We start from the raw sequence: 56,422 nt of genomic DNA, 5'->3' as shown, positions 1-56,422 counted from the left end.
CGAGGAAGTCGTACCCCGCCAGCGCCGCACCACCGCGACTGCCGAAGCCGGTCACCGAGCAGTACACGACACGCGGATTGGTTCGGCGTACGGAGTCGTAGCCGAGCCCCCGCGCGGCGAGCGCCCCGTCCTTGAAGTTCTCCACCAGGACGTCGGCACGATCGGCCAGCGTCCGGGCCAGCCGGAGGTCCTCGGCGTCGTTCAGATCGAGAGTCACTGACCGCTTCGACCGGTTGGCGCACTCGAAGTAGCTGCTCGAATCGGTGGTCCACGGTGGACCCCAGGCGCGGGTGTCGTCGCCGGAGCCGGGGCGTTCCACCTTGACGACGGTGGCCCCGAGGTCCGCCAGCATCACCGAGGCGAGCGGACCGGCCAGCACCCGGCTGAAGTCGGCGACGACGACGCCGTCGAGCGGCAGCGGCGTCATCGCTCCCCCCGCTGGTCCTCACGCCGTCCGTCGACCCGCCGCGGCAGCCGCCACGGGTTGTCGGCGCGCGCCGCGAGAGGCAACCACGCGTCGGGCGCGGACTGGTAGGTCACGGGCCGGACGAACCGGTCCAGGGCGGCGGCGCCCACGGAGGTGGCCGCGGCGTTCGACGTGGCAGGCCAGGGCCCGCCGTGCTGCTGGGCCCAGGTGTAGGCGACACCGGTCGGCCAGTCGTTCACGGTGACCCGCCCCACGGTCCGGGTGAGCGCCTCCACCAGCCAGGGCGCGTCGGGATCGGTGTCGTCACCGGTCACGACGGTGCCCGCCAGGCTGCCCTGGAGCACACCGAGCGCCGCGCGCACCTCCCGCTCGTCCGCGTACTCGACGACCAGCGCGACGGCCCCGAAGCACTCCTCCAGCAGCCGACTGCCCGTACGCAGCGCGCTGATCGGCGCCGACAGAACAGCCGCCCGCGCGCCCCAGCCGCCGTCCGCGCCGGGAACGTCGCGCACGACGACCGCGCCCGCGGCCACCAGGTCGCCGAGACCGCGCTCGACCGAGGCCGCGATCTCCTCGGTCAGCATCACCGGCCGAGGCGCCGCCTGCGCCAGCGCGTCACCGACGACCCGCGCGGCATCGTGCCCCGCGGGTACCAGCAGCAGCCCCGGCTTGGTGCAGAACTGACCCGCCCCCAGCGTGAACGACCCGACGAAGCCGCGCGCGACGTCCTCCATCCGCGAGGCCGCGGCGGCCCGGGTGACGACCACGGGGTTGACCGTGCCCATCTCGGCGTAGACCGGGATCACGCGCTCCCGTTCGTTCGCCAGCCGCCACAGCGCCAGCCCACCGGCCTGGGAACCGGTGAACGCCACCGCCGCGACGCCCTCCGCGCGCACCAGGTCCACCCCCGCCTCCCGGCCGGTCACCAGCGCGAAGGTCCCCTCGGGAGCGCCGGCCTCGCGCAGCGCCCCCTCGGCGATCCGCGCCAGGCGCACACTGAGCGTCACATGGGCCGGGTGCGCCTTCATCACGACCGGGCAGCCCGCCGCGAGCGCGGAGGCGGTGTCGTTGCCGAGCACGGAGAAGGCGAACGGGAAGTTGCTCGCCCCGAACACCGCGACCGGACCGAGCGGTTGGTTGACCCGGACGAGACGCGGGGACGCCGCGGTGGCCCCGTCGACGGTCACCCCCAGATACGAACCCTCCGCCGCCACCTCGCCGTAGAAGCGCAACTGGTCGGCGCAGCGCGCCACTTCCGAGGTCAGCCGCGCCACCCCGAGCCCGGTCTCCTCGTCGGCCAGCGCGATCAGTTCCTCGGCGTGGCGCTCCACACCGTCCGCGACGGCGCGCAGCCAGTCGCGCCGCCGCGCGGGCGCCACACCGGCCACCGCGGGCGCCGCGTCGACCGCCTGCTCCACCACGGCGCGTACGACGTCCGCGGGCGTGTCCGCGACCGAGCCGACCGGCCTGCCGTCGTAGGGCCGAAAGCTCGTGGTCGTGCGGGCGCGCCCTGCTACGGGCTGGGACATGAACCTTCTCCTTCGCTGGGACGGCCACCGGTACGGCCGCTCGGACAGCGCGACGGCACGACCGTACGGAGATCGCGGGGACGGCTCACTGGATAGACTGCACATCATTGGGCTGTGATGGGACAGATCGCACAGGAGGGCTGCGTGACGGCTCCGACGATCGCCTCGCTGTGCCGGACGCTGGGCCCCGACCTCGCCCCGGCGCCGGGGTTCACCGCGCCGACGCGCGAGGTGTCCGCCGTGCACATCAGCGAACTCCTCGACCCCACCGGCTACTTGAGCGGCGGAGAGCTGCTGCTGACGACGGGCCTGTCCCTCCCCAAGAACAAGCTCGGCTGCGAACGCTACGTCGGACGGCTGGTGCGGGCGGGCGTGGGCGCGCTGGCCCTCGGCCTCGGCCCCGTGCACACCGAGATGCCCGCGCCGCTCCTGGCCGCCTGCCACAAGCTCGGCCTCCCCCTGCTCACGGTCCCCGCGCCCACACCGTTCCTGCGCATCACGAAGGCGTACTGGGCCGCGGTGAGCCGCTCGGCCGAACAACACCTCAAGGACGCGCTGGCGACCCAGCGGGCGCTCGTCGACGCGGCGGCGTCCGGCGACCCGGTCACCACAGTGCTGCGCACGCTGAGCCGGTCGCTCGACGCCTGGGCGGCGACGTTCTCGCCGACCGGCGAGGTCGACCACGTCGTGCCCGCCTCGGCCACCGCGGAAGCGGAGCGGGTGCGGCAGGAGATCGTACGGCTGGAGGGCGCGAGCGCACACTCCGCGGCGTCGTTCTCCACCGGCTCGGCGGCAGTGATCGTGTTCCCGCTGGCGGTGCGGGAGCGAACCGCCGGGTTCCTCGCGGTCGGCACCTCGACGCCCCTGGATCCCGCGCGCCGCAGGGCCGTCCTCACGGCGTCGGCACTGCTGAGCCTGGACGCCGTACGACGCTCCCGTGCCGAGTCCGTGGCCGGTGAGGCGCAGCGCTGCGTCGGGCTCCTGGTCGACTTCGGGCAGGTGGCGGCGGCGCGGCGGCTCGCCGGTGCGGTGCGGGCCCCGATCCCACCGGACCACGTACGCCTCCTCGCGCTGCGCGGCCGTGAGAGCGACATCCTCACGGCGGTGGTGCGCCGCTGGTGCGCCGAGACGATCGCCCTGCGCGTCGACCGGCACACCGCCTGGTTCCTGATCCCCGCGGACCACCCGCCGACCACCCACCTGGAGAACGCCGTACGACGCGCCGACCCCGAGACCGCGGCCGTCCTGTCGGACGTGGTCCCGGTCGAGCGGACCGCGACGGTCCGCGCGGCCGTCGCCACCACGCTGGACGGTCTCGCCCCCGGGACACGGCTGCTGACCTCCGTGGCCGCGGGACCGTACAACACCCGTCTCGCGGCACAACTCGCCGACGCCGCAGACCAGTTGACCGACGTTCTGCGGGAGGCCCTCGTCGGGTATCTGCGTCACCACGGTCAGTGGGAGGCGGCCTCCCGCGCGCTCGGCGTCCACCGCAACACGCTCCGGCACCGCATCGCCCGCTGCGCCGCGCTGCTGGAGGCCGACCTCACCGACCCGGACGTCACCGCCGAGCTGTGGCTGTTGCTCCGCCGACGGGGGACGGCGTAGCGGGCGACGCCGAGTGAGTGGGGGAGGGCGTGGCGGTCGGCGAGGGACGGGTGGGGGACGGGGAAGGCGAGGCCGTACGGCGCGTGTGGGACGGTGTGGGCGACGCCGGACGGTGAGTGTGGGACGGGGTGGGTGAGACCGGACGCCGGGTGTGGGGTGGCGTAGTGGGCGACGGACGCCGGGTGTTCCTGACCGAGTCGAGGTGGGCGAACACCACCACGTTGGACTCGTAGTCATGGGCGCTGCGGTTGTAGGCGCCACCGCAGGTGATCAACCGCAGTTGCGGCGTGGGGGTTCTGCCGTAGACCCGGGCGTCGGGGAAGTCGCTCTTGCTGAAGGTCTCGACGGAGTCGACGGTGAACACGGCGACGGAGCCGTCCGCGCGGGTGATCTCCACGTCGCTGCCCGGTACGAGGGTGCGCAGCAGCACGAACACCGCCGGTCCGCTCTTGGTGTCGACATGCCCCACCACGATCGACGCCCCCCGCTCACCGGGCGAGACACCGTCCTTGTACCAGCCCACCAGGTTCTTGTTCGTCACCGGCGGCGCGTTCAACTGTCCTGAGGCGCCCACGGACAGCGGCGTGAACGGCGCGTTCACCCGGATCTGCGGAATCACGATCCGCCGGGGCACCGACCGTCGCAGCCCGTTCCTCGCGGGGCCCTTCAGCCCCGTAGGCCCCGGCGTCGACGGAGCGACGACGGCGGGCGGGGCGACGGCCGCGGGCGCGGTCGGAGACTTCGGATCCGCAGAGCCCGTCAGTGAGTTGTGGATGAGCAGAGCGCCCAGCCCCACGGCCGCGACCGGCCACACCAGAGCACGGCTGACCCCACGGGGCACCGGCTTGCCCGGGGGCTGATCCGGCGGGGTCGGCTGTGAGAACACCATCGGACAACGCCTTTCGTCAACGGGGGCCGCGATCGGACTTCCACGCGCTGAGAGCGCGGCACGGCCGCCGGCGCCCTGCTGAGGGCGACAGCGGCCGTGACAGCACAGCGACCGGCGAACACTGACCGATCAGGCCTTCGCGCCGTTCGCCGCGCCCCGACGGCGCAGCATGTACGCACCCGCGCCGAGACCACCGAGCAACAGCACCGAACCCGCGGCCAGCGTGTTGCCGGAGTCCGCCAGCCCGCCACCGCCGGCGTGCACGCCGCCGTGCGGCCGCTTGCCGTGGTGGTGCCCGTGGTGGTGACGCCCGTGCCGCTCCTCGGAGCCCGCGTTCTCGTCGTCGGCGTTCTCCTGACCGTCCTCGTCCGACAACTCGTCGTCGTCGGTCTTGGCCAGGGCCAGGGCGCCGCCGCCCGCGTGCACGCCGCCGTGGGGCCGCTTGCCGTGGTGGTGATGGTGCTTGTGGTGGTGGTGGCGACGCCCGTGCTCCTCCTCGGTGGCGGACTGCTCGTCCTCGGTGGCGGACTGCTCGTCGCTCTCGGCCTGAGCCTGGCGCTCCTGCTCGTCGGCGTCGTCGCCGTGCCGGTCGTGGCCACTGCCGTGGGAAGTGCTGCCGCTCGAAGCCGGAAGCTCGGCCACCGAGACGGCGTGCGCGGCGGGAGCGGAAAACGCGACGGCCGCGGCAACGGCCGCGGAGGCGAACATGGTCCGGGTCACTCGCATCAGAGGTCGTCCTTTCGCCGCCACCGCGAAGGCCGACACCACGTCGGCACAGCGGAATCGCGGGAGCAACGTGATTACTTCAACCCGATCATCAGCTCAAAGCACTGCAACACACGGCATGGGTCTCAGCTTGTACTCCCTCCGAGTGCCTCCAGGCCGAAAAGTAACCCGGTCGGCAGCGTCCCGCGCAGGGCACCGTGCGGTGCCCTGGCGCTTGTCTGATGTTCATCCATGACGCAGCGTCAAGCCACCCCATGGGAAAGGGGTGCGGACGCGAGCGCCGCCGCTACGAGAGAGCTGCCGTGCGCTCGCCCTCGTCATCATCGGACCGGCCGTCAGCGACCACGGTGACGGGCTCCAGTTTCACGACAGGGAATTTGCGCGACGTCTTGGCCTCGTACTCCGCGCTGGAGGGCCAGTACTCCGACCAGATCCCGTAGAGACGCTCCCACTCGGGCGACGTGGGGGGTACGACGGTCGGTGTCGCCCTGAGGACGCGCTCACCCACCTCGATCGTCACCTCGGACATGACGGCGACATTGCCCACCCACGCCGGGTCCTTCTCCGCGCCGCGCGAGGACCCGCAGACGAGGAAGTTCTCGCCGTCGGCCGCGTACACCAGGGGGTTCACCCGCTGCTGGCCGGTACGGCGGCCGACCGTGTGCAGAAGCAGCAGATGCTTGCCCTCGAAGGGGCCTCCCACGATCCCGCCCTGTGACCGGAACTGAAGGATGATCCGCTCGTTCACCTCGTTCACGCTGCCCATGTCCCGCCTCGATTCCGTGCCGGAGAGCCGACCGATCGGCTCAGGACCAACCAGCTAACCAGTGACGTACACGGCTGTGCCGTGCACACGCCGTAGACAGGGGACATGCCGTGGGCAGGTGGGCAGGTGGGCAGGTGGACATACAGAGGACGTCGCTCGTTCTACGGCGCCTGTCCTACGGCACCTTGTACGTCTCTCCGTAGACCTTCCACACCAGAGGCGTCGAGAGCTTCATGTTGCCGTCGTACAGCCACTGCCGTTGGGCGGTGTCGATACGGGTGGTGTCGATGCCCGGCTTCTTCGTCGTCATCTCCTTGCGGCGGATGTCGAGGAAGACATCCAGGTACGCCTTCTCGCTGCCGCCCTCGGACGGGGTGTCGGCCTCCTTCAGGGCGCGATCGCGCAGGCCGTAGAAGCCGTCCGAGTCGATCCCGGGGCCGTGGAAGACCATCGCGTCGTAGTAGATGAACTGGCCGAGCGTGCCGAGCCCGTCGAGCTTGGCCAGGCGCACCGCCGGGTTGAAGTAGACACGGTCGCGCTCCTCGACCTGTGCCTTGCGGAAGGCCGGGACGCGCGCCTCCGTCTTCCAGGCCGCCGTGAAGCCGGGGTCCAGGCCCTTGTGCGAGTCGGTGCCGTCCACTGCGCGCAGCGCGGGCAGATAGCGGGCCAGGCCGTTGTGGGGACGGTCCTTCGTATAGCGCTCGACGAGGGTGAGCAGATCATGGGTGCCGGTGCAGAAGCCGATGATGCCCGCGGTGTAGCCCTGGCCGTCGCCGATGTCCTCGATGTAGCCGTACGAACTGGTCCAGTCGAGGGTGGAGTTCTCGGCGCTGGCCACGATCCGCTGGGCCAGCTCCTTCTTGGCCGGCGCCGCGAGGCCCGGCGGCAGGCCCGCGATCACCTTGTCGTCCTCGGCCTTCTCGGCCCGCGCCTTGGCCTCCGCGCGGGACATCCCGGAGGCGGACGGCGGCCCGTCGGCTTCCGAACCCTGCGAATGGGCCGGTGCGAAGGCGTAGAACGCCGCGGTGACGACGACGGGAAGGGCCGCGAACAGGAGGCAACCGGCTCGTTTCATGCCGAACAGCGTACGGGCGCGGCCGGGTTCTCGTACGGCGAGACGGCCCAATACGCGGCGGTTTCCCAGGAGTTGGACGTACGCGTGACCGGGGGCCGCCGCCGTGGTGGCGGCGTCCCCGACGACGGCCCTACGCGGCCTACTTGGACTGCTCGGCCTGCTCCGGCTGCGGCTCGCTCTCGGCCGGTGCGGCCGTCCGGTCGGTGGCACCGGGGGCGGCGTAGAAGACGGACGAGCCCTGCTTGGTGCGCTCGGCCTGGTTCTTGGCCACGAGTCCTTCGAGGGTGTTGCGGACGACGGTGGTCTTGATGCCGCGGTCGGGGTGGGCGGTGCCGAGGGCGGTGGTGACCTCCGCGGCGGAGCACGGCTCGTTCTGCGCGGTGAGGTGGCCGCGGACCAGTTCGACCAGGGTGGGCTTGACGCCCTTCGCGGTCACGGCCTTGGCCGCGGGCTTCTTCGTCGTCGCGCGGCCCTGCGCGCCGTCGGCCTTCTTGCCTCGCGTGCGCTTGGCCGTGGTGGGCTCGGCGGCGGGCTTCTTGCGGGGAGCGGGCACGGTGGCGGGCGCCACCGGAGCCGGTGACAGGCCCAGCGCCTGCTGGACGTTGAGGAGGACGGAGTGGTCGTGCTTCAGGGCCGTGAGCTGTTCCTGGAGCGTGGCGATCTCGGCGCCGACGCGGTCCTGCTCCTGGAGGTTGCGGTCGAGGTCGCTGGTGACCTGTGCGGCGTACTGCGTGGTGAGTTCGGTGGTGGCGGTTGTGCTCTGGGACATGGTGTCGACCTTTCGTCGGTTTCGCGGCCGGTGTGCGGCGTGTTCGGTACAGGCATGGGAGATCCAGGCGCAGGTGTGCTCGGGCCGCTCCGAATGATGGACGCGATGCCCACTATGAGCAGCCCGGAGTAGAGATGGTACGGATGAGTGGACTCTGTTGCTCTCCTCGGGTCATCTCTCACCCTAGACTTGAGGTTGAGGGTTGGTCAGGGCGGGGTGCCCGGGACGCGCGGAAGCGAGGGTCGGTGGGTGGGGGGAACCAGGCCCCAGGAGTGCCTCAATCAGCCTCTGCCGCCTGGGAATCCTGGGCGTCATGGGTGTCATGGTTGGCTGTGGCAGGCCTCGGTGCGGCGGCCGGACGTGCGGGTCGGGTCCGGGAGCCGCGGCGCTTGCGGAGCAGCAGGCGCCTGGCGGGACGTTCCACCGCCTCGTAGAGGACCCATGACAGGCCGAGGGACACCCCGAAGGCGACGGCGGTGGCGGTCAGGCCCATGGGCACGCCGAAGCGGGGGGTGGTACCGAGCAGGTTGGTGGCGGCGTGCAGCACCAGCAGGTGAACCATGTAGAAGGCGAAGGAGAGTTCGCCCAGCCGCACGAGTCGGCGGTGCCGCCACAACGAGGGAAGGCCGTGCAGGTCCGCGCCGGCCGCCGCCGCGACGAGCAGCGCGAAGCCGATGATGGTGCAGGTCGTGGCCGGGTAGCCGGGGGTGACCTGTGGGACCAGGAAGTAGCCGACGGTCGCCAGGGCGAGGGAGGCCTCCAGCGCGGGGCCGCGCCATCGGTCGAGGAGCACCAGCCGGGCGACGGCGGCGCCGAGCACGAACTCGGGAAGGCGCGCGGCGGGCAGGGAGTACATGTCCTGGGTCAGCCAGTGGTGGGTGTCCGCCCAGCTCAGGGCCAGTACCGCCAGCACCGATGCCCCGGCCAGCAGCGCCGATCCCCGGGCGCCGAGACGGCGCAGCAGGAGGGCGAGGAGCGGGAAGGCGGCGTAGAAGAAGGCCTCGCAGGCGAGGGACCAACTGACCGGGTTCAGCGACTGCCACCACGGGTGCCACCAGGAGTGCACCAGCAGGACGTTGGCCACTGCCTCGGGCACGGTCGGCTTCGACTGATGGGCCAGTGTGCAGGCCATGAGCAGCGCGAGCGCGGCGGTGACGAGATGGACGGGGAAGACGCGGGCGAAGCGTCGCCGCCAGAAGGTGAGGGCGCGGTCGTTCGGCCGGGTCGACCAGGTCAGTACGAACCCGGAGAGCACGAAGAAGAACGACACTCCGTTGGCGCCGGCCCCGAAGGCCCAGGTCGCGATGCGGTTGCCGGTGCCGTCGAAATAGCCGAAGTTGCGCACGTGCAGTCCGAAGACCAGGAGCGCGGCCATCCAGCGCAGTCCCGTGAGGGAGGGCAACAGCGGCGGTGATGAAGGCTCGTGAAGCGTGGTGGTGGTTGCTGTGGAGGAGGCGGACGGCGTTCGGAACGCCGTGGTCGCCGTCGTCATCGTGTCACCTTTCGAGGGGCGTTCGAGTACGGCAGGAATGAGAGCGCGTGAGGGGAGCGTGACGGGGCCATGGCCCGTTCAGCGCCTATCATTCCGGTCCCGAAGGCAACCTCACACCGGCGTCGAGGAGCGCCGCTGGCCGCAGGACTTGGGCGGCTGGATGTTCACTCGGACGGGCGACCCTGCGGCGAGCGGAGAGCCGTGCGCGGAGGGGTGAGTGGTACGTGGAGGGGCGCGTGTTGCTTCGTGGCGCCGCCCGGTCCGCGTACGGGAGACGGCGATCGGCTCGTCTTCCGTACGCGGACCGGGCGGGGAACCTCAGCGGTCAGTGCCGTCCGTGTCCGTGGCCGTTTCCGTGCCCATGTCCGTGCCCGTGCCCATGTCCCTTGTCCAGGTGGTCCAGCACGGCTCGTGCCATGACCGCCTCACCCTTGGCGTTGGGGTGTGCGGGGGCCGCGGGTGAGGTCGGTTGCAGCGGTTCGATCCAACGGTCCTCGGGCGCCTTGCACATGTCGTGGCCGCGCGTGGGTCCGTAGGTGTCGACGTACTCCACGTGATGCCGCTCGGCCACCGTGCGCAGCATCGAGTTCAGCCGCTTCTCGGTGTCCCGGAGGTAGGGGAAGTCCTTCGCCCCGAACGGCACCGTGGGGAAGCAGCCGACGCCGTCGTCGGGCAGCAGGTCCGGGTAGCCGACGACGAGTACCCGGGCGTGCGGGGCCTTGGCGTGCACGGCCTTGAGCACGCGGGCGACCTTCGGCGCGGTCCGGTCGATGGCGGCCGTCAACTCGTCGCTCCCCGACGCCGTGTAGTGGCGTCGGCACGGGTCTCCGGTCGGTTCCTGGGCGCCGAGAGCGGCGCAGGTGGCGATGATGGTGCCGAAGCCCATGTCGTTGCCGCCGATCTGGAGCGTCACCAGATCGGTGTCCCGCCGCAGCGCGCTCAGTTGCGGATCGTTGGTGCCCTGCGCCGTCCACATGTGCTCGGTGGTCGCGCCGCCGCAGCTCATGTCCTTGAACGTGGCCACACCTCGCGCCGCTGCCACCACGGAGGGGTAATTGCGGTTGGAGCGGGCGCAGTTGGCGTCCACCTGATCGGGGATGAGGGGACCCGAGGTGTAGGAGTCCCCGAGTGACACGTAGTCCGTGGCGCGGCCGTGCGCCTTGCCGTGCGCCGCGGCAGGCACGGTGGAAGCGGCGACGAGGGCGCAACCGCCGAGTGCCGCCGCTATCGCGACCGGCCATCGGCGACCGCTCGCCGCCTTGCCCGTATGCCTGTCGTTCGTCATGAAGTTCCTCCACCGGAGTCCTGGATGATGTCGCTTGTATACCGCTCGGTATGTCCGGGGGACCAGAGGTGAGAACCCGGCGGCGACAGGGGAGTTGGGCATCAGTGCCCGGCGATGAGGGACGGCAGGTCGCGCATGTCGTCGAAGACGGTCGTACCGGGGCCGACGAGCCGTTCGGCCGGGGTCAGCCCGCCCGCGTAGCCGAAGGCGCGCATACCGGCCGCGCGGGCGGCGCGGACACCGGGCTCACTGTCCTCGACCACCACGCAGGCCGCGGGGTCGACCCCCATCTGCCGGGCGGCGTGCAGGAACAGATCCGGGGCGGGCTTGCCGCGGTCGACCTCGGTGGCGCTGTAGATGCGGCCCTCGAAGCGTCCGTACAGGCCGGTGCGACCGAGGGTGTGGCGCATCTTGTCGTGGGACCCGCTGGAGGCCACGCACGTCGGCAGCGTGATGGCGTCGAGTGCCTCGGGCAGCCCGTCGACGGGGGCGAGAGCGGTGTCCACCGCCTCGCGGTGCAGTTCCTCGAACCGCGCCGCCCACACCGTGGCCGTCTCCTCACCGAGCCGGGCCGAGATCTGCTCGCGGATGGACGCGTGGGAGCGGCCGATGAACCGGCTGACGACCTCCTCCTCGGTCAACGGCCAGCCCAGTTCCGCGCCGAGGGCCACCTGGACGCGGGCCGCGATGCGTTCGCTGTCGACCAGCACGCCGTCGCAGTCGAATATGACGAGTTCAATCTGCTTGATCATCCCGGCAGCATAAGAGGCCGAACGGTCGGGCGGTCGTGGCGCTGTGCCACGGCGCTGTGTCGTGGCGCCGCGGAGGCCGTCGCGGACCGGGGATCGGCGCGACCTCGATTGTCAGTGGGCCGACCTACGGTGTGAACAGTTGGACCTGCCGAGAAGGTTGCGGGTCCGTCCTGGGGAGGGGTGTGCCATGTCCGCTGGGTCCACGGCATCGACGACGTATCTGGAGCTGTCGCAGGAAGGCGGCGGCGCCCACAAGTTCTACGAAGTGACCGTGAACGGCCAGGTGGTGACGGTGCGGTACGGGCGCATCGGCGCCGACGGCCAGACGCAGACGACGACGTTCCCCACGGTGGAGAAGGCGCGGGCCGCCGCCGCGAAGAAGGTCGGGGAGAAGGTCCGCAAGGGCTATGCCCCGGCGGTTCCCGGGCAGCGGGCCCCGCGCGCCGTGACGCGGCGTCAGGTGGCGTCGGCCCCGTCCACGGCGCGCGCCGTGGCGCCCGTGCTGTGGCGGTTCCGCACCGGCTCGGCCGCGTTCGGTATCCATGTCGACGACGAGCACTGCTGGGTCGGCAACCAGGCGGGCGATGTCTACACCCTGGACCACGACGGCGGCGTGCTGGCCCGCTTCAATCTGCCGGACGGCGTGAAGTGTCTGGTCGCGGACGACTTCTGGATCTACGCGGGCTGTGACGACGGCAGGGTCTACGACCTGTCCTCCAAGCTCCCGTTCGCCGCGTACGACATCGCGGCGGACGTCGACATCTTCTGGCTGGACATCCACGAGGGCATCCTGGACGTCTCGGACCGTGACGGCCGGCTCACGGTCATCGACCACGAGGACGAGCACCAGTGGTCGCGGCGCAGCCAGGGCGAGCACGCGTGGATGATCCGCGCCGACGACCGGGCTGTCTACCACGGGCATCAGCGGGGTGTCACCGCCTACGCGCCCGACGGCGGCGGCGAGTTGTGGCACACCCCCACGCGTGGCGCCGTCCTGTTCGGCTGGCAGGAGGAGGACACCGTGTACGCGGGAACGGCGCACCGTGTGGTCCAGCGGCTGGCGAAGGCGACCGGACGGATCGAGGCCACCTACACCTGCGACAGCGCCGTGTACTCCTGCGCCAGTTCGCCGAGCGGGCGGTTCGTCTTCGCCGGGGACGCGGCGTCGTCCGTCTACTGCTTCGACCGGAACGGCACCCGCCTGTGGAAGCTCGGCACGGGCGGCGGCTCGGCGCTGTCGATGCAGTACCACGACGAGCGGCTGTATCTGGTGACCACCGACGGCTCGCTGGTGTGCGTGGACGCGAGCGAGGCGGCCGTCGCCGCGGCGCAGCAGGGCACGGTGCCCGTGGCGCGGGACGTCAAGCTCGCCGCGGCCCTGCCGACCTACGCCCCGGCCACGGCGGTGGCCGCGGTCACCACCGTGGCTCACGCGCCCACCGGGACGGTCGTCGTCGAGTGCGCGCAGGATCGGGGGCGGCTGCGCGTGCATGTGGTGTCCGACGGCTATGACCCGTCCTGGAACGTCCAGTTCCCGCGCGCGATACGCGAGCCCGGGGCCCGCTACGTCGTGGACGCCCTGCACCCGGCGGCCGGTGGCTTCTACCGGGTCCGGGGCGAGATCCGGCGTCTGCTGTGACCGGAGCGGGCGGCCGGTCCGGGGGCCGAGGCTCCGCTCCGCGGGTGCGTTCCCGCAGAGCGGGGTGTGTCAGGACGCCGCCTTGCGCTGCCGCCTGATCGGTTCCCCCACCCGGTGCAGATGGGCGAGTGCCTCGCGGTACGACTGGATCAGCCCGGTCTCGTGGTACGGCACGTCGATCTCCGCGCAGTAGGCGCGCACGACGGCCTGGGCCCGCCGCAGATGGGGCGTGGGCATGCTCGGGAACAGGTGGTGCTCGATCTGGTAGTTGAGCCCGCCGAGCATCACATCGGTGAACACGCTGCCGCGTACGTTGCGGGAGGTGAGCACCTGGCGCCGCAGGAAGTCGGGCCGCTCGTCACCGCTGAAGGTGGGCATGCCCTTGTGGTTCGGTGCGAAGGTGCAGCCGAGGTAGACGCCGAACAGGCACTGGTGCACGGCGAGGAAGGCCACCGCCTTGCCGGGGGAGAGGACCAGGAACAGCGCGGACACATAGGCGGCGAGGTGCAGGAAGAGCAGGGAACCCTCCAGCAGCCGGTTCTTCATCCACGGCGAGCGCAGCGCGCGCACGCTCGAGACATGCAGGTTGAAGCCCTCCAGGGTCAACAGCGGGAAGAACAGGGGTGCCTGATGACCTCCGACGAGGCGGGCCAGACCGCTGCTCTCGCGGGCCTGGTCGGTGGACCACACCAGGATGTCCGGGGCGACATCGGGGTCGAGGTCCTCGTGGTTGGGGTTGGCGTGGTGGCGGGTGTGCTTGTTCATCCACCAGCCGTAGCTCATGCCGATGCCGAGGTTGCCGAAAAGCCGCCCCCAGATCTCGCTCGGCTGGCGCCGCCGGAAGACCTGTCGGTGCGCCAAGTCATGGGCCACCAGGGCCACTTGGCCGAACATCAACGCGAGGAAGGCGGCGACCGCGAGCTGCCACCAGGTGTCACCGAGCGCGAAGAAGGTTCCCCAGCCCGCCGCCAGCAGCGCGATCACCGCACCGAGTCGCACGGTGTAGTAACCGGGGCGCCGCTCCAGCAGACCCGCCTCGGTGACGCGCCGGGAGAGTCCCGCGAAGTCGCTGCCCGACCGGGACGGAGAGGTACGGGGACGAGCGGCAGAGGGCCCCGCGGCCACGGAGGCCTCAGTGGAAATCGTCATGCCGTCGAGTCTCGCGACGGCCGTACGGCGGAGACAGCCTGCCAGCCACCGGGTGACCGGGGGGCTTCCCCCCGGTCGGGGAAGGGGGTTGCCACCCCGCTCTCACCCTGGCTCACTGCCGTCCGGGTACGGATATCCCGGCGCGGGTCCATGACAACCTGGCTAGGGTGACCCGGTGACAGAATTCAGCACCCTTGATGACAGCACGGCATGGCGGAAGGACTTCGAGCAGCGGCTCCGCGCCTCGTACACGGCGGCCGGTCTCGGTGAGGCCGCGGCGGAGCGCATGGTCGAGGAGGCGTGCGACGGCATCGGGGACTGGACCGTCGTCGAGATCATGGCCGAGGGGACCCGGATCGGACATGTCGCCGTGGTCGTGGCCGACGATCGCGGCACGCGCGCGGGCCGCATAGGCGACCTCTCCGTGGACGCGGCTCATGCCGGGCGGGGGCACGAGCGGGCCGCCCGTGACTGGGCGCGGACATGGTGCGCGGAGCGCGGCGCCCGCCGGGTGAACGTACAACTCACCGAGCCCGCAGGCGAGTTGTACGACGGCTATGTCGTGCGCGGTCAGGCCAGGGTACGGCCCGTCACGTCGGCGCCCGCGCCGCGCGGCGGCCTCACCGTACGGCCGATGACGCAGACCGAGTACCCCGCGTGGCTGGCGGCCGAGAACGACGCCTATGTCAGTGACATCGTCCGGTCGGGGACCCTGAGCCCCGAGGAAGCCGTACGCAAGTCGGACCGCGACTTCGCGAAGATCCTCCCCGAGGGCTTCGCGACCCCCGACCACGCGTTCCTGGTACTCGAAGCGGCGGGCGAGCAGGTCGGTACCGGCTGGTTGAAACACGGCCATCTGCCGGGTGTCACCTACGGCTACTCGCTGAACGTCGAGGAGCGGCACCGCGGCAGGGGATACGGGCGGGCCGCGATGGCGGCCGGTGAGCGAGCCACGTTCGAGGCGGGCGACTCGGCGCTGATGTTCTCCGTGTGGGGCGGCAACGAGGTGGCGATGAACCTGTACACGAGCGCCGGTTACCACGTCCTGGTGGAACACCGCTCCCTCGACCTTCCCGACGCCACGACCTGAGGGCACCCCCGGTACCAGCGGGGTCACGCGTCGCCGACGGAGTGGGTGTCTGCCTAGGCTGGAGACGGCAGGGGGTGAGGTGTGGCCACGTCGCCCGGAGCGCCGCCCGAGGGGCCCGAGGGGCACCCACCCCACAGATCCCATGGTGAGCGAGATCCCATGTCGAGCCAGAGCACACCAGCGCACCGGAGCACGTCGTCACAGCAGAGCACATCGTCACAGCAGGCCCAGGGACTCTGCGTCCTGGACGACCCCACGCGCAACCGAGGCGTCGCCTACACCCGGGAGCAGCGCAGGGAACTGGGCATCACCGGACGGCTCCCCGCGGCCGTCCTGAGCCTGGACCAGCAGGCCGAACGGGCCTACCGGCAGCTCCGCGAGCAACCCTCCGACCTGGCGAAGAACGTGTACCTGGGGGAGTTGCACGACCGCGACGAGACGCTCTACTACAAGGTGCTGATCGATCACCTCACCGAACTCCTGCCCGTCGTCTACGACCCCACCGTCGGCGAGGCCATCGAGCGCTACAGCCATGAGTACCGCCGCCCGCGCGGCCTGTTCCTCTCCATCGACGATCCGCAGGAGGTGGAGGAGGCGTTCACCGGGCTCGGTCTCGGCCCCGACGACGTCGACCTGATCGTGGTCACCGACGCCGAGGAGATCCTCGGGATCGGCGACTGGGGCGTGGGCGGCATCGAGATCTCGGTAGGCAAGCTGGCCGTCTACACGGCCGCCGCCGGGGTGGACCCGACGCGGGTGATCCCGGTCGCCCTCGACGTGGGCACGGACAACGAGACCCTGCTCAACGACCCGCTGTACCTGGGCAATCGGCACTCCCGGCGCCGCGGCACCGAGTACGACACGTTCATCCGGACGTATCTCGAGACGGCCTCGCGGCTCTTCCCGCACGCGCTGCTGCACTTCGAGGACTTCGGTCCGGGCAACGCCCGACGCATCCTCGACACCTACAAGGACGCGACGCGGATCTTCAACGACGACCTCCAGGGCACCGGCGCGATCACCATCGCCGCGGTCCTGTCAGCGATCCGCGTCACCGGCGTACCGATGCGCGAGCAGCGGGTGGTCGTGTTCGGCGCCGGTACCGCGGGTGTGGGGATCGCGGACCAGTTGCGCGACGCGATGGTGCGCGACGGCGCGAGTCGTGCGGAGGCCACCGGCCGGATCTGGCTCATCGACCAGCAGGGCCTGCTCACCGACGACATGAGCGGGCTGCGCGACTACCAGCGGCCGTACGCCCGGCCCGCCGCGGAGGTGTCCGACTGGTCGTCCGACGCCCACCGCGCGCCCTCCCTGCTGGAGACCGTGCGCGGGGCCCGCCCGACCCTCCTCATCGGTACCTCGACCGCGCACGGCGCGTTCACCCGCGAGGTCGTCGAGGCGATGGGCGAGGCAGCCGAGCGGCCGATCATCCTCCCGCTGTCCAATCCGACCGAGCACATCGAGGCCATGCCCGCCGACATCGTCGCCTGGTCACGGGGGAAGGCCCTGGTGGCCGTCGGCATCCCGGTCGAACCGGTGGAGTACCAGGGCGTCACGCACGTCATCGGCCAGGCCAACAACGCGCTGCTCTACCCGGGCCTGGGGCTCGGCACCATCGTCTGCCGGGCCCGGCGGGTCACCGACGGCATGCTGCTCGCCGCCGCCGAGGCGGTCGCCCGGCAGGTGGACGTCAGCGAGCCCGGAGCGTCCCTGCTGCCGCCGGTCGGTGATCTCCGTGCCTCCTCGGCCACCGTGGCCGTCGCCGTGATCGAGGCGGCCCGCGCCGACGGGGTCGCCGCCGCCGACATCGCCGACCCGGTGCAGGCCGTACAGTCCGCGATGTGGCAGCCGACCTACCCGGACGGGGCCCTGTGACGGCCACCCTGTGCAACCCCTTGCCGAGACCCCCGCGCGCCTGATTGGGTACCGCGCACCAGATGCGCGTGAGCGAGGCGGGTACGACGAGGGGACGCGGTCGCGTGACAGCAGCGCAGCGGCAGGACACCGACGACACCTTGCCCGAAGGGCTCGCGCAGGCGATCCGCGCCACCGCCCGCGACATCGCCGTACTCCTGCGCACCGCGACCGACACGAGCGTCGACGTACCCGGATCGGAGTGGACCGTCGGTGCGGCGGCGGCTCATCTCGCGCACGCCAACGCGTTGATGACCGATCTCGCACGCGGTCAGGAACGCCCGTACGGAGACGGCACACCCCAGAGCCTGGCCGCCGCCAACGAACAGGTGCTGGCCACGTTCGGGGAACGCCGGGCGGAACCCCTGGCCGCGATGATCGTGGAGCAGGCGGACCTCTTCCTCGACGCGGTCGCCCAGGCCGTGGCGGACGGAGAAGCCGACCGGACCGTCGTCACCCCGCTCGGCCCCATGCGCCGCCCGGTCCTCGCCTCGTACCTCCTGACCCACATGCTCGGCCACGGCTACGATCTCGCCCGTGCGCTGGGAGGGCCCCACATGATCGACCGCCCGCGGGTCGAGCTGTGCGTACCGTTCCTGATGACGGCCATGCCGCGCGTCGCCAACGCCACCGCCGCCGGACTGACCGCCCGCTACACCCTTCGCCTCCGCGGCGGCACGGCGTTCGGTGTCACCTTCGACGACGACGCGGTGGAGGTGACACCGGAGCCGCCGGACCGCCCGGACTGCGTCATCCTCACCGAGCACGTCACCTTCCTCCTCATGGCGCTGGGCCGCCGCGCCCCCTGGCCCGCCGTCGCCCGCGGCCAGGTCCTCGCCTGGGGACGCAAGCCATGGCTCGCGACGCGCTTCCCGACCCTGTTCACCGCACCCTGAGACCGCGTACCGCCCCACCCCTTGCCGTACGGGGGAACGCCATGTCCGATTTCCGCCAGCCTCCCGCCCCTCGGTGCCGCACCCTAGAAGGGTGACCAGCGACGACAGCATGTACGAGGCGGTGTGCAGCCGCGATGCCCGCTTCGACGGCGCGTTCTTCTTCGCCGTCTCCACGACCGGCATCTACTGCCGCCCGAGCTGCCCGGCCACCACGCCCAAGCGGCCCAACGTGAGCTTCTTCCCCACCGCCGCCGCCGCTCAGCACTCCGGCTACCGCGCGTGCCGACGCTGCCGCCCGGACGCGGTGCCCGGCTCCGCCGCCTGGAACGCCCGCGCGGACGCGGTCGGCCGGGCCATGCGGCTGATCGGTGACGGAGTCGTGGACCGCGAGGGCGTGACCGGACTGGCCGCGCGACTCGGCTACAGCGCCCGGCAGGTACAGCGGCAACTGACCGCCGAGGTCGGCGCCGGACCGATCGCCCTGGCGCGGGCGCAGCGAGCGCACACCGCGCGGATCCTCCTTCAGACGACGCGGATGCAAGCGGCCGAGATCGCGTTCGCGGCCGGGTTCGCCAGCGTGCGGCAGTTCAACGCCACCATCCGCGCGATCTACGCCGCCACCCCGAGCGAGCTGCGGGCCGCCAAGCCGGGCCGCTTCCCGCGCCAGGGAGCGGTCGGTGGCGCGGACGGGGCGGCGGGCATCCCCCTCCGGCTCGCCTACCGCGGCCCCTACGCCACCGCCGAGGTCTTCGACTACCTCGCGGCCCGCGCGCTCACCGGCATCGAGGAGATCACCGGCGACACCGGCAGCCGCGTCTACCGGCGCACGCTGCGCCTGCCGCACGCCCCCGGGATCGCCGAGGTCAGCGAGCAGCCGGGCGACGGCTGGCTGCTGTGCCATCTGCACCTGGGCGACCTGCGCGATCTGACCACCGCGACCCAGCGCATCCGTCGCCTCTTCGACCTGGACGCCGACCCCTACGCCGTCGCCGAACGCCTCGGCGCCGACCCGGCCCTCGCGCCCCTGGTCGAGCGCCGCCCCGGACTGCGCGCCCCCGGAGCCGCCGACCCGCACGAGGTCGCGATCCGTGCCGTGCTGGGGCAGCAGGTGTCCCTGGCCGCGGGGCGGAGGCTCGGCGCCGACCTGGTGGCCGCGTACGGGGAGCCGCAGGAGACACCCAGCGGCGGCCTCACACGCGTCTTCCCCACCGCCGAGGCGCTCGCCGGGGCGGCACTGGCGGAGCTGGGCATGCCCGACTCCCGCCGCGCCACCCTGCGCACGCTCGCCGCCGCGCTGGCCGACGGCACGGTGTCCCTGGACGCGGGCGCCGACCGCGACGAGGCCGAGAAGGCCCTGCTGGGCTTGCACGGCATCGGCCCGTGGACGGCCGGCTACATCCGGATGCGGGCCCTGGGCGACCCGGACGTCCTGCTGACCGGGGACGTGGCCGTCCAGGCGGGCATGCGGTACGCGGGCGTCGAGGCACTGGACGCCGAGGGCTGGCGGCCCTGGCGCACCTACGCCATGCATCACTTCTGGAACACCGCCGCCGACCGACGGCACGCCCCCGCGGCATGAGCCGCCGAGGGCATGGAAGAACCTCGTGAAAGGACGCGGACCGATGACGGTCTACACGACGATGGACAGCCCGCTGGGCCAACTGCTGCTGGTGGGCGAGGAGTCGGACACCGCCAAGGGCGGCACCGCGCTCACCTCGCTGTCCCTGCCCGGCCAGAAGCGCGGGGCCGTCGTCCAGGACGGCTGGCGCGAGAAGCCGGAGGCGTTCACCGAGATCGCCGCCCAGTTGCGCGCGTACTTCGACGGCACGTTGACGTGCTTCGACATCGAGTACGTCACGAGCGGTACGGACTTCCAGCGGCGGGTGTGGGCGGCGCTGGAGACCATCCCGTACGGCACCACCCTCACCTACGGCGAGATCGCCCGGGAGATCGGCGCCCCGAGAGCCGCGGTACGGGCGGTGGGCACGGCGATCGGCGCCAACCCGCTGCTGGTCGTACGCCCTTGCCACCGCGTGATCGGCGCCGGTGGCGCGCTGACCGGCTATGCGGCGGGGCTGGAGCGCAAGCGGCATCTGCTGAACCTGGAACGCCCGCGCGGGTAGGCTGCGGGACATGACACGCGATCAGGGCGCTTCCCGGCGGCGGGCACCGGCGGTGGCCTTCCTCGAGGGTCAGGAGATCACCACGATCGGATGCCGCCGCTGCGGCACCGAAGTCGCCGGTGTCAACGGGCGGTACGCGTGCGGCGTGTGCGGGTGGGTGAACCACTGGAGCGAGGGCCACAACGAACTGCCGACCGCCGGGGACGACGCGCCGGACGCGTGAAGCCTCCCCGGCCGACCCCGCCGCTCCACCTCAGCCGTCACTCGACACCGCTGCCGCTCCCGTGAGTTGAAGCGGACGCACCCGCGCTTCGGCTTCGGTCGATGAGCGCGGCGAAGGCGTCGAGAACGCGGTGCAGCCCGAACTCGTAGGCGTGGTCCGGGTGGTAGGCACTGCCGTGTGCGGCGCCTGCCGCCGCGCCGACGCGGACGGCGGTCGGGTAGACCTCCGGATCGAGGACCCGGGTGAGCAGCGGGGCGTTCAACTCCCACCACTGTTCGTCGTTCATGGCGCTGTCGTGCTGCGTGGCGCGGGCGTCGGCCTTGGCGCGGGCGCAGGCCTGCACGAAGGTGAGCAGGTGGCTCAGGCAGTCGTCCATCTCGACATCACTGAGGCCCAAGTCATCGAGTACGGACAGCTCGTGCTCGTACTTCGCCATCTGTCCCGGCCCCAGCGGAGGCCTGGCGGTGGAGATGGACGCGGCCCAAGGATGGCGCTCGAAGAGGCACTTGTTCTCCTCGGCGACGGCCGCGACGCGTTGGCGCCAAGGCTGTCCGGTGGTCTCCGCGCGGGGCATCCGGGCGTAGGCGGCGTCGAGCATGAGGTCGAGGAGTTCGGCCTTGCCGGGGACGTAGGTGTACAGCGTCATCGGCACCACGCCGAGTTCCTGGGCCACCCGGCGCATGGTGACGGCGTCCAGGCCCTCGGTATCGGCGACGGCGGTGGCCGCCTCGACCACCGCGTCGACGCTCAGCCCGCGTCGCGGACCCCGGCGACGGTCGGCGGCGGGGTCACGCCACAACAGATGCAGGGTACGGGCCGGGTCGCCCGCGCTGGTTCGTTCCGTAGCCACGGGGACATCTTCTCGCATCACATCTCTGTACGATGTACGGTGTACGCCGTACAGAGATATGTGGAGCACCCGTTCCGGATGATCGCGGAGGAGTATCCGTGCAGATCAATTCAAGTGCCGTGTCGCTCAACGTCGATGACGTCCCCGCTTCCAGCGCGTTCCTCGTCGAGCACTTCGGGTTCCGTGAGGAGATGGCCGCCGACGGCTTCGCGTCGCTCACGCGCGACGACGCCGGTATGAACGTCGTCTTCCTGCGGCGCGGGCTGGAGACCCTCCCGGCGGACCAGCGTGACGAACACGCCGCCGGGCTGATCCTCGCCTTCGTCGTGGAGGACATCGAGGGCGAACTGGCGCGGCTGCGCGCCGAGGGCGTCGTGATCACCATGCCGCTGACCGAAGAGGAGTGGGGCGAACGCGCCTTCCAGGTCCGCGACCCCAACGGGGTCATCGTCCAGTTGGTCGACTGGAACGCGTCAACCGGCAACTGAGGCAACGGAGTTCGGCCCCGGCGGTTGCGCCTCAGGCGGATCCCGACTGCTCGGGGACGGTGTCTTCCGGTGGCGGCGAGGGGGGCGGAGGGAACAGGAGGTCTTCCAGCGCGTCCATGGCGAACATCAGCAGCATCAGCGCTACTGGGACGAGCAGGGCTATCACGATCACATGCCCTCCCGCAGGGAGTGGTGATCAGGCCTGTGGTATGTGGCGCAAGCAGGGCCGGTTTCAGCATGCGGCCAGGCGGGTGACCCCGCACACCGAAGCATCGGGGCGTGTAGGCCGTTCGGGTGAGCGGTGACTGTCCGGATGCGTGTCCGAAGACTCCGGGCGATCCTGGGCCGACGGGACGGCCGACCTCCAACGCCCCCGATTCGGAGGTCGGCCGTGCCGGTCCGGCGGCCCGCTGACGGTCGTGGTGATCAGGAGCAGCGCCCCTCACAGCCCGCGTCGACGGCCATCAGGGTGGGTTCCCGGCCCCGCGCGATCGGGCCCGCGCCCCGGGTGGAATACGGCTCGGGGCAGCCATCCCGACCGCACGACGAGCCGTATGACGCGGCACAGCAAGGAGTGAGGGTTCATGGCAGTGTGCGAGGTCTGCAACAACGACTACGACATGGCGTTCGAGGTGCGAGCGGCCGGTGCCGTCCACATCTTCGACAGTCTCGAGTGCGCGGCCCAGCGCATGGCCCCGTCCTGTGACAACTGCCAGTGCCGCATCCTCGGCCACGGCTTGCAGGCCGACGGCCAGTTCTTCTGCTGTGCGAACTGCGCACGTCAGCGTGGATACGCGCAGCTCGTCGACCACGCCTGAGCGCGTCGGCCCCTCCGCTCGTCGCGGGAACCGGTGCGTCCGCCTCACCCGCCCGATGAACCGGGCGGGTGAGCGCGAGGGGGACGGGCGAGACGCATCGCCTCAGATGCGTGTTCTATTCTTGTATCCGGGCGAGAGCTGCTTATCGCCTAGAACGGGACATTGTGATGAAGACTGCCGTACCTCCGTCCATGGAGGCCGATCCTTCGGTTCTGACCTGCCGCGGTGACGAGGTGGGGCTGTGCGCGAAGTGCCAGCGGAAGACTCATCGCTACGGTCATGGCGGCAACCCCCTGTGCTCGCACTGCCTCGCGCAGGTCTCGGCGAAGTGGGGGCAGAGCGTGCGGCGGACGCCCCGCGTGTGAGCACGAGGTGCCCGTTGCTCCGGGTCTTCGGAAGTGCTCCAGGCCTCGGAAGTACTTCGGGTCTTCGGAAGCGCTCCGGGCTTTCGGGGATCGGGGCTGACAGATCATCTCCCACGTGCCTATGATGCCGGGGATGATGAACACCTCTTCGTACGGAATGGGGGAACTGTTCGTGCAAGGTGAGTGCTGATGGCACCTCACACCACGAACATGGTTCCGTCCCGCTTGTTGATGTGGCAGCGCGTGCGTGAGTACGCCGTGCCACCGTCCATGATCGAGACTGCCACCGCACGGCGTGCGGTCGGTGACTGGGCGGGGGCCTGCGCCGCCGCCCGGATCAACGTCGATCTCGATCTGCGCGCCGTGCGCGACCGCCACGGCACCGATCTCGTCACTCGCCTCCGCTCGGATCTACGCCGACTGGCGCCGGATCTGCTGCGCTGGCACATGCCCCGGATCGCCCCCGACGGGCGGCTCCAGCCCGGCCTCACCATCTCCCTGGCCCGTTACGGGAGTTCCGGCGCCACACCGCTCCACCTGGTGGTGCGGACACCGCCGACCAGGGCGGACGCCGGACAGTGGATGTCCCTGGCCCTGTGGGAGGGGCAGGGGAGCGAAGCCGCCGGGCGCCACCCGCATCCGTATCTCCACCCGCACCCCCACCCCGACCGACGCTTCCGGCTCGATCTGCACCGGCACCTCTGGGACGCCGGGCGCGGTCGCGAACTGGCCATGCGATGCGGGGCAGTTGGGGAACCGCTCGGCAATTCACCCTGGGCTACGGAGCGTTGGGCCGCCGAGGCCGAGGTGCTGTTGCGGGCCGAGGGGCGCCCGCGCGGAGCCTTCACGGTGAGGACCGGTGCGCGGAGTCATGCCGTGCTCGAACTCGTCGCCCCCGACGACAGCCACGCGCCGACCTGCCGGCCGCTGCGGGAGGCGCTGTCACCGCGGGAGACCGCGGTACTTCCGCTGCTGCCCGAGGCGGCGGCCCGGGTCCTTCCGGACCTGGAGCTGCTGCGGGCCGGGCTGGTCGCGGTCGAGCGGTTGCATCCACTCGTCGCCACGGCGCTGGCCGCGGCGCCCGGCTCGGAGCCGATGGCCGGACCCGCCGCCGAGCCCGCCGACCCGCACCGGGTGGAATGCCGCGGCGAGGTCCACCGGATCGCACTGCGGGACGGGACACTGACCGCGATCGACCATGATCCGGCCCAACTGCGCCGGGAGGACCTGCTCGTGGCGCTCGGCGGGCCACCGCTGCCCTGCCTGCGGGCGATCGACGCGGCGCACCGCAGCCCCGAGGCCCTGCCCGCGGTCCGGGAGCGGCTGCTCCACGGTGATGTCACCGGGGCGCTGGCCGTGCTCGAGGGCCTGCTCGGCCCCGCAGCGGTACTGCGCGACGGGCCGCTCCGCGAGGAACTGCGGGCCGCCGCCGCTCGCCGTGTCGACCACGGGCTCTTCCGCTCGGGACTGGTCGACACACACCCCGCCGCAGGCGTGGCGGAGAGCGTCTCGGGCACCGGCGGCGGGGAAACGGCTCACCGCCCGCGGCTCGACCGTCGTATGCCGGTGGACATGCGCCGGAAGCGGAGCAGCCAGGGGCGGCCCCGCACAGCTCACTTCGCGCTGTAAGACACCACGACCTTCAGGACGGCACGTCCCGTCCCCTTCCGTTCTCCTCTCCCACTTCAGGTGATCCCATGACCTCCAGCACGCTCCTGCCCGCCCCGACCGCCCTGCCCGACGTACCGGACGCACTCGACGTATCCGGCACCGGCGCCCAACTCACCGTCGCCGACGACCTCTTGACCCTCCTGCGGACGACCACCACCGAGCCGCGCCCCGACGAGCAGCTCGAAGCGCTCACCATCGCCGTCGCGGCTGACCTGCCCGTGCTGCTCTGGGGCGAGCCGGGTATCGGCAAGACCGCGGCCCTGACGCAGCTCGCCGCCTCCCTGGACCTGCCGTTGACGACGGTGATCGCGAGCGTGCACGAGCCGTCCGACTTCTCCGGGCTGCCCATCGTGGGCGACGACCCGGCGGTACAGGGGGTGCCGATGGCGCCGCCGCAGTGGGCCGTGGAACTCGTACGGGCCGGGCGGGGGTTGCTCTTCCTGGACGAACTCTCCACCGCCACCCCGGCCGTTCAGGCTGCCCTGCTCCGCGTCGTCCTGGAACGCAAGGTCGGCGCGCTCCAACTCCCGCCGGGCGTACGGATCGTGGCCGCCGCCAACCCGCGTGCCTCGGCGGCGGACGGATGGGAACTGAGCCCGCCGCTGGCCAACCGGTTCGTGCATCTGCACTGGGTGCACGACCGGGAGGTGGTGGTACGCGGGCTGGGCGGGGTCTGGCCCCGGGCCGAGCTGCCCCAACTGGTGCCGGAACGGCTGCCGGAGGCGGTGGCCTTCGCGCGGCGTGCGGTCTGCGGCTTCCTGGAAGCCCGGCCGACGCTGATCCACCGGCTGCCGAACACCGAGACGCGTCGCGGCGGTGCCTGGCCCTCGCCCCGGAGTTGGGAGGCCGCGTTGACCCTGCTGGCCTTCGCCACGGCGGCCGCCGCCTCCCGTGAGGTGCTGGCGCTGCTGGTGCGGGGCGCGGTGGGGGACGGGCCGGGCCTTGAACTCCTCGCCCATCTTGACCGGATGGACCTGCCGGACCCGGAGTCGCTGCTGGCCGATCCGCCCTCCGCCGAGCTGCCCGTGCGGGGCGATCTGCGCCAGGCGGCGCTGGAAGCGGTGGTGGCCGCGGTCGGGGCGCGGCCGGAGCGAGCGCGGTGGGAGGCGGGCTGGGCGGTCCTGGTCCGCGCGCTGGAGACCGGTGCCCCGGACCTGCTGGTCGCCCCGGCGACGACGCTGGCCGCGTTGCGGCGCGACGAGTGGGAGGTGCCGGAAGCGGTGGAGTGGCTGACCGAGGTGATCGGCATCGTACGGCGGGCGGACCGCTCGGTGAGCCGGGCCAAGTCGTCGGACGACGCCGGGCGTACGACGGGAGCGCGCCGATGACGAGGGCCGCGCAAGGTCCGGGCCCGCGCCCGCTGCCCCGGCCCGCTCCACCGCGCTCCGTACGCCCCGCGCGGACCACGGTGCCGGACCCGCAACCAGACGGTCCCCAACTCGCCCTGGACACGGAGAAGTTGCTGGCAGCGCGACTGCACGCCGTGAAGGTGCGCCCCTACCTGGCCGCCGCGCTCTTCGCACTCCACGTGGTGGAGGACCGGTCCGTGCCGACGATGGCGGTGGACGCGCACTGGCGCTGCTATGTGTCTCCGGGCTTCGTGGCGCGTACGCCCGTGGAGGAACTGGCGGGCGTCTGGGTGCACGAGGTGTCCCACCTGCTGCGGGACCACCACGGGCGGGGCGAACGCTATGCGCGAGAGCAGGGGGAGTACGGGCCGGGGGAGCGGCTGCGACGGAACATCGCCGCCGACTTCGAGATCAACGACGACATCTACGGTGACGGTCTGCCCCGGCCCACCGGGGCGGTGCTGCCGTCGTTGCTGGGGCTGAGCGACGGGCTGCTGATGGAGGAGTATCTCCGGACGGCGTCGATGTCCGGACTCGCCGCGGATCTCGCGTGGCTGGACTGCGGCAGCGGTGCCGACGGGCAGCAACGGCCTTGGGAACGGGGGCCGGACGGCGCGCAAGGGCTGAGCAAGCATCAGCAGGACGCGGTCCGCTTCCGCGTCGCGGAGGGGATCAAAGGGCGGCCGGGCGACGCGCCCGAGGGATGGCGTCGCTGGGCGGACGAGGCGTTCCAACCACCGCAGCCCTGGCGGCAGTTGCTGGGCGCGGCGATCCGCTCGGCGGCGGGCGCGCCGGGAGTGGGCGAGAACCACAGCTACCGGCGCCCGTCCCGGCGCTCGGCCAGTGTGCCCAGGGTGGTACTGCCGAGCCTGCGTCGTACGCCGCCCCGGGTGTGTGTCGTGATCGACACCTCCGGGTCGGTGAGCGACGCCGAGTTGGGCAGCGCGCTGCTGGAGGTGGCGGCGATCTCCCGGGCGGTGGGCGGGCGCCGCGACCTGGTGTCGGTGATCTCCTGCGACGCGGCGGCAGGCGTCGCCGTCCCGCTCTGCCGCGCCGAGAGCATGGAACTGATCGGCGGCGGAGGCACCAACCTACGCTCCGGCTTCGCTCAGGCCCTCCGCTCCCGCCCCGGCCCGGACGTGATCGTAGCCCTGACAGACGGCCAGACCCCATGGCCCTCCACCCCACCCCCCTGCCGCACGATAGTCGGCCTCTTCCCTCGCCCGCCCCGCACAGTGGACGAGGACGACCCCGACTACGTCCCGGACGCCCCGCCTTCCTGGGCGCGGGTGGTCACCATTGCGTCCTGACGGCCGGGGCCGGCCACCGTCACTGCCGCAGCAGGAGCGATGGCCGGCCCGGACAGGGTGGCTTCAGGTCGTGTGGGTGGCTTGGGGAGTCGGCACCGTCGGGGTCACGGTTCGATGCCGCCCGCGAGGGTGCCGTTGACGTATACGGTCACCTTCGTGGTGTCGGCGTAGGAGGTGTTGGTGGCGTAGCTGTAGTCGTCGGTCTCGCTGAAGTTGGACCAGTCCGTCTTGTTGATACGGATCTGGAGGTCGCCCGTGGCCGCGTTCGCGGCGAGGCTTCCGGCGCCCGAGGTGAATCCCAGCTCCAGGTAGTGGTCCGCGCCTGACTTCGGCGAGGAGAGGGCGACGACCTTCTGGGTGATGTTGCCGCAGCCGATCGCCGCGTAGTCGCAGGAGGCGGTGAAGGTGGAGGCGCCGCTGTCACCGGTGAAGTAGTAGCGCACGGTCACCTTCGACAGGTCCAGCGACGATGTGCCGGTGTTGACCACCCGTAGGCCGGGCTTGATCTGGTTGTCACCGGCTGCGGTGTCGTTGTTCTTGTACTGGGCCTTGGCGGCTCCGGTTCCGGGGTTGCCGCCGCCACCGTCGGAGGGCTGTGTGGTGGCCGTGACCGCGCTGGAGGCCGCCGAGGTGTTACCGGCCGCGTCCTTGGCCTTCACGGTGTACGAGTAGGTGCTCGACGCGGCAAGTCCCGTGTCCGTGTACGAGGTTGAGGTGGCACTGCCCACCTTCGTGCTGCCCCGGTACACGTCGTACCCGGTGACCCCCACGTTGTCCGTCGCCGCCGACCATTGCAGCGACACGCTCGTGGCCGTCGTCGCCGTCACCGTCAGGCCCGACGGTGCGGACGGAGGCGTCGTGTCACCGCCACCGCCACCACCGGAGCCCCCGAGGGCGTTGCTGACGGCGGTGTACGCGGGCTTGATCTGGAGGTTGTCGTCGTAGAGGTCGGCCGCGCCCTCACCCGGGAAGGTGTTCGGAACCCATGAGTACTTGTCGGTGAAGTCCCACACGGTCATACCGACACACCGGGAGACGGCGAGACAGGCATTGGTGACCTGGCGGTAGTAGTCCGCCTGAGTCGCCAACTTCGTGCTGTCCGCAGGCAGTTGCATCCGCACGTCCAGCTCGGTGAAGGCGACGTCGAGCCCGAGGGCGGCGAAGCGTTGCAGGTTCTGCTGGATGTTCGACGGGACGGAGTACTGGATCGCCAGGTGTCCCTGGAAGCCGATGCCGTCCAGCGGCACACCCTGCTTCTTCAGATCGCTCGCCAACTGGTACATGGCGTCGGCCTTCGCGCCCGTACCGTCGATGTTGTAGTCGTTGATGTACAGCTTGGCGCTCGGGTCGGCGGCGCGCGCGGCCTTCAGCGCGGTCGCGATGTAGTCCTTCCCCATCGCGTTGTAGAACGCGTCGGTCCGGTAGCTGCCGTCGTCGTTGAAGGGCTCGTTGACCACGTCCCAGGCGTAGACCTTGCCCTTGTAGTGGCCCGCCTCCTTGGCGATGTGGTTCTCCATGGCCGCCTGCACCTGGCTGCTCGGCAGGTTGCTCACCCAGCTCGGCAACTGGCTGTGCCAGACCAGGGTGTGACCGCGCACCTTCTGGTTGTGGGACTGGGCGAACGAGACGATCGCGTCACCGTTGGTGTAGTTGAACTGGCCCTGTTGCGGCTCGATGGCATCCCACTTCATCGAGTTGGCGGGCGTGATCGAGTTGAACTCGCTCCCGAGGACGGCCGTGTAGGGCGAGTCGTTGAGTTCCGAGTTGTCGGTCGCGGAACCGAAGTAGCGGCCCTGGGCGTCCGCCAACTGGCCCAGAGTTCCGCTCGCCGCGAGGGCGGACGGCGCGGTGCCGACGGCGAGCAGCCCGAAGGCGGAGGTCGCGAGGGTGGCCAACGTGACCGTGAGCCGCCCGAGCCGAGCGGATCGGCCTGAGCGTGGTGGGGGGTGGGGAAGGAATGTCACCGCTGTCTCCTAGGTCTCCTGGTCGTTGCGGATACGGGTCTCTCGTCCCGTGGATCAGGGCTCGGTGCCCCAGGCGAGCGTGCCGTTCACATACGCGGTCACCTTGGTGGCGTCGGTGTACGAGGTGGTGGTGGCGTAGCTGTAGTCGTCGCTCTCGCTGAAGTTGGACCAGTCCGTCTTGTTGATCCGGTTCTGGATGTCACCCGTCGACGCGTTCGCGGCGAGGCTTCCGGCGCCCGAGGTGAACCCGATCTCCAGGTAGTGGTCCGCGCCCGACTTCGGCGAGGAGAGCGCCACGACCTTCTGCGTGACGTTGGACGAGCCGACCGCCGCGTAGTCCACCGAGGTGTTGTAGGTCGACGCGCCACCGTCACCCGTGAAGTAGTAACGCAGGGTGACAGTCGACAGCGTCAGTGGTGTGCTCCCGGTGTTGATCACCTGGAGGCCCGGCTTGATCTGGTTGTCGCCGGGCGCGGTGTCGTTGTTCTTGTACTGCACCTTGACCGCGCCGGGGGTGCCACCGGACCCGGCCTCGGTGGTCGCGGTCACCGCGCCGGAGGCCGCCGAGACGTTCCCCGCCGCGTCCTTCGCCCTGACCGTGTAGGCGTACGACGTCGACGGCTTGAGCCCGGAGTCGGTGAAGGTGGTGGTGGCCGCGCTGCCGGTGAGGGTGCCTGCCCGGTAGATGTCGTAACCCGCCACGCCCACGTCGTCCGTCGAGGCCGTCCACGTCAGGGACACGGTGGTGTCGGTGGTGGCCGACACCGTGAGGTTCGTCGGTACGGTCGGTGGTGTGGTGTCGTCGGAGCCACCGCCCCCGTCGCCGACGATGAGTTCGCCGTAGACGGCGTAGGCCATGGCGACGTCGGCCTGTGCCCAGAAGCGGTGGTAGGTGAAGGTGGGCGCCGACCCGCCGTTCAGATACGCCTGGACCTTCGGCCAGTCCGGGTCCTGCTTGTACCACGAGCGGATGGAGATGAAGGTGGAGCTGGAGTTGATGGTGTCACCGCCCGGCATCTTGCCCGACCAGCCCGACGGCACATACACCGGGTCGCCGAACCGGCTGTAGTCCGCGCGGGACTCCGGGGCCGCGATGCCCTTGGCGTCGGCGAAGTGCGTCATCGCGTCCAGCAGACTCTTGGCGAGGTCCGCGGAGGCGGAGTCGCCGGACTTCGCCGCGTAGTACGTCAGCGTCTTGGCGTACGCCGCGGCCACACCGACGTCGGTGCCGTAGTCCACGACCGACACATGCAGGCCCGCGTTGCCGGGTGCCGGGCCGTCGGGGTCCCAAGTGTCCGGCTGGCCCGTCCACTTGAGGTTGGCCGGGAGCTGGAAGCCGGTGGCGGTGACCGTGGTCACCGAGGCGGCCCACGGCACCCACTTGTCCAGGATCGCCTTCGCGGTGGTGTTCCCGGTGACGTAGTAGTACTCCGCGACGCGCTCCAACGACCAGCACTGGAAGCCGAACCAGTTGTTGCTCGGCGGATCGTGGAAGACCGGCTGCCAGTCGTAGGCCATGCCGTAGAAGGTCGGAGTACCGGCCGGCGGAGCCCCGTACTGCCCGTCCCAACTGTTCGTCGCACCACCCGCGATGGCGCCCTCGGTGGACTGTAGCCACTGGTAGAACTCCAACTGCCGCTGCAGGCTTGCCGACCAGTCGCTCTGCGCGGTCGGTGACTTCGGCGTCAGACTGGGCACGTTGGACATCGCCCAGGCGGCGAGCGGGTTCTGGTAGCCCTGGTGCGCGGCGCTGTCGCCGATCCGCCAGGCCCAGCCGCCGCCCGGCTCCGCACCGCCCCAGGCGTAGTACCACGACAGCAGATAGTGCTCGGAGGTGCGCCCCGAACCGGCCGCACAGGACTTGGGATCCGTGCAGTTGCCGACCTTCTTGAAGTACTTGTCGAACAACGCGTACCGCAGGTAGTCGCCCATCTTGGCGGCCTTCGCCACCGAGGCGGAGATCGCCGACTGGTTGCCCTGGGCCGTCGCCCACCGGTAGGCCCAGTACGCCGCCTGCACCGCGCGGGCGTCGGCGTCGGGCGCGTTGGTGTACTTCCACTGCTTGGCGTAGCTGCTGTCTTTGACGAACAGGTCGAGATAGCCGTTCGAACCGCCGTACTTGAACAGGTCGGTGGTCGGCTGAGGGACCGTCTCCCACACCGACTCCTGCGCGCCGCGCTGATAGCTGTTGATGTACGAAGGCCCGGCCGCCGAGGGCCCGTTCTGCTCTCCGGTGCCGGGTGTGTTCCCGTAGCCGTAGGTGTTGTCCACGTCCAGCAGCCAGTGCATCCCGTAGATGTCGGGCGTGCCGTAGGCCGAGTTCAGCTCGCTCGCGAGCGGGTCCTGTCCGCTGGTCACCGAACTGTCCAGCGCGGAGGGGTACTTGGTGACCTCCGGCCACTCCGGGATGTACGTCGCCGGGCTGCTCGCGTTGTAGGAGCCGTTGCTCGGCTGGTCGTTGTGGGTGGGGATGATGTACTTCTCGGCCGTGGCCCACGCGCTGTTGAACGGCGCCCAGTCGGCGGTCACCCTGCCATAGGTGGCCTCCAGCCAGAACCAGTAGCTGAACGCCTCCGACGTGGTCTGATGCCCATGGTCGGGAGCCTCGACGATCAGTGTCTCCACACAGTGGAACGGGATGCCGTCGGAGCTGAAGTAGCCGTTCGCCGGATCCTTGATCTTGTTGTACTGCGTCAGGAACGCCGCGGTGTACGGGTCGTCGGCGGCGGGCCTGGCGGACTTGGGCGCCTTGGTCGAGGTGGCCGCACTGGCGAGCGTGGGCGAGACGGCCGCGCCGAGAAGGGCACCGCCGACCGCGGTGGCGAACCGTCTGCGGGAGAGGTCGGAGGCAGACATGGCTTCTCCTCAAAGGATGCGGAAGGATCCTCCGGACAGGGCGTCCGGCGGGGGCGGGAGAGGCCGCAGCACGGCGCCATCACCTTGGTCATGGCGCCGTGCTCCGGGACCCGGCCGCGGCCCGAAGCGGGGCAGGACAGGGCGGGAGCGGCCGGGCTGCTTCGCGGGTGCTCAGGGTGCGGGAGCCGGGAGGCATGGCTCCCGCACCCTGGGTTCGGTCAGGGCTCGATGCCGCCCGCGAGCGTGCCGCTGACGTACACGGTCACCTTGGTGGCGTCGGCGTAGGAGGTGTTGGTGGCGTAGCTGTAGTCGTCGGTCTCACTGAAGTTCGACCAGTCGGTCTTGTTGATACGGATCTGGAGGTCACCGGTGTTCGCACCCGCGGCGAGGCTCCCGGCGCCGGAGCTGAAGCTGACCTCCAGGTAGTGGTCCGCGCCCGCCTTCGGCGAGGAGAGGGCGACGACCTTCTGGGTGATGTTGCCGCAGCCGATCGCCGCGTAGTCGCAGGAGGCGGTGAAGGTGGAGGCGCCGCTGTCACCGGTGAAGTAGTAGCGCAGGGTCACCTTCGACAGATCCAGCGAGCCGCTGCCGGTGTTGACCACGCGCAGGCCGGGCTTGATCTGGTTGTCGGTGGCCGAGGTGTCGTTGTTCTTGTACTGGACCTTGGCGGCTCCGGTTCCGGGGGTGCCGCCGCCACCGTCGGAGGACTGGGTGGTGGCCGTGACCGCGCTGGAGGCCGCCGAGGTGTTACCGGCCGCGTCCTTGGCCTTCACGGTGTAGGAGTACGTGGTTGATGCGGTAAGTCCCGAGTCGGTGTACGAGGTTGAGGTGGCGCTGCCCACCTTCGTGCTGCCCCGGTAGATGTCGTAGCCGGTGACGCCCACGTTGTCCGTCGACGCGGTCCACTTCAGCGACACACTCGTGGCCGTCGTGCCCGTCACGGTGAGGCCTGACGGTGCCGACGGAGCGGTCGTGTCACCGCCGCCACCGCCACCACCGACAGGCGGGTAGGCGTTCTGGAGCAACTGCTGGAACTGCGCGGAGAACCAGTGCCCGGCCAGCGGCGAGTTCGGCAGCGCGCCGGACTTGTTGTTGCCGTTGCGTCCGTTGCCCCCGTAATCCGGGTCGCACATCTGGTCGAAGCCCTTGCCCTCGTTGTTGTCGATGGGCTGGCTCGCACCGTCCGACTCACCCGGAGGCTTGACCCACACGTAGGCGTCGATACCGCTCGCCGGGGCCGCGGTCGGCCGCTCGCCGAGACCGGCACCGCTCTGGTTGCACCAGTTGCCCGCGTGGATCCGCCGGTCGATCCGGCTGCCGTTGACGTAGTCGTCCACGGAGGTCTGCGGGCCGGGGCCGCTCGGCCGGGCGGAACCGCCCCACCCGTTGCGGGAGGTGTCGATCAGCATCCCGATACCGGAGTTGAACCCCTTCGATATCAAGGAGCTGCGCAGACCCTGGGCGAAGGACTGCTCGTCCACGTACTGGTTCCAGTCCACCCACTTCGACTGCCGCACCGTCGTACCGTTGACGCTGTCGGTGACCTTGAAGTTGGGCTCCACCGTCGGCGAGTAGTTGGCCGTGTTGGTGATGAACCCGTGCACGTCGTTGACCGTGGCACCGGAGGTGGTCGCGGCCTTGTAGAACTCGGCCGCGGACGGGTCGAGGTTGGTGTCCCAGCCCAGCCAGCCATGGTGCGCGGCGTCGATGTAGTTGTACACGTTCGGGATCGCGCCCAGGTTGTGCAGCGCGTAGCCGACGCCCTTCTCGTAGTTGCCGTTCTCCTTCATCGTCGCGCACTGGGTCGTGGACCCGTCCGTGCCACCGGCGTTGGTGACGAGGTTCGGCAGCGAGTCGGGCTCGATGATGGTGACGATGCGCAGGTTGGCGTAGGCCGGCTTGGCGAGGATCGCGGCGATCGGGTCGATGTACTCCGTCTGGTAGCGGCCGAGTTCCGTGGGGCCCAGCTCACCGTTGGAGGCCAGCGCGGCACAGTCGCGTCCGGGCAGGTCGTAGATCACGAGTGTGATCAGGTCGGCGCCCTGGGTGACCGCCTTGTCGAGGTGCTCCTGCAGACCCATTCGGCCGGTGCTGCCGGAGATGGCCGAGATGCTGTCCAGCCACACGCCGGTCGGCGTGTTGGCGACCGCGCTGCCGCCGGGCTCCGCGGCGGCGTGCGCGGACCACTCCGGGTTCACGTACTCCTTCGCACCCACATAGGGGTTGTCGACCCGCGAAGCGGCGGAAGCGGTCGGTGCGTTGAGCGCCACAGCCAGGGCGGAGCTCAGTGTGAGCGCCGTGAGCGCCGCGAGACCGCGACGGGCGAGGCGTCTGGGGGGACGTTGGACCTTCATCACCAAGGGGTTCCTTCCGTGGGGGTGTTCTGACGCGTGGTGCGGACGTGCGGGACACCACGCAGAGGGGATGGACCGTCAGGGCTCGATGCCGCCCGCGAGGGTGCCGTTGACGTACGCGGTCACCTTGGTGGTGTCGGCGTAGGAGGTGTTGGTGGCGTAGCTGTAGTCGTCGGTCTCGCTGAAGTTGGACCAGTCGGTCTTGTTGATACGGATCTGGAGGTCGCCGGTGTCGGCGTTCGCGGCGAGGCTTCCGGCGCCCGAGGTGAATCCCAGCTCCAGGTAGTGGTCCGCGCCTGACTTCGGCGAGGAGAGGGCGACAACCTTCTGCGTGATGTTGCCGCAGCCGATCGCCGCGTAGTCGCAGGAGGCGGTGAAGGTGGTGGCGCCGCTGTCTCCGGTGAAGTAGTAGCGCAGGGTCACCTTTGACAGGTCCAGCGAGCCGCTGCCGGTGTTGACCACGCGCAGGCCGGGCTTGATCTGGTTGTCGGTGGCCGAGGTGTCGTTGTTCTTGTACTGGACCTTGGCGGCTCCGGTTCCGGGGGTGCCGCCGCCACCGTCGGAGGACTGGGTGGTGGCCGTGACCGCGCTGGAGGCCGCCGAGGTGTTACCGGCCGCGTCCTTGGCCTTCACGGTGTACGAGTAGGTGCTCGACGCGGTAAGTCCCGAGTCGGTGTACGAGGTTGAGGTGGCGGTTCCCACCTTCGTGCTGCCCCGGTACACGTCGTAGCCGGTGACGCCCACGTCGTCGGTCGACGCCGTCCACTTCAGCGACACGCTCGTGGCCGTCGTCCCCGTCACCGCCAGGTTCGTCGGCGTCGACGGAGCCTTCGTGTCCGAACCGCCGCCCCCGCCGCCGGAGGCGAAACCGGGCGCCTTGACGGGGTCGAGGTAAGCGTCCTTGGTGGTGTTGACCGTCGTCCAGTCGTCGTTGAGGATGCCGCCGGTGTCACCGGAGTCGGGGTTCAGGCTCCAGAACGTCCACTGGAAACTGTCGGCGCCGTACTGGGCGTTGGGGCGGAGGTAGTCCACCAGCGCCCGCAGCCATGTCTGGTCGGTGGTCGACTGGAGTGTCGTACCGAACTCGCCGAGCCAGACCGGCGCGGTGTTGTTCTTGAACAGGTATCCCCAGTTCTTGTCCCAGATGCCCGGCATGTTGCCGGGGAAGGACGGGTCACTGAACCAGGACTGCGCGAACACGCTCGTGGCGTAGTCGTGCGCCGAGTAGACCAGCCGGTCGGAGACATCGAGCCGGACCGGATAGGTACCGGCCCCCTGAAGGTTGCCGCCCCACCAGTACGATTCGCCGTTGTACGACGACACACCCTCGACGAAGATCAGGAGCTTGGAGTTCACCGACAGGACGGCGTTGCCACCGCGCTCGGCCGCCAGCCGCCAGTCGATGCTGGTGTCGCCGCAGCCCCAACAGGCCGGATCATGCGGTTCGTTGTGCAGGTCGATCCCGACGACCGTCGAGTTGTCCGCGTAACGGCTCGCCAGCGCCTTGAGGTCGGCGATCCACGTGGACTCCGGAACGCTGTCGGTGTACCACAGCGCCGACTGCCCGCCCGCGTCCGGCCGGTGGCGGTCGAGGATGACCTTCAGGCCGATCTGTCCCGAGTACGCGACGATCTTGTCCATGACCTGAAGCGAGTTCAGTCCTTGAAGATCGGCGTTCTTCCCGCTCGAGAAGTCGATACTGCTCGGCATCGTGCCGGACTTGAAGATATCGTCGGAGTACGGGAGCCGGAGCGTGTTGTATCCGAGCGAGGCGACCTGGTCGAGCATGGACTTGTAGTCCCGGGCCCACAGCCCATGGACCACGTTGTTCGAGGTCTCGAACCCGAACCAGTTGATCCCGGCTATCCGTACGGGAGTTCCGCTCGCATCCAGGATCTGGCGGCCACTGGTGTGCCAGTACCCGCTTCCCGCGGCGTTGGCCGCCCGCGCGGGCGTCACACTGGTCACGGCGGCCAGCAGGGCGAGCAGGACCATGGCTACGGTGCCGATGATCGGATATCGCCGAACAGCCAGTGCCTGCTGGGGAACTGTGCCTGATTCCGCGGGTCTTACAGGTCTCGCACGTCTCGCAGGTCTCACACGTGTCATTGCAGCCGACTCCCTTTCGCGTGGCATTGCCCCGTGCTGGCCGACAGTGACCGCACCTCGAAGATCCCGTGGTGCCCGCGCCATTGCGGTTCGGATGCGGTGGTGCTGCGCAGGGAAGCGCAGCCCGTTCCGGAGGGTCGGGACAATGCGCGATCACCGACTCCGCAGCGGGCAACTCCCGTGAGTTAAAAGCGGGTTGAGCATGGGAGCGCTCCCAGCGAATGAGGAAAATAACAACTCGCGACACCGCTGTGAAGAGGCCCGGCGTAACCCGGGCGTAACGGCGCGCTCACACAGCACCGCGGCGACGCGCGAGTCCCACCCGGGCCCGGTACGCGAACAGGCGTGCTGAGATGGGGCTTTGGCTTGCCGATCTCGGTAACGAGCCCGCGCGGGAACGGGACTTACCCGAACGGAAACGATCAACCCTCCCGGAGCCTCGCGTCGGCGCGACGAGGGTCCGGGGGAGGGGAATCGGGGTGTTGCGGCTCTAGGGGGTGTTTCGAAAGTAGCGTCGTCCGCCCGGAGGGCGGGCCCCGCGGCGTCTGGTGCGGTGCATCGCAAGGCGGAGGGTTGCCCGCGTACTGGATGTACGCGGGCAATCCCGACAACGCGGCGAGGTGCCGTGCCAGGCGTCGCGGGGCAGACGGGACTTTCGAAACACGCCCTAGGCTCAGGCGGACTCCCGCCGTACCAGCTCCGTGGACAGCACCACATGGCGCCGGGTGGTGGTACGGGACCCGATCTGCTCCAGCAGCACCCGCGCCATCGTGCGGCCCATCTCCTCGGTCGGCTGCCGGACGCTCGTGAGCGGCGGGAGCGCGTGCCGGGCGATCGCCGAGTCGTCGAAGCCGATCAGCGCGACGTCCTCGGGCACGCGCCGCCCCGCCTGGCGCAGGACGTGCAGGGCGCCGATGGCCATGACGTCGGACGCGGCGAAGACGGCGTCGATGCCGGGATGCCGCTCCAGCAGCTCCCGCATGGCCGCGCGCCCGCCCTCCTCCGTGAAGTCACCGTGCGCGACCAGCGAGGTGTCGGCACCGAGACCGGCGGCGTCCATCGCCTGGGTGTAGCCGTCGAGACGGCAGCGGGCGACGTACATGTCCAGCGGCCCGGTGATGGTCGCGACGGTCCGCCGCCCCAGCCCCAGCAGATGCTCCGCCGCCGACCGCGCACCGCCGACGTTGTCCGCGTCGACATAGGACATCCACTCCCGTTCCGACCGGCGGCCGTTCAGCACGGTCGGCACCTGCAACTGTGCCAGCAGGTCGGGCAGCGGGTCGTCCTCGTGCACGGACACCAGCAGCACGCCGTCGACCCGGCGCGCCTCCATGTGCTGCGCGAGCCGCTGCCGTTCCCGCGGGGTGCGGATCAGGGTGAGCAGCAACTGCATGTCCGTATCGGCCAGTTCCGTACTCACTCCGCGGACGATGTCCAGGAAGTACGGTTCGGCGCTGAGCCGGGTCTCCGGTTCGGGGATCACCAGCGCGACCGCGTCCGTGCGGTCCGCGGCCAAGGCGCGCGCCGCGCGGTTGGGTACGTACCCCAGTTCCGCGATCGCCGCTTCGACCGCCGCCCTCGCCTGGGCGCTTACGTGCGGAGAACCGTTGACCACCCGTGAGACCGTGCCCCGTCCGACACCGGCCCGTGCGGCGACCATCTCCAGTGTCGGCCGGCCACCGCGTCCTGTGCCCGCAGCCGTCGCGCTCTTTCCCGTCACCATGGATGAAAGCCCGTCAGTCGCACCCATCAATATGTTCGCTCCCTTGACAAATCCCGGAGGAACGTGGACCTTCATTATGCCGCATCTGGGAGCGCTCCCACGGGAGCGCTCCCAGATCGGCCCGGATCGCGCCGATGCCCGGGGTGTTCGTACGGACTCCGGGTCAGCGGCGGATGAGGCCGAGGTCGGTGGCGGTGGCCACGGCGGCGGTGCGGGAGTCGGTTCCGAGTTTGGCGTAGACGCGGGCCAGATGTGACTTGATGGTGCCCTCGGTGAGGTGGAGCCGTCGGCCGATCATCTGGTTGGACAGGCCCTCGGCGACCAGTGCGAGGACCTCGGTCTCACGCCTTGTCAGGGTGGTGGCGGGGGTACGGAGGCGCTTCATGAGCCGGTCGGCGACGGCGGGGGCGAGAGTGGTGCGGCCGGTGGCGGCAGTGCGTACGGCGGCGGCCAGGTCTTCGGGCGGGGCGTCCTTGAGGAGGTAGCCGGTGGCCCCGGCCTCGATGGCGGGCAGGGTGTCGGCGTCCGAGTCGTAGGTGGTGACGATCAGCACGCGGGGGGCGCCCGGCCGGGCCGTGATCACCGCGGTGGCTTCGGCGCCGCCCATGCCCCTGCCGAACTGCAGGTCCATCAGGACGACGTCGATGTCGCCCTGGGCGGCGCGGGCGATCGCGTCCTCCGCGGTGGCGGCCTCGGCCACCACGGCGAGTCCGGGTTCGGTCGCCAGCACGGCGCGCAGCCCGGCACGTACGACTGGATGGTCATCGGCCAGGAGCAGGCGGATGGGGCTATCGGTCACCGGAGGCCTCGGGATCTGTGTCGGCGGTCGGGGGCAGGGGGAGTCGGGCGGCCAGCGCGGTGCCGCGGCCGGGGGCGGATTCTACGGTGAGGGTGCCTCCGAGAGCGCGCATGCGGGCGCGCATGGCGGCCAGTCCGAACCCGCCGCTGTCAGGATCGGAGGCAGGTAGCCGATCGGGGTCGAATCCGGCGCCGTCGTCGACGACGGCGAGGGTGACCTGGTCGCCCAGGTGGCTGAGGGTGACCTCGATGCCGGTGGCGTCGGCGTGGTGGACGGTGTTGGCAAGGGCGGACTGGGCGACGCGCAGCAGCGCGACCTCGTGTGCGGTGGGCAGTTGTCCCGCTTCGCCGGTGAGATGGAACCGTGCGGTGACGCGGTGCCGGGTGGAGGTGGTGGCGCACAGGCGCTCCAGCGCACCTGCCAGGGTGGAGTCCTCCAGGGCGGGCGGGGCGAGGGCGGCGACGAAGCGGCGGGCCTCAGCGAGGTTGTCCACGGCAGCCTGACGGGCCTGCTCCACGTAGTCGACGGCAGTCTCCGGTGTGCCGGGCAGGGCGCGTCCGGCGGCGCGCAGCAGCAGTTGGATGCTGGACAGGCCCTGGGCGAGGGTGTCGTGGATCTCGCGGGCCAGGCGCTCACGCTCGGCCAGCACGCCCGCGGTGTGCTGGGCGTGGGCGAGATCGGCGCGGGTGGCTGTGAGTTCCTCGATGAGGCGTCGGCGTTGTTCGCTCTCGCGGTACAGCGCCTGATATCCCCACACGACCGCGACGGCGACGGCGGCGCCCAACGCCGGGCCGATCGCCGTGGCGAGGCTGAATGATCCCTGATGGGCCGCGAAGGCGGCGATCGCCGCGAGCGCGGTCACCGCCACGGCGGCCAGGCCGACCCGGCGCGGCAGCAGGTGGAGTTGCAGGAAGTACAGCGGGAAGGCGACCCACACGCCGTCGGCGGACAGCGCCAGCAGCACCAGCCAGCAGGCGCCGACGGCGGCCAGCCAGCAGGCCGCGGCCCTCCGCGAGCCGCGGATGCGCGGCAGGACCGGGCCCGCCGCGTACACCACAGCACACGCCGCGGCCACGGAGACGGTCAGGGCGGCGTGGGGGCGGCTGTCGGCCAGGGCCCGGCCCGCGGCCAGGGCGAGGAGGGCGACGATCAGCAGGTGCAGGCACCAGGCCAGGGCCCGGGTGGTCGGGGTCAGGGAAGGAGCGGTGGTGTTCACAGTCCTTCCAGCGTAGGGAGCCTGCCCCGAGGCTGCCTCCATCGAAAGTTACAACTCGCGTCCCGTCCTTCGGCCCGGGAAGTGCCCTCTGTGGCCAGATGCCCGCGCGGGAGGCGGCGGCGATGGTGGGGGCATACCGATTCCACCGTGCCAGAGAGGGCAGGCCAAGCCGTGTTCGTCGCCTGGAGAGATCTGAGGTTCGCCAAGGGGCGCTTCGCCCTGATGGGGACCGTCATCGTCCTCATCACACTGTTGGTCGGGCTGCTGTCCGGGCTGACCGCCGGGCTGGGTCAGCAGAACATCTCCGCCATCACCGGCCTGTCCGCCGACAAGATCGCCTTCCAGGCTCCCGGCGGCGGCCAGGACGTGTCGTACTCCAACTCCACCGTCACGGAGAAGCAGTGGCAGCAGTGGTCCACGGCCCCTGGGGTCATCAGCGCCGAACCGCTGGGGGTCACCACCACCAAGGCCACCGCCGGGGACAGGAGCATCGGGGTCTCCGCCTTCGGGGTCCAGCCGGGCTCCCGCCTCGCCCCGGACGGCAACAAGATCGACAGCGAGTCGGTGGTGCTCTCCACCACAGCCGCCGAGGAGCTCGGGATCAAGGCGGGCGACACCTTCACCCTGGCCGGTCAGCATCTGACCGTGGCCGCGGTCCGGGGACACGCTTCCTTCAGTTACACCCCGGTCGTCTGGACCGGCCTCGACGTCTGGCGGAAGACCACGCCCCCCACCAGTGGCGGCAGCGGCCCGACCGCGACCGTGATCGCCCTGAACACCGCTTCCGGCGCCGACACCGAGGCCGCCGACCGGGCAGTGGGCACCAAGACGGTGTCCAAGGACGACTCCCTGTCCGCGATCGGCTCCTACACCTCCGAGAACGGCTCCCTGCAACTGATGCGCGGCTTCCTGTTCGTCATCTCCGCTCTCGTCATCGGCGCCTTCTTCACCGTGTGGACCATCCAGCGCAGCGGCGACATCGCGGTCCTCAAAGCACTCGGCGCCTCCACCGCCGACCTCCTCAAGGACGCGCTCGGCCAGGCCGTGATCCTGCTCGCCGGAGGCACCCTGATCGGCACCGGCATCGCGGCCGGCCTCGGGGCCCTCGTCTCCGGCGGCACCGTGCCGTTCCTCCTCACCCCCGCCACCGTCCTGCTGCCCGCCGCCGTGATGATCCTCCTCGGTGCGCTCGGGGCCGCCCTGTCCATCCGCCGCATCACCTCCGTCGACCCGCTGACCGCCCTGGGGAGCGCCCGATGAGCCTCGACCTGACCGACATCACCCTCACCTACCCCGACGGCGACACCCGGCTGACCGCCCTCGACCACGTCACGCTCGACGTCCCCCAGGGCACCCTCGCCGCCGTGGTCGGCCCCTCCGGCTCCGGCAAGTCCAGCCTTCTCGCCGTGGCCGCCACCCTCATCACCCCCGACGCCGGCACCGTCACCATCGACGGCACCGACACCACGGGCATGAGCCGCGGCGAACTCACCGACCTGCGCCGCCACAAGATCGGCATCGTCTTCCAGCAGCCCAACCTGCTGCCTTCCCTCACCGCCGCCGAACAGCTCCAGGTGATGGCCCAGCTCGACGGCCGCAGCCCCGCCAAGGCCCGCCCCCGCGCCCTCGAACTCCTCGACGCGGTCGGGCTGGTCGGCCAGGCCGACCGCCGCCCCCACCAGCTCTCCGGCGGCCAGCGGCAACGCGTCAACATCGCTCGCGCCCTGATGAACGAGCCCACCGTCCTCCTGATCGACGAACCCACCAGCGCCCTCGACCACGAACGCGGCGCCGCCGTCCTCGACCTCATCACCCGCCTCACTCACCAGCGGGCCACCGCGACCGTCCTGGTCACCCACGACCGCACCCATCTCACCGCCGTCGACCAGATCGCCGAAGTCCACGACGGACGCCTGCGCCATCGACTCGGGCAACTGCCGTCTACAGCGCGGTGATCGACGGCAGCACTTGAGCGGTACCACGAGAAGTACGGCAAGGTGATCTCGGCACGTTCGCCACGGTCATCTGCCCGGCGTCGCTGCTGGACCACATCCGGGAGCACGGTGGCAAGGCGGGCAGGGGGCACAGCGTCGGAGCGGCGACGGTGACTACGCCCTCGTCGACTACGCCTTCGTCGCGGCGGTGGCGTCCACCTCGGCGAAGAACGCGTCGGCGATCTCCTGTGCCCTGCGCTCATCGGCGATCGGCTCGCCCAGGATGCGTCCGGCCAGATCGACGGCCAGCCTGAGCACATCCTCCCGGAGCGCCGCCTCGGCGACGATCCGATCGGCTTCCAACTGTGCCGTGGCGGATGCCACTAGCTCATCGCGCTGCCGCTGCCCCTCGGCCCGGACCTGCTGGATGAGGAGGTGTCCCTCGTCGGTCGCGACCTGCCTGATGCGGGCGGCCTCGTGACGCGCCTCGGAGAGTTCGGCCTGGTACGCGGCGTGAATCTCTCGCGCCTTCGTATGGATGGCTTCGCTCTCGTCGCGAGTGCCGTCGATAGCGTCCCGCCGGGCCTCAAGGGCGCTGTTGATGCGCGGCAACAGGAGTTTCGCGAAGGTGAAGAAGACTACCGCGAAACAGATCACCGCGATTATGAGCTGGTCAACCTTTGGTTCCAGTGGTCCCATGGGCGGAGCCTAACAGCGGGGGCAATGGCGAACAGCCCCGTTGCTCGTGAAGGTTGAATTTCAGTCGCCTACCCGTCGACGCCGAGGCTCCTGGGGTGAAGAGGTGGGCTGTGAGGCTGTCGTACGGCGCCGATAGCCTGCCTGGATGAAGCGTATGGAGCGAGCTGTCGCGACTGTTGTGGCTTCAGCGGTGGGTGACGCGCTGGGCGCCCCCTTCGAGTTCGGACCCGAGGGTGCGTTCTCCGCCCGGTTCCCGAAGCCGGGGCACGGCGGCGAGATGTGCGGAGGCGGCGGTTGGGAACCGGGTGAGGCCACGGACGACACACAGATGGCCGTTCTCGTCGCGGAGTCGCTGCTCCAGCGGGGCGGGTTGGACCTGCCGGACATCTTCGCCCGCTTCCAGCGGTGGGCGGCAGGCGGTCCCAAGGACATCGGCCTCCAGACCGAGGACGTGCTGACCAACGGCATGCCGTGGGACCGCGCCGCCGCGACTCACTTCCAGATCAATCAACAAGCCGCCGGTAACGGCTCGTTGATGAGAGCGTCGACCTCCGCGGTCTACTTCGCGTCCGCCGGGCAGTCGGCGACGATGGACGCAGCCCGGCGCATCGCCGCGCTCACCCATGGCGACCGCGCTGCCTGGGAAGGCACCGCCATCTTCCACGAACTCATCCGCCGCACGCTCGCGGGTGCCGACCCCCGCACCGCCGTCCCCGACATCCTGGATCTCGTCCACGCCGACCACCGACAGCGGTATGCCACCGTCCTTGCCGCTGACTGGCATCCGGACCAGGCGACCGAGTTCAACGGTGCGGTCTGGCCCTGTCTGGGGACGGCGGTCTGGGCTCTGCGCAGCACGACCGGCTTCGAGGAGGCGGTCCGCGCGGCGGTCGACGTCGGCGGTGACACGGACACGGTCGCCGCGGTCACCGGAGGCCTCGCGGGCGCCTGGTACGGACTCGACGCGATCCCCGCCCGCTGGACCGAGCCGTTGCACGTCCCCCTTCCCGGGTTCGGCGGGCGGGTGTTGGTGCTGGATGACCTGATCGAACTCGCACAGCGCCTTGAGGGCTGAACTCGGCTGACGTCAGCTCCAGGTCATGTTGATCTCCCGCCCGAAGTTGACGTACCCCGCGCGCCGGAAGGCGTTCGCCATGGGGACGTTGCCCAGGTCTGTGGACGCGCGGATACGGGGGACGTCCTGCTCGGCGAGGATGTGGGTGCCCTCGGCCAGCAGGTCGTCGATGTAGCCGTTGCCGCGGTGTGCGGGGAGGACGGCGATGTAGGCGATGATCGGGTTGTAGCCGTTGTGGGCCGGGAGGACGAACCCCACGGGTTCTCCGTCGGGGAGCGTCGCGATGCGCCACCAGTCCTGCGGGCTTGTGTAGCGCGCGAGTTCGTCCTCGTAGTGCTTGACTGCCGCCTCCCGCGCGGACATTCGGGTCAGGTCGTCACGGCTGTGCGCGTCCAGAGTGCCGTCCAGAACCGAGGTCATCAGCGACACGAGTTCCTCGGCATCGCGCAGGGCGCGGAATGCAAGGCGTTCGCCGCGCTGGGGAGTTGGCGATGTCGGCCGCCATTCCAGACGCAGCCGCTCGACGAACAACCGGGCGCCGGTTCGTTCCAGTACCGCCATGCGGCTTTCGACCGCTTGTCGGGTCGCCGTGTTCTCACGCCAGTCCGGCGGGATGAAACGGCTGTACTCAGGGGGTGGCGACCCGTCCGGGAGAGTGGCGGCCATCGCGGTACGCAACAGCCGTACGCCGACGTCGACTTGAGCGGCGGTCGAGGCACTCTCGTCGAGGTCGAGGACGTCCAGGAGGAAGGGTGTGTCGCTGCCGGGTCGGCTCCACCAGGCAGCCCTGGCGAGGAGACGGTCACCGCGCAGGGCGACCCACATCCATTCCGGACGTCGGCGTCCGGCGGCGAGGTCGTCCGCCAGTTCCTCGTCGAGGACGTAAGGGAGTTGGGAGAAGAGGTCGAGTTCTTCGCGTCCGCTGATCGGACGCATGGTCAGGTCGTACGGTTCCACGGTCAAGGCACGCTCCGGTGAAGGCGCCTGTCCGCTCCGGGGGGTCAGACGCGGTCCGCGCCCCGGGAGGACACAGGCGCGGTGATCATGGCAGTCATCGGCTTGTCCCTCCTCTCGCTGTCGTGCCCCGCGCTCTCATGGCGGGGCTTCGGCCGCCATGTGTATCCGATCGCTGTCCTGTCCGCAATTCCCGCTGATCATCGGTGTGTGAGGACCCGGCCTCTTAAGATCAGGGCCGTTCACGGATTCCGGCGCCTGGGGGATACGGATGGCCTTCGAGATAGACCTGCCACTTGCTGAAGACACGGAGGCAGCCCGACTCGCTTCCGAACTCACCGAACTCGGCAACGAGCGCTTCCTGCGGGCTGTGCTCCGCGACGAGGCGCGCTTCCACCATCGCAGCACCGATCGCCTCCTCGGCTGGCCCACCGACGTACCGGAGATCAGCGACTCCACCTCCAGCCTTCTGCTGCGCGCCGTTCACCTGTGCTTCACGGCTCACCTGCCGCTGAGCCTCTCGCCCGACCTGCTCTGGTACGCCGTCGTGCACGAGGTGGCCGTCCATGTCCGCCTGAACTCCGGTACGTACGCGGGGCTGTTCACCGAGACGCCGGGGTACCGGCAGACCATCGCCGTCCGCGACGACCTGGCCCCGCTGGATTGGGGGCGCTCGATCGACCTGGTCCAACAGCCCTTGCGGGCCCGTATCGGCGACGAGGTGGCGGACCTGTTGCAGCCCGCCTTCTCGACCACCACCTCCGCCGAGGCCACGGCCGCGCTGGTGGCGCTGATGGATGTGGTCAGCCCGTACTACCGCTTCCGTTGGGTCACGCTCTGCGGCATTCCCCGGATCCGGCTGGAGGGCACGGACCGGGACTGGCGTCTGCTGGCGGCGCGGGTACGGGAGTTGGAAGGGTGGTTCGAGGGCCTGCGGCCGTGGTTCGCCGCCTTGCACCCGGTGCTGGACTCGATCTGGGCGACGGCCTCGGGGTGGGGCGTCGACGAGCAGTTCTGGCGTTCGCTCTACAAGTGGGAGTCGCTGTCCGGCGGCGATACGGTCACTGGCTGGATCAGTGCCTTCTTCGCCCACCGGTACACCGCCGACGGACCGATTCCCAAAGAGTCGTTCGGCCCGGGAACCACCGGCGGGCGGGACTTCCCTTCCCATATCTCCCGTGTCCCGTTCCGCTGGGAGACACCCACCGGCACACGCGACATGGCCTTCCTCGGCGGTGTGCTCGGCACGGAACGTGACGGTGAGTGGATCCGGCCGCGCCTCGGCCACGCCGTGGTGGAACTGCTCCCGGCTGCGTCGCCCCGCGACGAGCGTCTGCCCGAGCCGTGGACGATGGCCGACATCCAGCGCGTCAGTGGCTGTCCACAGGCCCATCTCCTCAGTGCCGTCGGGACGGTCACTCTGGACGGCGAACCCCTCCGGGCCGACTGCGCGATCAACTTCAACGGGCTCTGCGCGGTACGGGCCGACGACGGCGACTGGTATCTCGGCGACCTTGTGTCCGACACGGGTGACATCCGGTGCTGGGGCAACTACGGCCCTGACCTCGACCACGCTCTGCGGTCGCTCTAGTCGGCGGCGCTGAGGCGAGACCTGTCACATGCCTCTCAGCACACGACCGAGTGCTGCTCGGCCTGCGGGTCCCCATGTCGGCTTGCCGCCAGGAAGGCCTCGGTCCCCGTTCTGGCCCATCAGCATGAGGAACAGGCTCTTCAGGGCGGCCAGCCCGCGGGCACGCCGGATCGTCGCCTCGTCCGCGTGCGCGTAGACGTCCTGATGTGGAGGAAGACGCGGCTGACTGCGTCCGATGCCGTCGGCACCCTGGAGACCGGAGGGTGCCGACGGCATTCGCGGGCTCAGCTTCCCGTCGCCGACTTCCACTCGTCGATGTACGACGTCAGGTTCTTGTCGATGTCGTTCCAGTCGGGCTGGAAGGTCTGGACGCCGTCCATGAGGTTGGACAGTGCGATCGCGTTGCGGTCGGTGGCCGTGATGTCCTTGCGGGCCGCGAAGCCGCCGCCGATCTTGCTGACCTGGCCCTGGGCCGTCCGGCCGAGCATGTAGTCGAGGAGCTTCTTGCCGTTCTCGCTGTGCGGGGCCTTGGTGACCAGGCCGGCCGCGTACGGCAGGGCGAAGGTGGTGGGCTTGCCGCCCGCGCGGGCCGGGAACCAGATGCCGAGGTTCGGCATGTCCTTGGACTGGGCGAAGTTCATCTGCACATCACCGTTGGCGACGAGGAGTTCGCCCTTGTCCACCTTGGGGGCGAGCTTGCCGGTGGAGGCGGACGGGCCGACGTTGTTGGCCTGGAGCTTGCCGAGGAACTCCATCGCCTGCTTCTCGCCGCCGAAGTCGTGCAGCGCCTTGATCAGCACCGCGGTGCCGTCACCCGCGACACCGGGCGTGGAGTACTGAAGCTTGTTCTTGTAGCCGCTGTCGAGCAGTTCCTCCCACGTGGTGGGGGCCTTCGGCAGCTCCTTCTTGTTGTAGACGAACCCGAAGTAGTTGTTCACGACGGCGGTCCAGGTGCCGTCGGACGCCTTGTCGGCGCTGCCGACCTGGTCGGCACCCTTGGGGGCGTACTTCTGCAACAGGCCCTTGCTGTCGGCCTGTTGGATGAACGGCGGGAGAGTGACGAGCACGTCGGCCTGCGGGTTGTTCTTCTCGCGCGCGGCGCGCTGCACCATCTCGCCGGAGCCGCCCTCGACGTACTTGACCTTGATCCCGGTCTGCTTCTCGAAGTCCTTGAAGACCTGGTCGTACCAGCCGTCCCCGGCCTCGCCCTTGAGGCCGTCGGCGCTGTAGACGGTGACGACCTTCTCGTCGGAGGCGGCGGAGGAACCGCCGCAGGCGGAGAGCGCGGGCGCGGCGAGGACGGTCAGAGCGATCGCGATCTTGAGGGTTTTCCTGGACATGGCGCAGTGAGTTCCTTGCGGGGGAGGGACGTTGGGAGGAGGAGCGTGTTACCGGTACGAGGCCTTCGTGCGGATGCGCGAGACCGCGAGCAGGACCAGCAGGGTCGCCGCCATGAGGACCACGGCCAGCGCGGACCCGGCGAACAGCGAACCGCGGTCGGTGGCCGCGTAGATGAGCACCGGAAGCGGTGTCCAGTCCGGCGGATAGAGCATCATCGTGGCGCTCAACTCGCCCATGGACAGGGCGAAGCAGAGCCCGGCCGCCGCCGTGAGCGACGGCAGCAGGAGCGGCAGCTTGACCCGCCACAGGACGTACGAGGGCCGGGCGCCGAGGGAGGCGGCGGCCTGTTCGTACGCCGGGTCCAGGCGGACGATCGCGGCCGACACCGACTGGTAGGCGAAGGCCGTGACCAGTACCGCGTGGGCGGCGATCACGATCCAGCGGGTGCCGTTGAGCAGGATCGGCGGCTGGGAGAAGGCGACAAGGATCGCGAGGCCCACGACGACCGAGGGCACGGCGACGGGCAGCACGAACAGCGCGTCGAGCACGCGGCGCACCCGCTTGGGCAGCGAGGCCGCCGAGAGCGCCGCCCAGGTGCCCGCGGCCAGCGCGATCAGGCTCGCGGTGGCGGCCGTGACCAGGCTGGTGGTCAGGGCCTGGAGGGCCTCACCGCGGGTGGCCGCGCTGTAGTGGGCGGTGGTCAGGTCGGAGGGCAGGACGCTCGACCAGTGGGTGGCGAACGAGGCGGCCAGGACCACGAGCAGGGGCAGGGCGAACAAGGGGATGAAGAGGACGAGGAACAGGGTCCACAGGGCCCATCTCGTCCCGCGGCTATGCACCAGCACGACGGCTCACCACCCGGTAGAGGCCGTACAGCCCCACGGAGATCAGGACATTGACGACGGCGACCACACAGGCGCCCGGGTAGTCGGACTCCAGGATCGCCTTGCTGTACACGAGCATCGGGAGCGTGGTGACGCCCTTGGCCCCGGTGAAGAGCACGATGCCGAACTCGTTGAGGCACAGCACGAGGACGAGGCTGCCGCCGGCCGCGAGCGCGGGCAGCGCCTCGGGCAGGATCACCTGCCGGATGATGCGGGGCGCGCGGGCGCCCAGCGAACTGGCCGCCTCCAACTGCGCGGTGTCCAGATGCGAGAAGGCGGCGAGCAGTGGCCGGATCACGAACGGTGTGAAGTACGTGATCTCGGCGAGCAGTACGCCCCACGGTGTGGTGAGGAACTGGAAGGGCCCCTCGGCCGCCCCGGTGACGTCCGTCCACACCCCGTTGGCCATGCCGACCGTGCCGTAGATGAACAGCAGGGCCAGCGTGATCAGGAAGGACGGGAAGGACAGGAAGACATCGATGAACTTGGCGACCGCCTTCGCGCCCCGGAACGGTACGAAGGCGATGACCAGGGCGAGGAAGAACCCGAGGACCAGACATCCGACCGTGGCCGCGGGCGCGAGCCAGACCGTCGTCCACAGGGCGTCGCGGAAGGCGCCGGAGGCGAAGACGTCGGTGTACGGCTCGAACGAGGTGCCGCCGCTGTCCGGTTGGACGGACTGCCGCACGACGAGGAACAGCGGGTAGAGGAAGAAGACGGCGAGGAGGGCCACGGGGGGCAGGGCCCAGAGCAGCCTTCTGGTCGAGCTAGTCATGGGCGATTCCCGCGGTCAGCAACACCGCGTCCTCGGGCGCGAAGTGCAGGGTGACCTCGTCGCCATGGGCGGGCGGCGTGCGCAGTTCGGGGACGTCCGCCATGACCCGATGGCCGTCCACCTCGACGTACAGCCGGTGGGTGGCGCCACGCCACTGGATCTCCGAGACCGTGCCCGTCAGCCGGTTGGGGCCCGCGCCGAGGCCGACCAGATGCGGTCGTACGCACAGCGTGGCCGTCGCTCCCGGTGCCGCCTCGGCCGTGGCCACCTTCAACTCGGTGTCCGCGAAGGCGACTCCGCCCGTGCCGACCGTCACCGGCAGCAGGTTCGCGTTGCCGACGAAGGACGCCGTGAACGCGTTCGCGGGCGCCCGGTACAGCTCCCTCGGTGTGCCGCACGCCTGGAGCCGTGCGCTGTCCATCACCGCGATCCGGTCGGCCAGGGTCAGCGCCTCGACTTGGTCGTGGGTGACGTAGAGGATCGACACATCGGGCAACTCGCGGTGCAGCCGGGACAGTTCGGCGAGCATGTCGGAGCGCAGCCGGGCGTCGAGCGCGGACAGCGGCTCGTCCAGGAGCAGGACGTCGGGCCGGATGGCCAACGCCCGTGCGATGGCGACGCGTTGCTGCTGGCCGCCGGACAACTCGCGCGGGTGGCGGCGGGCGTAGGCCGCCATGCCCGTCATCTCCAGCGCCTCGGTGACCCGTTCCCGGATCTCCGCCTTGGGGGTCTTGCGCGCCTTGAGTCCGAAGGCCACGTTGTCCTCGACCCTGAGATGCGGGAAGAGTGCGTACTGCTGGACGACCATGCCGATGCCCCGCCGGTAGGGCGGCAGATCGGTGACGTCCCGGTCGCCGAGGAACACCCGCCCGGCGGTGGGCCGTACGAACCCGGCGACCGCCCGCAGCGCGGTGGTCTTGCCGGATCCGGACGGCCCGAGCAGCGCCATGACCTCGCCCGTCTCGACGGTCAGGTCGAGGGAGTCGAGGACGGTGTTCCCGCCGTAGGCGACGGAGACGCCGTCGAAGCGGATACCCATCAGCCGATACCCCTGAGCAGGGCGGGGAGTTCGGCGACGGAGGCGAGGACATGGGTGGCGCCCGAGGCGCGGTGAGCGTCCTCCGCGTGAGCGCCGGTGAGCACCCCGGCGACCACGCCCGCCCCGGCCCGGACACCGCTGAGCACGTCGTACGAGGTGTCACCGACGACCGCCACCTGGCGCACGCCGTCGGCCGCCTTCGTCCGTACGAACGCCTCCAGCACCATGTCGGGGAAGGGCCGTCCGCGTCCGCCAGCGTCGGCGGGGCAGAGGGTGAGCGGCACCAGGTCGTGCCAGCCGAGGGTGTCGAGGATGGCGTCCTGCGTGACGCGGGCGAAGCCGGTCGTCAGGACGACGGTACGGCCGTCCCGCTGAAGTTCCTCGATGGCCTCGCGGGCGCCGGGGATCGGCTCGATGAGGCCCCCGTCGACGAGGTCGCCGTACGCCTTCTCGAAGGCGGCGTTGGCGCGCTGGGCCAGCTCCTCGGTGCCGAACAGATGGCGGAAGACGGAGATCTTGGACTCGCCCATGGTGGCGCGGACATAGGCGAGCTTCTCGGCGTGGTCGGGCGTGCCGGGCTCGACGCCGAGTTCGACGGCGGCGGCCTCGAAGGCGCGCTCGACCAGGCCGCCGTCGGCGACAGTGGTGCCGGCCATGTCGAGGACGACGAGACGGATGTCCTGGACCGCGTCGGTCGTACCGGTCGCGTCGGTCCGGTGGGGGGTGTTGTGGGTCAACTGATTCACCAGCCCAGTTCGTTGGCGGTCGTCTCGGCGATGGCGGGGGAGCAGGTCATACCGCGCCCACCGGGCCCGGTGACCAGCCAGACGCCGTCGCGTACCTGCTGCCGGTGCACGACGCGGCTGCTGTCCGTGCACTGCGCGTACACCCCGGCCCAGCGGCGCCGGATCTTCGGCAGCGGGCGGCCGAGGAAGGACTCCACGACCTGGGTGAGATGGTCGTAGGGGTCCTCCAACGTGTCGAACGCGAAGGGGTGTTCGTACTCGTGGGTGTCACCGATGGTCAGTCCGCCGTCGGCGCGCTGCACCATCAGGAGCTGCATCCGGTTCTCGGCGGCTGTCTTGGCCTGCGGCTGCCGGGCGTTCAGCTCGTCCAGGGCGGCCGACTTGTACGCCGGGTAGTAGCGGAAGCTGTCGCCGTCCGCGACCGAGGTGGTCAGCGGCTCGCCCAGCGGGTCGGTCTGCATCATCTGGAGGCGGACGCGACGCACGGGCAGGTCGGGGCCGGCCAGTTCGCGGACCAGGCCGCCCAGCCAGGCGCCGGTGCACAGGACCACCGCGTCGCCCGAGTGGATGTCGCCGTGGTCGTCACGGACGGTGGCCGTACCGGTGACCTCGCGGACCTCACGGCCGCCCAGGAAGCGGTAGTTGGGAGACTTCTCCAGCTCGGCGCGCAGGGCACGCTGCGCGGTGCGCGGCTCCACGGCGGCGTCGCGTGCGCAGTGCAGGGCCGCGATGAACTCGCCGCGCAGGGCGGGGTTGACGGCGCGGGCCTCGGCGGGGGCCAGCAGCCGGTAGCCACGGGCCGCGGCGTCCTCGCGGGCCACCGCGGCCTCGGCGACGGCGAGTTCGAGCTCGGTACGGATCGGGGTGAGGGAGCCGATGGCCCGGAACCCGAGCGCGGGCACCTTCGCCCCGATCTCCTCCCACATCTCCCGTGCGCGCAGGGCGGTGTCGAGCTCCTCACCACCCGCTCGGCCACTGACCCAGATCTGGCCGAAGTTGCGCAGCGAAGCTCCGCGCGCCTCGGTCTCGCGCTCGATCTGTACGACCTCGTGGCCGCGCTGAATTGCTTGCCAGGCGTGCATGGTGCCGACCACGCCGCCTCCGACGATTGTCATTCTCACGCCCCACACAGTGCTCTCGCACAAGGAACCGGAGGGGGCCGGTTGTCAACGAGAAGGTGAACGAGGTGCCACTTTTGGGCTAGACCCGTTATCTCTTCGTGATATTCGTCGGAGGTGGCGGACACCGGCCCTTCGGCAGCCGTCAGCCCTTGAGATCCGTGGTGCCCTGGAGATGCGTGGTGAAGGAGAAGCGATCTCCTCGGTACAGGCTGCGCACGCGCTCCAGCGGCTTCCCCTCCGTGTCCCGCGAGACCCGGTGGATCAGCAGCATCGGCAGGGCGGGCGGAGTGCCGATGAGCAGGGCCTCGCGCGGGGTGGCCAGGACGGTCTCCAGGCGCTCGTCGGCGTCGCCGAAGGCCATGCCCTTGGCCTGGAGGTAGGCGTAGAAGGAGGAGTCCGGATCGAAGTCGGTGTCGAAGCCGGGGACGCGCGCCACGGCGACGTACGTGCTCTCCAGACCCACCCGCTCGTCGTCCGCGAGCAGGATGCGCTCCAGATGCCAGACGGGCTCGCCGCAGGTCAGCCCGGTCTCGGCGGCGAGGGCCTGCGGGCATGGGAAGCGGTCGAGGGAGACGAGGGTACGGCCGGGGGTGCGCCCCTGCCGCCGTACGCCCTCGGTGTAGCTGGCGAGCGACAGCGGCTGGGCCAGCTTGGGGCCCGCGACGACGGTGCCCCGGCCCTGGCGGCGCAGCCGGCCCTCCAGCACCAGCTCGCGCAGCGCCTGGCGGACGGTCTCGCGGGCGACGTCGTAGCGTTCGGACAGGTCACGCTCGGTAGGGATGAGGCCGCCCTCTCCCAGCTCATCGAGCAGCTCGGCGATGCGCGCCTTGACCGCGTAGTACTTCGGGATGCGTCCGTGCTCGGGTATGCCGGAGCGGACGGGGGAGCCGGGGGCCTGGTTGTTCGGGTAGTCCACGGGACAGATGGTCGCAGACGCCGGGGCCGGTTCCCGCGCGCGCTCGATGTGCGAAGCTGTCGCCAGCCGTTCGCGCGGGTGAAGAGACAGCGGCGGCGGTTGTCGAAAGGGGCGGTGCATGACACAGGACGGCTTAGGCATCACGGAGATCGACACCAGCAGGCCGCACCCCGCGCGGATCTACGACTACCTGCTCGGCGGCAAGGACAACTACGACGTGGACCGCCGGGCCGGTGACGAACTCGCCGCCACCGCGCCCGAGGTGAGGATCGGCCTGCGGGCCAACCGCGCCTTCCTGCGGCGCGCCGTGCGGTACGTGGTCGGCAGCGGTGTCCGTCAAGTCCTCGACATCGGCACGGGGTTGCCCACCTCCCCGAACGTGCACGAGGTGGCCCAAGAGGTGGCGCCGGGCGTGCGCGTCGCGTACGTCGACAACGACCCGATCGTGAGCGCACACGGCAGTGCGCTGCTCAGCGGCTGCGGTACGACCCGCAACGTGCTCGCCGATCTGCGCGATCCCCAGGCCATCGTGGACCACCCCGAGGTCCGTCAGGTCATCGACTTCGACGAGCCGGTCGCGGTGTTCCTGGTCGCCATTCTCCACTTCCTCACCGACGCGGAGAAGCCCGAGCAGGTCGTGGCCACCCTGCGCGACGCGCTGCCGGTCGGGAGCTTCCTGGTGCTCTCGCACGCCACAGGGGACTTCGCCGATCGCACCGCGGCCCAGGCCGTCTACAACAAGGCGACCGCCACCTTGAACCTGCGCTCCCGCGCCGAGGTCGAGCGGTTCTTCGACGGCCTCGAACTGGTCGAGCCCGGCCTGGCCCAAGTCCCGTACTGGCGCCCGGACATGCCACCGCCGCCGAGGTCCGAAGAGATCGGCATCTACGGCGGTGTGGCGCGCAAGACGGGCTGAACTGCCCGGACAGCGGCCCGCGTCGGAGCGGCGCCAACGCCCCGGACGGAGCGCGGAGTTCAGGCGGCCGCGCCGGGGCGGGTGTGGTGCGTGACGCCCGCCGACGCGACCATCACGCACCACACCGCCCTCGCCACCGCACGTCCGCCCGGCTATCCGATCTCGATGATCACCTTTCCGAACGGACGGGCGGACGCGTAATACCGGTACGCCGCCACGGCTTCGTCGAACGGGAACACCCGGTCGATGACGGGTCGGAGCCGATGCGCGGTGATGACGTCGTTCATGGAGATGAACTGGGCGCGACTGCCGACCGCCACCGCCCGGACCGTGGCGGCGGCGCCGAACAGCAGACGGGGGTCGACCGGTGACCAGTCACCGGAGACGGACCCCACGAGGGCGACATGTCCGTCGAGAGCAAGTGACTTCAGCGCCTGCTCCAGCGTCCCGGCGGTGTCGACGACGCGGTCGACCCCTCGCCCGCCGGTGAGTTCACAGGCCGCGGTGTGCCAGTCCGGGATGTCGCGGTAGTTGATGACCTCGTCGGCCCCCAGATCGCGAAGGCGCTGTTCCTTGTCCGCGTGGCCCGTCGTGGCGATGACTCTCGCGCCCAGGAGTCTGGCGAACTGCACCGTGAACAGCGACACGCCACCCGAGCCGGTGGCCAGCACCGTCTGTCCCCGCTGGACTCCCCGGCCGTCGCCGGTCAGGGCGTTCCACGCCGTGACGGCGGCGCAGGGAAGAGTCGCCGCCTCGGCGTAGGAGAGGTGGTCGGGGACGGGGACGAGGCCGTCCTCGGGGAGGACGGCCAGCTCGGTCAGCATTCCGTCGAGCGAGCCACCCAACTGCGGCAGGCAGGCCGGTTCCAGCGGGCCGTCCAGCCACCGCGGGAACAGCGTGGCGGTGACGCGGTCGCCTGGGCGCACCCGCCGGACACCCGGCCCCACGGCGACGACCTCGCCGGCCCCGTCCGAGACCGGTATGACGCCCGGTTTGACGGGCAGCACGTACTCTCCCCGTACCACCAGAAGCTCGCGGAAGCCGAGTGAGACGGCGTGGACCGCGACCGCGACCTCCCCCTCTCCCGGCGTGCGTGGTTCGTGCGTCCGCAGCGACAGGCCATCGATACCGCCGCCGGTGCTGACGTGGTAACTGCGCACCGTCGAGGGGAGGTTCGCCGCCGTCGCGGTCATCCTTCGATGAACTGGTAGTCGCTGACGATGCGGCCGTCGGGGCCGAGCACGAGGATCTCCAGCCCGACGCCCGCGACCTCGCCACCGTCCCGCGGCGCCATCTCCCAGTTGAACTTGACGATGTCGTGGAGTCGGTCGGCGTTGTCGCGCGACCGGAAGACGAAGGTGCCGGGCGCGATGAACTCCTCGTAGGAGCGCGTCACCCGGAGCTCCAAGGCGTCGTGCCCGCGCGCCTCCAGCACGAGACGGTCGAAGCCCAGCCCCTCAGCGGTCTGCAGGATCTCCTTGGGAGGCTGGAGCACATGGACCGCGTCGGGGGCCCACAGGTCGCGAATCGCGGCGCGGCGGCGCTCCGCGTCAGGTTCGTTCCACACGGCGGCGTAACGGTCGGTGAGGTGGTGGATGTCGATGTCGGCCATGGTTGTTCCTCTCGGTCGTACATGATCGGCCTGTGGTGACGACCGTGCTGGGTCGGGCGTCGCGCGGCAATTCCCCGCAGGGAATCGCGGATCGGCGGCGAAGCGGGATACACAAGAGGGGTGATCAGTGAATCGACCAGAAGCGGGCTCGCCGAGGCGTTGCGTGCGTGGCGTGCCCGGCGGCACGTCAGCCAACTCGAACTGGCCACGCGTACCGGAACCACGCAGCGGCACGTCAGCTTCATCGAGAGCGGACGGTCGACCCCCGGCCGATCGATGATCATCCGGTTGGCCGAATCCCTGGAGGTGCCGATCCGCGAGCGCAACGAACTGCTCCTCGCGGCCGGATTCGCACCGGTCTACCCGCAGACCAGCCTGGACGACCCCCAACTCGAACCGATCCGCACCGCCCTCGAACGGATCCTGCACGGCCATCTGCCGTACCCGGCGGTGGTCCTCGACCGGCACGGTGACCTCATCTCGGGCAACGCCGCCTTCCACGCGCTCACCGTGGGTGTGGCCCCGCATCTGCTCGAACCGCCGGTGAGCGTTCCCCGGGTGCTGCTGCATCCGCAGGGCCTCGCGCCACGCATCG

The 56,422-nt window shown here is 70.5% G+C and carries 50 protein-coding genes and 1 pseudogene (2 of these 51 running past the window's edge); 19 read left to right on the top strand and 32 right to left on the bottom strand.

The annotated features are described in order from the left end of the window. Both ACZ60T_RS02400 and ACZ60T_RS02395 read right to left on the bottom strand, forming a co-directional pair. Nucleotides 1–427, bottom strand: the start of a protein-coding gene (locus ACZ60T_RS02400; protein ID WP_469663748.1) for a CaiB/BaiF CoA transferase family protein. 731 nt of this gene lie to the left of the window's left edge; the window shows 427 of its 1,158 coding nt (coding positions 1–427); the start codon lies at nt 425–427; its stop codon lies off the left edge, out of view. Next, nucleotides 424–1,956, bottom strand: a complete 1,533-nt coding sequence (locus ACZ60T_RS02395) for an aldehyde dehydrogenase family protein (RefSeq protein WP_469663746.1) — start codon at nt 1,954–1,956, stop codon at nt 424–426. Before ACZ60T_RS02395 ends, ACZ60T_RS02400 begins: the two co-directional genes overlap by 4 nt. Before the next feature lie 144 nt (nt 1,957–2,100). Here ACZ60T_RS02395 and ACZ60T_RS02390 point away from each other — a divergent pair, with 144 nt between their 5' ends. Then, nucleotides 2,101–3,564 (top strand): PucR family transcriptional regulator, encoded by a 1,464-nt coding sequence (locus ACZ60T_RS02390; protein WP_469663744.1) that lies wholly within the window; start codon nt 2,101–2,103, stop codon nt 3,562–3,564. Here the strand turns inward: ACZ60T_RS02390 and ACZ60T_RS02385 are convergent. From ACZ60T_RS02385 to ACZ60T_RS02350, 8 genes are all read right to left on the bottom strand, one after another. Continuing rightward, nucleotides 3,518–4,453, bottom strand: a complete 936-nt coding sequence (locus ACZ60T_RS02385; protein ID WP_469663742.1) for a class F sortase — start codon at nt 4,451–4,453, stop codon at nt 3,518–3,520. The two genes, ACZ60T_RS02390 and ACZ60T_RS02385, sit on opposite strands and share 47 nt — an antisense overlap. Before the next feature lie 129 nt (nt 4,454–4,582). Further along, entirely contained in the window at nt 4,583–5,179 is a 597-nt protein-coding gene (locus tag ACZ60T_RS02380; RefSeq protein ID WP_469663741.1) for a hypothetical protein, read from the bottom strand. Between the two features lie 286 nt (nt 5,180–5,465). After that, on the bottom strand, nt 5,466–5,945 hold the full coding sequence (locus ACZ60T_RS02375) for a nitroreductase/quinone reductase family protein (protein WP_469663739.1): 480 nt from the start codon (nt 5,943–5,945) through the stop codon (nt 5,466–5,468). A 175-nt stretch (nt 5,946–6,120) separates the two neighbouring features. Continuing rightward, complete coding sequence (locus tag ACZ60T_RS02370) at nt 6,121–7,020, bottom strand: chitosanase (RefSeq protein ID WP_469663737.1); 900 nt, start codon at nt 7,018–7,020, stop codon at nt 6,121–6,123. A 139-nt stretch (nt 7,021–7,159) separates the two neighbouring features. Then, nucleotides 7,160–7,789 (bottom strand): hypothetical protein, encoded by a 630-nt coding sequence (locus ACZ60T_RS02365; protein ID WP_469663735.1) that lies wholly within the window; start codon nt 7,787–7,789, stop codon nt 7,160–7,162. Nucleotides 7,790–8,066: 277 nt separating this feature from the next. After that, nucleotides 8,067–9,281, bottom strand: a complete 1,215-nt coding sequence (locus tag ACZ60T_RS02360) for an acyltransferase family protein (protein WP_469663733.1) — start codon at nt 9,279–9,281, stop codon at nt 8,067–8,069. A gap of 325 nt (nt 9,282–9,606) precedes the next feature. Further along, on the bottom strand, nt 9,607–10,566 hold the full coding sequence (locus ACZ60T_RS02355; protein WP_469663731.1) for an SGNH/GDSL hydrolase family protein: 960 nt from the start codon (nt 10,564–10,566) through the stop codon (nt 9,607–9,609). A gap of 101 nt (nt 10,567–10,667) precedes the next feature. Beyond that, nucleotides 10,668–11,318 carry an HAD family hydrolase gene (locus ACZ60T_RS02350; RefSeq protein ID WP_365630561.1) on the bottom strand — a complete coding sequence of 217 codons (651 nt, stop codon included), beginning with the start codon at nt 11,316–11,318 and terminating at the stop codon, nt 10,668–10,670. Between the two features lie 187 nt (nt 11,319–11,505). Here ACZ60T_RS02350 and ACZ60T_RS02345 point away from each other — a divergent pair, with 187 nt between their 5' ends. Then, nucleotides 11,506–12,957, top strand: coding sequence for a WGR domain-containing protein (locus ACZ60T_RS02345; RefSeq protein ID WP_365630564.1), 1,452 nt, complete (start codon nt 11,506–11,508; stop codon nt 12,955–12,957). Nucleotides 12,958–13,026: 69 nt separating this feature from the next. Here the strand turns inward: ACZ60T_RS02345 and ACZ60T_RS02340 are convergent, their stop codons facing one another. Continuing rightward, a complete protein-coding gene (locus ACZ60T_RS02340; protein ID WP_469663729.1) occupies nt 13,027–14,106 on the bottom strand; it encodes a fatty acid desaturase family protein in 1,080 nt (359 codons plus the stop codon). 175 nt (nt 14,107–14,281) lie between these two features. Between ACZ60T_RS02340 and ACZ60T_RS02335 the strand changes: the two genes are divergently transcribed. The 6 genes from ACZ60T_RS02335 (at nt 14,282) to ACZ60T_RS02310 (ending at nt 20,352) form a co-directional block, all read left to right on the top strand. After that, nucleotides 14,282–15,196 (top strand): GNAT family N-acetyltransferase, encoded by a 915-nt coding sequence (locus ACZ60T_RS02335; RefSeq protein ID WP_469663727.1) that lies wholly within the window; start codon nt 14,282–14,284, stop codon nt 15,194–15,196. Between the two features lie 159 nt (nt 15,197–15,355). Beyond that, entirely contained in the window at nt 15,356–17,071 is a 1,716-nt protein-coding gene (locus ACZ60T_RS02330) for an NAD-dependent malic enzyme (RefSeq protein ID WP_469663725.1), read from the top strand. A gap of 104 nt (nt 17,072–17,175) precedes the next feature. Then, nucleotides 17,176–18,006: a maleylpyruvate isomerase family mycothiol-dependent enzyme gene (locus ACZ60T_RS02325; RefSeq protein ID WP_469663723.1), complete on the top strand. Its 831-nt coding sequence runs from the start codon at nt 17,176–17,178 to the stop codon at nt 18,004–18,006. A gap of 109 nt (nt 18,007–18,115) precedes the next feature. Continuing rightward, nucleotides 18,116–19,585, top strand: a complete 1,470-nt coding sequence (locus ACZ60T_RS02320) for a DNA-3-methyladenine glycosylase 2 family protein (RefSeq protein ID WP_469664723.1) — start codon at nt 18,116–18,118, stop codon at nt 19,583–19,585. Nucleotides 19,586–19,628: 43 nt separating this feature from the next. Continuing rightward, nucleotides 19,629–20,129, top strand: a complete 501-nt coding sequence (locus ACZ60T_RS02315) for a methylated-DNA--[protein]-cysteine S-methyltransferase (protein WP_469663722.1) — start codon at nt 19,629–19,631, stop codon at nt 20,127–20,129. Between the two features lie 10 nt (nt 20,130–20,139). Beyond that, nucleotides 20,140–20,352 (top strand): hypothetical protein, encoded by a 213-nt coding sequence (locus ACZ60T_RS02310; protein ID WP_365630583.1) that lies wholly within the window; start codon nt 20,140–20,142, stop codon nt 20,350–20,352. Between the two features lie 37 nt (nt 20,353–20,389). Here the strand turns inward: ACZ60T_RS02310 and ACZ60T_RS02305 are convergent, their stop codons facing one another. Next, nucleotides 20,390–21,202 (bottom strand): TetR/AcrR family transcriptional regulator, encoded by an 813-nt coding sequence (locus ACZ60T_RS02305; RefSeq protein ID WP_469663720.1) that lies wholly within the window; start codon nt 21,200–21,202, stop codon nt 20,390–20,392. Between the two features lie 98 nt (nt 21,203–21,300). Here ACZ60T_RS02305 and ACZ60T_RS02300 point away from each other — a divergent pair, with 98 nt between their 5' ends. Next, entirely contained in the window at nt 21,301–21,690 is a 390-nt protein-coding gene (locus tag ACZ60T_RS02300) for a VOC family protein (RefSeq protein WP_469663718.1), read from the top strand. Between the two features lie 31 nt (nt 21,691–21,721). Here the strand turns inward: ACZ60T_RS02300 and ACZ60T_RS02295 are convergent, their stop codons facing one another. After that, nucleotides 21,722–21,862, bottom strand: a complete 141-nt coding sequence (locus tag ACZ60T_RS02295; protein WP_365630592.1) for a hypothetical protein — start codon at nt 21,860–21,862, stop codon at nt 21,722–21,724. 412 nt (nt 21,863–22,274) lie between these two features. Here ACZ60T_RS02295 and ACZ60T_RS02290 point away from each other — a divergent pair, with 412 nt between their 5' ends. The 4 genes from ACZ60T_RS02290 to ACZ60T_RS02275 all read left to right on the top strand — a co-directional run bounded on the left by ACZ60T_RS02290 (nt 22,275) and on the right by ACZ60T_RS02275 (nt 27,203). Then, a complete protein-coding gene (locus tag ACZ60T_RS02290; RefSeq protein ID WP_469663716.1) occupies nt 22,275–22,508 on the top strand; it encodes a hypothetical protein in 234 nt (77 codons plus the stop codon). Between the two features lie 554 nt (nt 22,509–23,062). Beyond that, on the top strand, nt 23,063–24,502 hold the full coding sequence (locus ACZ60T_RS02285) for a hypothetical protein (protein WP_469663714.1): 1,440 nt from the start codon (nt 23,063–23,065) through the stop codon (nt 24,500–24,502). Between the two features lie 68 nt (nt 24,503–24,570). Beyond that, on the top strand, nt 24,571–25,872 hold the full coding sequence (locus ACZ60T_RS02280) for an AAA family ATPase (protein WP_469663712.1): 1,302 nt from the start codon (nt 24,571–24,573) through the stop codon (nt 25,870–25,872). Continuing rightward, nucleotides 25,869–27,203 carry a vWA domain-containing protein gene (locus ACZ60T_RS02275; RefSeq protein ID WP_469663710.1) on the top strand — a complete coding sequence of 445 codons (1,335 nt, stop codon included), beginning with the start codon at nt 25,869–25,871 and terminating at the stop codon, nt 27,201–27,203. Before ACZ60T_RS02280 ends, ACZ60T_RS02275 begins: the two co-directional genes overlap by 4 nt. Before the next feature lie 104 nt (nt 27,204–27,307). On the opposite strand, the gene ACZ60T_RS02270 is transcribed toward ACZ60T_RS02275, so the two are convergent. From ACZ60T_RS02270 to ACZ60T_RS02240, 7 genes are all read right to left on the bottom strand, one after another. Then, a complete protein-coding gene (locus ACZ60T_RS02270; RefSeq protein ID WP_469663709.1) occupies nt 27,308–29,098 on the bottom strand; it encodes an endo-1,4-beta-xylanase in 1,791 nt (596 codons plus the stop codon). Nucleotides 29,099–29,221: 123 nt separating this feature from the next. Next, nucleotides 29,222–32,023, bottom strand: coding sequence for a glycoside hydrolase family 48 protein (locus ACZ60T_RS02265; RefSeq protein WP_469663707.1), 2,802 nt, complete (start codon nt 32,021–32,023; stop codon nt 29,222–29,224). 218 nt (nt 32,024–32,241) lie between these two features. After that, nucleotides 32,242–34,377, bottom strand: coding sequence for a glycoside hydrolase family 6 protein (locus ACZ60T_RS02260; RefSeq protein ID WP_469663705.1), 2,136 nt, complete (start codon nt 34,375–34,377; stop codon nt 32,242–32,244). Nucleotides 34,378–34,455: 78 nt separating this feature from the next. Further along, nucleotides 34,456–36,372, bottom strand: coding sequence for a cellulase family glycosylhydrolase (locus ACZ60T_RS02255; protein WP_469663703.1), 1,917 nt, complete (start codon nt 36,370–36,372; stop codon nt 34,456–34,458). A 787-nt stretch (nt 36,373–37,159) separates the two neighbouring features. Next, a complete protein-coding gene (locus tag ACZ60T_RS02250) occupies nt 37,160–38,209 on the bottom strand; it encodes a LacI family DNA-binding transcriptional regulator (RefSeq protein WP_469663701.1) in 1,050 nt (349 codons plus the stop codon). Between the two features lie 163 nt (nt 38,210–38,372). After that, complete coding sequence (locus tag ACZ60T_RS02245; RefSeq protein ID WP_469663700.1) at nt 38,373–39,008, bottom strand: response regulator; 636 nt, start codon at nt 39,006–39,008, stop codon at nt 38,373–38,375. Continuing rightward, nucleotides 38,998–40,224, bottom strand: a complete 1,227-nt coding sequence (locus ACZ60T_RS02240) for a sensor histidine kinase (protein ID WP_469663698.1) — start codon at nt 40,222–40,224, stop codon at nt 38,998–39,000. Before ACZ60T_RS02240 ends, ACZ60T_RS02245 begins: the two co-directional genes overlap by 11 nt. Nucleotides 40,225–40,395: 171 nt before the next feature. Between ACZ60T_RS02240 and ACZ60T_RS02235 the strand changes: the two genes are divergently transcribed. Beyond that, the gene (locus tag ACZ60T_RS02235; protein WP_469664721.1) at nt 40,396–41,484 is read left to right on the top strand and encodes an ABC transporter permease; all 1,089 of its coding nucleotides are present in this window, start codon (nt 40,396–40,398) and stop codon (nt 41,482–41,484) included. After that, nucleotides 41,481–42,179 carry an ABC transporter ATP-binding protein gene (locus ACZ60T_RS02230; RefSeq protein ID WP_469663696.1) on the top strand — a complete coding sequence of 233 codons (699 nt, stop codon included), beginning with the start codon at nt 41,481–41,483 and terminating at the stop codon, nt 42,177–42,179. Before ACZ60T_RS02235 ends, ACZ60T_RS02230 begins: the two co-directional genes overlap by 4 nt. Nucleotides 42,180–42,347: 168 nt before the next feature. Here ACZ60T_RS02230 and ACZ60T_RS02225 read toward each other — a convergent pair whose 3' ends face one another. Further along, nucleotides 42,348–42,857 carry a F0F1 ATP synthase subunit B family protein gene (locus ACZ60T_RS02225; RefSeq protein ID WP_365632137.1) on the bottom strand — a complete coding sequence of 170 codons (510 nt, stop codon included), beginning with the start codon at nt 42,855–42,857 and terminating at the stop codon, nt 42,348–42,350. 145 nt (nt 42,858–43,002) lie between these two features. Here ACZ60T_RS02225 and ACZ60T_RS02220 point away from each other — a divergent pair, with 145 nt between their 5' ends. Then, nucleotides 43,003–43,932 carry an ADP-ribosylglycohydrolase family protein gene (locus ACZ60T_RS02220; RefSeq protein ID WP_469663694.1) on the top strand — a complete coding sequence of 310 codons (930 nt, stop codon included), beginning with the start codon at nt 43,003–43,005 and terminating at the stop codon, nt 43,930–43,932. A 12-nt stretch (nt 43,933–43,944) separates the two neighbouring features. Here the strand turns inward: ACZ60T_RS02220 and ACZ60T_RS02215 are convergent, their stop codons facing one another. After that, entirely contained in the window at nt 43,945–44,868 is a 924-nt protein-coding gene (locus ACZ60T_RS02215) for a GNAT family N-acetyltransferase (protein ID WP_469664719.1), read from the bottom strand. Between the two features lie 289 nt (nt 44,869–45,157). Between ACZ60T_RS02215 and ACZ60T_RS02210 the strand changes: the two genes are divergently transcribed. Continuing rightward, a complete protein-coding gene (locus tag ACZ60T_RS02210; protein ID WP_469663692.1) occupies nt 45,158–46,477 on the top strand; it encodes a DUF4419 domain-containing protein in 1,320 nt (439 codons plus the stop codon). A gap of 24 nt (nt 46,478–46,501) precedes the next feature. On the opposite strand, the pseudogene ACZ60T_RS02205 reads toward ACZ60T_RS02210, so the two are convergent. The 8 genes and pseudogenes from ACZ60T_RS02205 to ACZ60T_RS02170 all read right to left on the bottom strand — a co-directional run. Next, a pseudogene (locus ACZ60T_RS02205) lies at nt 46,502–46,678 on the bottom strand (aminoglycoside phosphotransferase); the annotation flags it as partial. 83 nt (nt 46,679–46,761) lie between these two features. Next, nucleotides 46,762–47,817 carry a 2-aminoethylphosphonate ABC transporter substrate-binding protein gene (locus tag ACZ60T_RS02200; protein WP_365632122.1) on the bottom strand — a complete coding sequence of 352 codons (1,056 nt, stop codon included), beginning with the start codon at nt 47,815–47,817 and terminating at the stop codon, nt 46,762–46,764. 48 nt (nt 47,818–47,865) lie between these two features. Next, complete coding sequence (locus ACZ60T_RS02195; RefSeq protein WP_365632119.1) at nt 47,866–48,663, bottom strand: ABC transporter permease; 798 nt, start codon at nt 48,661–48,663, stop codon at nt 47,866–47,868. Next, nucleotides 48,650–49,477 carry a 2-aminoethylphosphonate ABC transporter permease subunit gene (locus ACZ60T_RS02190; protein ID WP_365632116.1) on the bottom strand — a complete coding sequence of 276 codons (828 nt, stop codon included), beginning with the start codon at nt 49,475–49,477 and terminating at the stop codon, nt 48,650–48,652. The genes ACZ60T_RS02195 and ACZ60T_RS02190 overlap by 14 nt, the downstream gene beginning before the upstream one ends. Next, nucleotides 49,470–50,516: an ABC transporter ATP-binding protein gene (locus ACZ60T_RS02185; protein ID WP_469663689.1), complete on the bottom strand. Its 1,047-nt coding sequence runs from the start codon at nt 50,514–50,516 to the stop codon at nt 49,470–49,472. The genes ACZ60T_RS02190 and ACZ60T_RS02185 overlap by 8 nt, the downstream gene beginning before the upstream one ends. Next, nucleotides 50,516–51,172 carry an HAD family hydrolase gene (locus ACZ60T_RS02180; protein ID WP_469664717.1) on the bottom strand — a complete coding sequence of 219 codons (657 nt, stop codon included), beginning with the start codon at nt 51,170–51,172 and terminating at the stop codon, nt 50,516–50,518. Before ACZ60T_RS02180 ends, ACZ60T_RS02185 begins: the two co-directional genes overlap by 1 nt. 86 nt (nt 51,173–51,258) lie before the next feature. Next, nucleotides 51,259–52,377 (bottom strand): TIGR03364 family FAD-dependent oxidoreductase, encoded by a 1,119-nt coding sequence (locus tag ACZ60T_RS02175; protein ID WP_469663687.1) that lies wholly within the window; start codon nt 52,375–52,377, stop codon nt 51,259–51,261. 148 nt (nt 52,378–52,525) lie between these two features. Beyond that, complete coding sequence (locus ACZ60T_RS02170; protein WP_365632107.1) at nt 52,526–53,299, bottom strand: GntR family transcriptional regulator; 774 nt, start codon at nt 53,297–53,299, stop codon at nt 52,526–52,528. A gap of 118 nt (nt 53,300–53,417) precedes the next feature. On the opposite strand from ACZ60T_RS02170, the gene ACZ60T_RS02165 reads away from it, so the two are divergent. Further along, nucleotides 53,418–54,215 carry an SAM-dependent methyltransferase gene (locus ACZ60T_RS02165; RefSeq protein ID WP_365632104.1) on the top strand — a complete coding sequence of 266 codons (798 nt, stop codon included), beginning with the start codon at nt 53,418–53,420 and terminating at the stop codon, nt 54,213–54,215. A 152-nt stretch (nt 54,216–54,367) separates the two neighbouring features. Here the strand turns inward: ACZ60T_RS02165 and ACZ60T_RS02160 are convergent, their stop codons facing one another. Both ACZ60T_RS02160 and ACZ60T_RS02155 read right to left on the bottom strand, forming a co-directional pair. Continuing rightward, a complete protein-coding gene (locus ACZ60T_RS02160; RefSeq protein WP_469663684.1) occupies nt 54,368–55,408 on the bottom strand; it encodes a zinc-dependent alcohol dehydrogenase family protein in 1,041 nt (346 codons plus the stop codon). Beyond that, nucleotides 55,405–55,827 (bottom strand): hypothetical protein, encoded by a 423-nt coding sequence (locus ACZ60T_RS02155; RefSeq protein ID WP_469663682.1) that lies wholly within the window; start codon nt 55,825–55,827, stop codon nt 55,405–55,407. The genes ACZ60T_RS02160 and ACZ60T_RS02155 overlap by 4 nt, the downstream gene beginning before the upstream one ends. A gap of 120 nt (nt 55,828–55,947) precedes the next feature. On the opposite strand from ACZ60T_RS02155, the gene ACZ60T_RS02150 reads away from it, so the two are divergent. Continuing rightward, nucleotides 55,948–56,422, top strand: partial view of a helix-turn-helix domain-containing protein gene (locus ACZ60T_RS02150; protein ID WP_469663680.1) — the 5' portion only. It continues 329 nt past the right edge of the window; the window shows 475 of its 804 coding nt (coding positions 1–475); it begins with the start codon at nt 55,948–55,950; its stop codon lies beyond the right edge, outside the window.

The sequence above is a fragment of the Streptomyces sp. NPDC104371 genome (genome assembly GCF_055583785.1).
Note: the sequence above shows the minus strand (reverse complement) of the source record. Positions and strands in the feature narration are given on the sequence as shown.

Excerpts from the sequence above, each read along its gene's own strand:
- ACZ60T_RS02340 (WP_469663729.1), bottom strand. The coding sequence starts at position 14,106 with ATGACGATTTCCACTGAGGCCTCCGTGGCCGCGGGGCCCTCTGCCGCT.
- ACZ60T_RS02315 (WP_469663722.1), top strand. The coding sequence starts at position 19,629 with ATGACGGTCTACACGACGATGGACAGCCCGCTGGGCCAACTGCTGCTG.
- ACZ60T_RS02310 (WP_365630583.1), top strand. The coding sequence starts at position 20,140 with ATGACACGCGATCAGGGCGCTTCCCGGCGGCGGGCACCGGCGGTGGCC.
- ACZ60T_RS02190 (WP_365632116.1), bottom strand. The coding sequence starts at position 49,477 with ATGACTAGCTCGACCAGAAGGCTGCTCTGGGCCCTGCCCCCCGTGGCC.
- ACZ60T_RS02200 (WP_365632122.1), bottom strand. The coding sequence starts at position 47,817 with ATGTCCAGGAAAACCCTCAAGATCGCGATCGCTCTGACCGTCCTCGCC.
- ACZ60T_RS02160 (WP_469663684.1), bottom strand. The coding sequence starts at position 55,408 with ATGACCGCGACGGCGGCGAACCTCCCCTCGACGGTGCGCAGTTACCAC.
- ACZ60T_RS02250 (WP_469663701.1), bottom strand. The coding sequence starts at position 38,209 with ATGGTGACGGGAAAGAGCGCGACGGCTGCGGGCACAGGACGCGGTGGC.
- ACZ60T_RS02280 (WP_469663712.1), top strand. The coding sequence starts at position 24,571 with ATGACCTCCAGCACGCTCCTGCCCGCCCCGACCGCCCTGCCCGACGTA.
- ACZ60T_RS02375 (WP_469663739.1), bottom strand. The coding sequence starts at position 5,945 with ATGGGCAGCGTGAACGAGGTGAACGAGCGGATCATCCTTCAGTTCCGG.
- ACZ60T_RS02365 (WP_469663735.1), bottom strand. The coding sequence starts at position 7,789 with ATGTCCCAGAGCACAACCGCCACCACCGAACTCACCACGCAGTACGCC.
- ACZ60T_RS02330 (WP_469663725.1), top strand. The coding sequence starts at position 15,356 with ATGTCGAGCCAGAGCACACCAGCGCACCGGAGCACGTCGTCACAGCAG.
- ACZ60T_RS02255 (WP_469663703.1), bottom strand. The coding sequence starts at position 36,372 with ATGGTCCTGCTCGCCCTGCTGGCCGCCGTGACCAGTGTGACGCCCGCG.
- ACZ60T_RS02155 (WP_469663682.1), bottom strand. The coding sequence starts at position 55,827 with ATGGCCGACATCGACATCCACCACCTCACCGACCGTTACGCCGCCGTG.
- ACZ60T_RS02260 (WP_469663705.1), bottom strand. The coding sequence starts at position 34,377 with ATGAAGGTCCAACGTCCCCCCAGACGCCTCGCCCGTCGCGGTCTCGCG.
- ACZ60T_RS02345 (WP_365630564.1), top strand. The coding sequence starts at position 11,506 with ATGTCCGCTGGGTCCACGGCATCGACGACGTATCTGGAGCTGTCGCAG.
- ACZ60T_RS02370 (WP_469663737.1), bottom strand. The coding sequence starts at position 7,020 with ATGAAACGAGCCGGTTGCCTCCTGTTCGCGGCCCTTCCCGTCGTCGTC.
- ACZ60T_RS02385 (WP_469663742.1), bottom strand. The coding sequence starts at position 4,453 with ATGGTGTTCTCACAGCCGACCCCGCCGGATCAGCCCCCGGGCAAGCCG.
- ACZ60T_RS02320 (WP_469664723.1), top strand. The coding sequence starts at position 18,116 with ATGTACGAGGCGGTGTGCAGCCGCGATGCCCGCTTCGACGGCGCGTTC.
- ACZ60T_RS02225 (WP_365632137.1), bottom strand. The coding sequence starts at position 42,857 with ATGGGACCACTGGAACCAAAGGTTGACCAGCTCATAATCGCGGTGATC.
- ACZ60T_RS02395 (WP_469663746.1), bottom strand. The coding sequence starts at position 1,956 with ATGTCCCAGCCCGTAGCAGGGCGCGCCCGCACGACCACGAGCTTTCGG.
- ACZ60T_RS02360 (WP_469663733.1), bottom strand. The coding sequence starts at position 9,281 with ATGACGACGGCGACCACGGCGTTCCGAACGCCGTCCGCCTCCTCCACA.
- ACZ60T_RS02175 (WP_469663687.1), bottom strand. The coding sequence starts at position 52,377 with ATGACAATCGTCGGAGGCGGCGTGGTCGGCACCATGCACGCCTGGCAA.
- ACZ60T_RS02355 (WP_469663731.1), bottom strand. The coding sequence starts at position 10,566 with ATGACGAACGACAGGCATACGGGCAAGGCGGCGAGCGGTCGCCGATGG.
- ACZ60T_RS02275 (WP_469663710.1), top strand. The coding sequence starts at position 25,869 with ATGACGAGGGCCGCGCAAGGTCCGGGCCCGCGCCCGCTGCCCCGGCCC.
- ACZ60T_RS02165 (WP_365632104.1), top strand. The coding sequence starts at position 53,418 with ATGACACAGGACGGCTTAGGCATCACGGAGATCGACACCAGCAGGCCG.
- ACZ60T_RS02185 (WP_469663689.1), bottom strand. The coding sequence starts at position 50,516 with ATGGGTATCCGCTTCGACGGCGTCTCCGTCGCCTACGGCGGGAACACC.
- ACZ60T_RS02285 (WP_469663714.1), top strand. The coding sequence starts at position 23,063 with ATGGCACCTCACACCACGAACATGGTTCCGTCCCGCTTGTTGATGTGG.
- ACZ60T_RS02215 (WP_469664719.1), bottom strand. The coding sequence starts at position 44,868 with ATGCGTCCGATCAGCGGACGCGAAGAACTCGACCTCTTCTCCCAACTC.
- ACZ60T_RS02220 (WP_469663694.1), top strand. The coding sequence starts at position 43,003 with ATGAAGCGTATGGAGCGAGCTGTCGCGACTGTTGTGGCTTCAGCGGTG.
- ACZ60T_RS02380 (WP_469663741.1), bottom strand. The coding sequence starts at position 5,179 with ATGCGAGTGACCCGGACCATGTTCGCCTCCGCGGCCGTTGCCGCGGCC.
- ACZ60T_RS02350 (WP_365630561.1), bottom strand. The coding sequence starts at position 11,318 with ATGATCAAGCAGATTGAACTCGTCATATTCGACTGCGACGGCGTGCTG.
- ACZ60T_RS02210 (WP_469663692.1), top strand. The coding sequence starts at position 45,158 with ATGGCCTTCGAGATAGACCTGCCACTTGCTGAAGACACGGAGGCAGCC.
- ACZ60T_RS02290 (WP_469663716.1), top strand. The coding sequence starts at position 22,275 with ATGGCAGTGTGCGAGGTCTGCAACAACGACTACGACATGGCGTTCGAG.
- ACZ60T_RS02265 (WP_469663707.1), bottom strand. The coding sequence starts at position 32,023 with ATGTCTGCCTCCGACCTCTCCCGCAGACGGTTCGCCACCGCGGTCGGC.
- ACZ60T_RS02230 (WP_469663696.1), top strand. The coding sequence starts at position 41,481 with ATGAGCCTCGACCTGACCGACATCACCCTCACCTACCCCGACGGCGAC.
- ACZ60T_RS02180 (WP_469664717.1), bottom strand. The coding sequence starts at position 51,172 with ATGGCCGGCACCACTGTCGCCGACGGCGGCCTGGTCGAGCGCGCCTTC.